This window comes from Salinicoccus sp. RF5, from assembly GCF_020786625.1.
Taxonomy (GTDB): Bacteria; Bacillota; Bacilli; order Staphylococcales; family Salinicoccaceae; genus Salinicoccus.
Genome location: NZ_JAJGRC010000001.1, coordinates 686,813 through 744,483 on the forward strand (window position 1 = coordinate 686,813; position 57,671 = coordinate 744,483).

Annotated in this window: 56 protein-coding genes (2 of these 56 running past the window's edge); 8 read left to right on the plus strand and 48 right to left on the minus strand. The window is 53.0% G+C overall.

The window, feature by feature from the left end:
* The 6 genes in view from rsmB to gmk are tightly spaced (at most 39 nt apart) and all read right to left on the minus strand, a layout consistent with a single transcriptional unit that may run on beyond the window.
* Nucleotides 1-1,133, minus strand: partial view of a 16S rRNA (cytosine(967)-C(5))-methyltransferase RsmB gene (gene rsmB / locus LLU09_RS03685; RefSeq protein ID WP_228310509.1) — the 5' portion only. Its footprint begins 169 nt before the window's first position; only the first 1,133 of its 1,302 coding nucleotides appear in the window; its start codon is at nucleotides 1,131-1,133; its stop codon lies beyond the left edge, outside the window.
* The gene (fmt, locus tag LLU09_RS03690; protein WP_228310510.1) at nucleotides 1,134-2,078 is read right to left on the minus strand and encodes a methionyl-tRNA formyltransferase; all 945 of its coding nucleotides are present in this window, start codon (nucleotides 2,076-2,078) and stop codon (nucleotides 1,134-1,136) included. It abuts the gene before it with no gap.
* Between the two features lie 12 nt (nucleotides 2,079-2,090).
* Nucleotides 2,091-4,472, minus strand: a complete 2,382-nt coding sequence (gene priA / locus LLU09_RS03695) for a primosomal protein N' (RefSeq protein WP_228310511.1) — start codon at nucleotides 4,470-4,472, stop codon at nucleotides 2,091-2,093.
* Nucleotides 4,472-5,662 carry a bifunctional phosphopantothenoylcysteine decarboxylase/phosphopantothenate--cysteine ligase CoaBC gene (gene coaBC, locus LLU09_RS03700; RefSeq protein WP_228310512.1) on the minus strand — a complete coding sequence of 397 codons (1,191 nt, stop codon included), beginning with the start codon at nucleotides 5,660-5,662 and terminating at the stop codon, nucleotides 4,472-4,474. The genes priA and coaBC overlap by 1 nt, the downstream gene beginning before the upstream one ends.
* 39 nt (nucleotides 5,663-5,701) lie before the next feature.
* The gene (rpoZ, locus tag LLU09_RS03705; protein ID WP_228310513.1) at nucleotides 5,702-5,896 is read right to left on the minus strand and encodes a DNA-directed RNA polymerase subunit omega; all 195 of its coding nucleotides are present in this window, start codon (nucleotides 5,894-5,896) and stop codon (nucleotides 5,702-5,704) included.
* Entirely contained in the window at nucleotides 5,896-6,519 is a 624-nt protein-coding gene (gene gmk, locus LLU09_RS03710; RefSeq protein ID WP_094905833.1) for a guanylate kinase, read from the minus strand. The genes rpoZ and gmk overlap by 1 nt, the downstream gene beginning before the upstream one ends.
* 110 nt (nucleotides 6,520-6,629) lie before the next feature.
* Here gmk and LLU09_RS03715 point away from each other — a divergent pair, with 110 nt between their 5' ends.
* Nucleotides 6,630-8,366 (plus strand): Rqc2 family fibronectin-binding protein, encoded by a 1,737-nt coding sequence (locus tag LLU09_RS03715; protein WP_228310514.1) that lies wholly within the window; start codon nucleotides 6,630-6,632, stop codon nucleotides 8,364-8,366.
* 59 nt (nucleotides 8,367-8,425) lie between these two features.
* Here LLU09_RS03715 and glgA read toward each other — a convergent pair whose 3' ends face one another.
* Genes glgA through glgB form a run of 4 tightly spaced genes read right to left on the minus strand, consistent with a single transcriptional unit; the run spans nucleotide 8,426 to nucleotide 14,035 of the window.
* Entirely contained in the window at nucleotides 8,426-9,832 is a 1,407-nt protein-coding gene (gene glgA, locus LLU09_RS03720) for a glycogen synthase GlgA (protein ID WP_228310515.1), read from the minus strand.
* A 25-nt stretch (nucleotides 9,833-9,857) separates the two neighbouring features.
* Nucleotides 9,858-10,958: a glucose-1-phosphate adenylyltransferase subunit GlgD gene (gene glgD / locus LLU09_RS03725; protein ID WP_228310516.1), complete on the minus strand. Its 1,101-nt coding sequence runs from the start codon at nucleotides 10,956-10,958 to the stop codon at nucleotides 9,858-9,860.
* On the minus strand, nucleotides 10,951-12,108 hold the full coding sequence (locus LLU09_RS03730; RefSeq protein ID WP_228310517.1) for a glucose-1-phosphate adenylyltransferase: 1,158 nt from the start codon (nucleotides 12,106-12,108) through the stop codon (nucleotides 10,951-10,953). The genes glgD and LLU09_RS03730 overlap by 8 nt, the downstream gene beginning before the upstream one ends.
* A 1-nt stretch (nucleotide 12,109) precedes the next feature.
* The gene (gene glgB / locus LLU09_RS03735; protein ID WP_228310518.1) at nucleotides 12,110-14,035 is read right to left on the minus strand and encodes a 1,4-alpha-glucan branching protein GlgB; all 1,926 of its coding nucleotides are present in this window, start codon (nucleotides 14,033-14,035) and stop codon (nucleotides 12,110-12,112) included.
* A 159-nt stretch (nucleotides 14,036-14,194) separates the two neighbouring features.
* Between glgB and pulA the strand changes: the two genes are divergently transcribed.
* Both pulA and LLU09_RS03745 read left to right on the plus strand, forming a co-directional pair.
* Entirely contained in the window at nucleotides 14,195-16,270 is a 2,076-nt protein-coding gene (gene pulA, locus LLU09_RS03740; RefSeq protein WP_228310519.1) for a type I pullulanase, read from the plus strand.
* A 24-nt stretch (nucleotides 16,271-16,294) separates the two neighbouring features.
* Nucleotides 16,295-17,938, plus strand: a complete 1,644-nt coding sequence (locus LLU09_RS03745) for a phospho-sugar mutase (protein ID WP_228310520.1) — start codon at nucleotides 16,295-16,297, stop codon at nucleotides 17,936-17,938.
* A gap of 40 nt (nucleotides 17,939-17,978) precedes the next feature.
* Here LLU09_RS03745 and pyrE read toward each other — a convergent pair whose 3' ends face one another.
* From pyrE to bshC, 29 genes are all read right to left on the minus strand, one after another.
* Nucleotides 17,979-18,596, minus strand: coding sequence for an orotate phosphoribosyltransferase (pyrE, locus tag LLU09_RS03750; RefSeq protein WP_228310521.1), 618 nt, complete (start codon nucleotides 18,594-18,596; stop codon nucleotides 17,979-17,981).
* Entirely contained in the window at nucleotides 18,597-19,295 is a 699-nt protein-coding gene (pyrF, locus tag LLU09_RS03755) for an orotidine-5'-phosphate decarboxylase (protein ID WP_228310522.1), read from the minus strand. It lies immediately after the preceding gene.
* Nucleotides 19,296-19,311: 16 nt separating this feature from the next.
* A complete protein-coding gene (locus LLU09_RS03760; protein WP_228310523.1) occupies nucleotides 19,312-20,226 on the minus strand; it encodes a dihydroorotate dehydrogenase in 915 nt (304 codons plus the stop codon).
* A complete protein-coding gene (locus tag LLU09_RS03765) occupies nucleotides 20,223-20,972 on the minus strand; it encodes a dihydroorotate dehydrogenase electron transfer subunit (RefSeq protein WP_228310524.1) in 750 nt (249 codons plus the stop codon). Before LLU09_RS03765 ends, LLU09_RS03760 begins: the two co-directional genes overlap by 4 nt.
* Nucleotides 20,973-20,980: 8 nt before the next feature.
* Nucleotides 20,981-24,157 carry a carbamoyl-phosphate synthase large subunit gene (carB, locus tag LLU09_RS03770; protein ID WP_228310525.1) on the minus strand — a complete coding sequence of 1,059 codons (3,177 nt, stop codon included), beginning with the start codon at nucleotides 24,155-24,157 and terminating at the stop codon, nucleotides 20,981-20,983.
* Nucleotides 24,150-25,235, minus strand: coding sequence for a glutamine-hydrolyzing carbamoyl-phosphate synthase small subunit (carA, locus tag LLU09_RS03775; RefSeq protein WP_175288618.1), 1,086 nt, complete (start codon nucleotides 25,233-25,235; stop codon nucleotides 24,150-24,152). Before carA ends, carB begins: the two co-directional genes overlap by 8 nt.
* Entirely contained in the window at nucleotides 25,235-26,509 is a 1,275-nt protein-coding gene (locus LLU09_RS03780) for a dihydroorotase (RefSeq protein ID WP_228310526.1), read from the minus strand. The genes carA and LLU09_RS03780 overlap by 1 nt, the downstream gene beginning before the upstream one ends.
* The gene (locus tag LLU09_RS03785) at nucleotides 26,509-27,390 is read right to left on the minus strand and encodes an aspartate carbamoyltransferase catalytic subunit (protein ID WP_228311118.1); all 882 of its coding nucleotides are present in this window, start codon (nucleotides 27,388-27,390) and stop codon (nucleotides 26,509-26,511) included. The genes LLU09_RS03780 and LLU09_RS03785 overlap by 1 nt, the downstream gene beginning before the upstream one ends.
* On the minus strand, nucleotides 27,383-28,705 hold the full coding sequence (locus tag LLU09_RS03790; RefSeq protein ID WP_228310527.1) for a uracil-xanthine permease family protein: 1,323 nt from the start codon (nucleotides 28,703-28,705) through the stop codon (nucleotides 27,383-27,385). Before LLU09_RS03790 ends, LLU09_RS03785 begins: the two co-directional genes overlap by 8 nt.
* A gap of 16 nt (nucleotides 28,706-28,721) precedes the next feature.
* Nucleotides 28,722-29,249 carry a bifunctional pyr operon transcriptional regulator/uracil phosphoribosyltransferase PyrR gene (gene pyrR / locus LLU09_RS03795; protein WP_228310528.1) on the minus strand — a complete coding sequence of 176 codons (528 nt, stop codon included), beginning with the start codon at nucleotides 29,247-29,249 and terminating at the stop codon, nucleotides 28,722-28,724.
* Nucleotides 29,250-29,455: 206 nt separating this feature from the next.
* Nucleotides 29,456-30,364, minus strand: coding sequence for an RluA family pseudouridine synthase (locus LLU09_RS03800; RefSeq protein ID WP_228310529.1), 909 nt, complete (start codon nucleotides 30,362-30,364; stop codon nucleotides 29,456-29,458).
* A complete protein-coding gene (gene lspA / locus LLU09_RS03805) occupies nucleotides 30,357-30,836 on the minus strand; it encodes a signal peptidase II (RefSeq protein WP_228310530.1) in 480 nt (159 codons plus the stop codon). The genes LLU09_RS03800 and lspA overlap by 8 nt, the downstream gene beginning before the upstream one ends.
* Before the next feature lie 9 nt (nucleotides 30,837-30,845).
* Nucleotides 30,846-33,584 (minus strand): isoleucine--tRNA ligase, encoded by a 2,739-nt coding sequence (gene ileS, locus LLU09_RS03810; protein ID WP_228310531.1) that lies wholly within the window; start codon nucleotides 33,582-33,584, stop codon nucleotides 30,846-30,848.
* Between the two features lie 267 nt (nucleotides 33,585-33,851).
* A complete protein-coding gene (locus LLU09_RS03815) occupies nucleotides 33,852-34,370 on the minus strand; it encodes a DivIVA domain-containing protein (RefSeq protein WP_094905856.1) in 519 nt (172 codons plus the stop codon).
* A 21-nt stretch (nucleotides 34,371-34,391) separates the two neighbouring features.
* Nucleotides 34,392-35,171, minus strand: a complete 780-nt coding sequence (locus LLU09_RS03820; protein WP_228310532.1) for a YlmH family RNA-binding protein — start codon at nucleotides 35,169-35,171, stop codon at nucleotides 34,392-34,394.
* Between the two features lie 77 nt (nucleotides 35,172-35,248).
* Nucleotides 35,249-35,554, minus strand: coding sequence for a YggT family protein (locus LLU09_RS03825; protein WP_084217710.1), 306 nt, complete (start codon nucleotides 35,552-35,554; stop codon nucleotides 35,249-35,251).
* A gap of 11 nt (nucleotides 35,555-35,565) precedes the next feature.
* Nucleotides 35,566-36,159: a cell division protein SepF gene (locus LLU09_RS03830; RefSeq protein WP_228310533.1), complete on the minus strand. Its 594-nt coding sequence runs from the start codon at nucleotides 36,157-36,159 to the stop codon at nucleotides 35,566-35,568.
* A 5-nt stretch (nucleotides 36,160-36,164) separates the two neighbouring features.
* Entirely contained in the window at nucleotides 36,165-36,806 is a 642-nt protein-coding gene (locus LLU09_RS03835; RefSeq protein WP_255620622.1) for a YggS family pyridoxal phosphate-dependent enzyme, read from the minus strand.
* A complete protein-coding gene (locus LLU09_RS03840; RefSeq protein ID WP_228310534.1) occupies nucleotides 36,793-37,581 on the minus strand; it encodes a purine nucleoside phosphorylase YfiH/LACC1 family protein in 789 nt (262 codons plus the stop codon). The genes LLU09_RS03835 and LLU09_RS03840 overlap by 14 nt, the downstream gene beginning before the upstream one ends.
* Before the next feature lie 58 nt (nucleotides 37,582-37,639).
* Complete coding sequence (ftsZ, locus tag LLU09_RS03845; RefSeq protein WP_228310535.1) at nucleotides 37,640-38,764, minus strand: cell division protein FtsZ; 1,125 nt, start codon at nucleotides 38,762-38,764, stop codon at nucleotides 37,640-37,642.
* Between the two features lie 26 nt (nucleotides 38,765-38,790).
* Complete coding sequence (gene ftsA, locus LLU09_RS03850) at nucleotides 38,791-40,248, minus strand: cell division protein FtsA (protein WP_228310536.1); 1,458 nt, start codon at nucleotides 40,246-40,248, stop codon at nucleotides 38,791-38,793.
* Between the two features lie 115 nt (nucleotides 40,249-40,363).
* The gene (locus LLU09_RS03855) at nucleotides 40,364-41,476 is read right to left on the minus strand and encodes a cell division protein FtsQ/DivIB (RefSeq protein ID WP_228310537.1); all 1,113 of its coding nucleotides are present in this window, start codon (nucleotides 41,474-41,476) and stop codon (nucleotides 40,364-40,366) included.
* A 17-nt stretch (nucleotides 41,477-41,493) separates the two neighbouring features.
* Complete coding sequence (gene murD, locus LLU09_RS03860) at nucleotides 41,494-42,828, minus strand: UDP-N-acetylmuramoyl-L-alanine--D-glutamate ligase (protein ID WP_228310538.1); 1,335 nt, start codon at nucleotides 42,826-42,828, stop codon at nucleotides 41,494-41,496.
* Nucleotide 42,829: 1 nt separating this feature from the next.
* Nucleotides 42,830-43,792, minus strand: a complete 963-nt coding sequence (gene mraY, locus LLU09_RS03865; RefSeq protein WP_228310539.1) for a phospho-N-acetylmuramoyl-pentapeptide-transferase — start codon at nucleotides 43,790-43,792, stop codon at nucleotides 42,830-42,832.
* 11 nt (nucleotides 43,793-43,803) lie between these two features.
* Nucleotides 43,804-45,954 carry a penicillin-binding transpeptidase domain-containing protein gene (locus LLU09_RS03870; RefSeq protein ID WP_228310540.1) on the minus strand — a complete coding sequence of 717 codons (2,151 nt, stop codon included), beginning with the start codon at nucleotides 45,952-45,954 and terminating at the stop codon, nucleotides 43,804-43,806.
* Entirely contained in the window at nucleotides 45,941-46,312 is a 372-nt protein-coding gene (gene ftsL / locus LLU09_RS03875) for a cell division protein FtsL (RefSeq protein WP_094905866.1), read from the minus strand. Before ftsL ends, LLU09_RS03870 begins: the two co-directional genes overlap by 14 nt.
* An 11-nt stretch (nucleotides 46,313-46,323) precedes the next feature.
* A complete protein-coding gene (gene rsmH / locus LLU09_RS03880; RefSeq protein WP_228310541.1) occupies nucleotides 46,324-47,253 on the minus strand; it encodes a 16S rRNA (cytosine(1402)-N(4))-methyltransferase RsmH in 930 nt (309 codons plus the stop codon).
* Nucleotides 47,254-47,264: 11 nt separating this feature from the next.
* The gene (mraZ, locus tag LLU09_RS03885; protein WP_040105712.1) at nucleotides 47,265-47,696 is read right to left on the minus strand and encodes a division/cell wall cluster transcriptional repressor MraZ; all 432 of its coding nucleotides are present in this window, start codon (nucleotides 47,694-47,696) and stop codon (nucleotides 47,265-47,267) included.
* Nucleotides 47,697-47,829: 133 nt separating this feature from the next.
* Entirely contained in the window at nucleotides 47,830-49,407 is a 1,578-nt protein-coding gene (gene bshC, locus LLU09_RS03890; RefSeq protein WP_228310542.1) for a bacillithiol biosynthesis cysteine-adding enzyme BshC, read from the minus strand.
* 113 nt (nucleotides 49,408-49,520) lie between these two features.
* Between bshC and LLU09_RS03895 the strand changes: the two genes are divergently transcribed.
* Nucleotides 49,521-49,985, plus strand: a complete 465-nt coding sequence (locus LLU09_RS03895) for an N-acetyltransferase (protein WP_228310543.1) — start codon at nucleotides 49,521-49,523, stop codon at nucleotides 49,983-49,985.
* 70 nt (nucleotides 49,986-50,055) lie between these two features.
* Here the strand turns inward: LLU09_RS03895 and rpmF are convergent, their stop codons facing one another.
* Together rpmF and LLU09_RS03905 are read right to left on the minus strand one after the other, a co-directional pair.
* Nucleotides 50,056-50,229 carry a 50S ribosomal protein L32 gene (gene rpmF, locus LLU09_RS03900; protein WP_031548420.1) on the minus strand — a complete coding sequence of 58 codons (174 nt, stop codon included), beginning with the start codon at nucleotides 50,227-50,229 and terminating at the stop codon, nucleotides 50,056-50,058.
* A gap of 2 nt (nucleotides 50,230-50,231) precedes the next feature.
* Complete coding sequence (locus LLU09_RS03905) at nucleotides 50,232-50,747, minus strand: YceD family protein (RefSeq protein ID WP_040105715.1); 516 nt, start codon at nucleotides 50,745-50,747, stop codon at nucleotides 50,232-50,234.
* 137 nt (nucleotides 50,748-50,884) lie between these two features.
* Between LLU09_RS03905 and LLU09_RS03910 the strand changes: the two genes are divergently transcribed.
* A complete protein-coding gene (locus tag LLU09_RS03910) occupies nucleotides 50,885-52,021 on the plus strand; it encodes a nucleotidyltransferase (RefSeq protein ID WP_228310544.1) in 1,137 nt (378 codons plus the stop codon).
* Here the strand turns inward: LLU09_RS03910 and coaD are convergent.
* Nucleotides 52,008-52,493, minus strand: coding sequence for a pantetheine-phosphate adenylyltransferase (gene coaD / locus LLU09_RS03915; protein WP_228310545.1), 486 nt, complete (start codon nucleotides 52,491-52,493; stop codon nucleotides 52,008-52,010). The two genes, LLU09_RS03910 and coaD, sit on opposite strands and share 14 nt — an antisense overlap.
* On the minus strand, nucleotides 52,486-53,037 hold the full coding sequence (rsmD, locus tag LLU09_RS03920) for a 16S rRNA (guanine(966)-N(2))-methyltransferase RsmD (RefSeq protein ID WP_228310546.1): 552 nt from the start codon (nucleotides 53,035-53,037) through the stop codon (nucleotides 52,486-52,488). The genes coaD and rsmD overlap by 8 nt, the downstream gene beginning before the upstream one ends.
* Nucleotides 53,038-53,098: 61 nt before the next feature.
* Between rsmD and LLU09_RS03925 the strand changes: the two genes are divergently transcribed.
* Nucleotides 53,099-53,470 carry a DUF7147 family protein gene (locus LLU09_RS03925; RefSeq protein WP_040105719.1) on the plus strand — a complete coding sequence of 124 codons (372 nt, stop codon included), beginning with the start codon at nucleotides 53,099-53,101 and terminating at the stop codon, nucleotides 53,468-53,470.
* Nucleotides 53,471-53,472: 2 nt separating this feature from the next.
* Here the strand turns inward: LLU09_RS03925 and LLU09_RS03930 are convergent, their stop codons facing one another.
* The gene (locus LLU09_RS03930; protein ID WP_228310547.1) at nucleotides 53,473-53,736 is read right to left on the minus strand and encodes a DUF2129 domain-containing protein; all 264 of its coding nucleotides are present in this window, start codon (nucleotides 53,734-53,736) and stop codon (nucleotides 53,473-53,475) included.
* An 88-nt stretch (nucleotides 53,737-53,824) separates the two neighbouring features.
* On the opposite strand from LLU09_RS03930, the gene LLU09_RS03935 reads away from it, so the two are divergent.
* The gene (locus LLU09_RS03935; protein WP_228310548.1) at nucleotides 53,825-54,745 is read left to right on the plus strand and encodes a glycerophosphodiester phosphodiesterase family protein; all 921 of its coding nucleotides are present in this window, start codon (nucleotides 53,825-53,827) and stop codon (nucleotides 54,743-54,745) included.
* Between the two features lie 53 nt (nucleotides 54,746-54,798).
* On the opposite strand, the gene LLU09_RS03940 is transcribed toward LLU09_RS03935, so the two are convergent.
* Nucleotides 54,799-55,245 carry a YlbF/YmcA family competence regulator gene (locus tag LLU09_RS03940; RefSeq protein WP_228310549.1) on the minus strand — a complete coding sequence of 149 codons (447 nt, stop codon included), beginning with the start codon at nucleotides 55,243-55,245 and terminating at the stop codon, nucleotides 54,799-54,801.
* A gap of 140 nt (nucleotides 55,246-55,385) precedes the next feature.
* Here LLU09_RS03940 and LLU09_RS03945 point away from each other — a divergent pair, with 140 nt between their 5' ends.
* Entirely contained in the window at nucleotides 55,386-55,745 is a 360-nt protein-coding gene (locus tag LLU09_RS03945) for a YugN family protein (protein ID WP_228310550.1), read from the plus strand.
* A 47-nt stretch (nucleotides 55,746-55,792) separates the two neighbouring features.
* On the opposite strand, the gene LLU09_RS03950 is transcribed toward LLU09_RS03945, so the two are convergent.
* The 3 genes from LLU09_RS03950 to LLU09_RS03960 all read right to left on the minus strand — a co-directional run.
* Nucleotides 55,793-56,248, minus strand: a complete 456-nt coding sequence (locus LLU09_RS03950; RefSeq protein WP_228310551.1) for a DUF420 domain-containing protein — start codon at nucleotides 56,246-56,248, stop codon at nucleotides 55,793-55,795.
* A 21-nt stretch (nucleotides 56,249-56,269) separates the two neighbouring features.
* Nucleotides 56,270-57,223, minus strand: coding sequence for a cytochrome c oxidase assembly factor CtaG (gene ctaG, locus LLU09_RS03955; protein WP_228310552.1), 954 nt, complete (start codon nucleotides 57,221-57,223; stop codon nucleotides 56,270-56,272).
* A gap of 131 nt (nucleotides 57,224-57,354) precedes the next feature.
* Nucleotides 57,355-57,671: the 3' portion of a cytochrome C oxidase subunit IV family protein gene (locus tag LLU09_RS03960; protein WP_040105726.1), read on the minus strand. The gene runs 25 nt beyond the window's last position; 317 of the gene's 342 nt are visible here — the last part of the coding sequence; the start codon falls outside the window, past its right edge — the gene reads right to left on this strand; it ends in the stop codon at nucleotides 57,355-57,357.

Genomic DNA, 57,671 nt, shown 5'->3' on the forward strand with positions numbered 1-57,671 from the left:
TCCATCTGATGGATGGTGCACGTCGAATACACGAGTATGCCGCCAGGCTTCAAATAATTTTTTATATTGGATAGGATGGCAAGCTGGAGGGCGACGAGGCTGTCTATATCCTCCGCTTTCCGCTCATATCTTATTTCCGGTTTCCTCCGGATGACACCAAGGCCGGAGCATGGTGCATCCACAATGATGCGGTCGTATTGCCTTGGATAGTCCTTCTGTGTAGCATCCCCCTGGAAAGCTTCATAGTTGGCAAGTCCAAGGCGTTCTGCCTGCGCTTCTATCAATGGAAGCTTATGGTCATGGATGTCAGAGAGGTCGACGTGCCCGTCACGCACCTTCTCCAGCGCATGCAGGCCTTTGCCGCCGGGTGCGCTGCATGCATCGAGGATGACGTCGCCGTCTTCAGGCGCAAGTGCATCATTGACGAGCATGGAGCTGACATCCTGGATGCTGAACAGCCCCTCCTTGTAGAACTTCGACTGGAGCACCTCACCGCCCACTTCGATGGCATCGGCCTGTATTTCGGAAGGCATCGCGCCAAGTCCTTCTTCATGAAGCTTTTCGACGAGCGCCGCACGGCTGATGCGCGCCGTGTTCGTACGGATGTACATCTTCGGACGGCTGCCGAGCGCCATGGCAATCTCCCGTGCCCCATCCATGCCGTGATGAGTCTTCCAGTGTGAGATGATCCACTCCGGTATGCTCGCTTCAATCGACAAGCGGGCAGTGCTGCTCCTGATGTCACCATAGCTCTGTAGCGGCTTGCGCTCAAAACTGCGGAGTATGGCATTGATGGCATTGGCGGCCTGCGGTCCGCCGCGTTTCTTCGCGATGTCCACCGCTTCGTTAATTGCCGCATAGTTCGGCACACGTTCAAGCCATATGATCTGGTAGACGGTGATGTCGAGCAGATTCCTCTGCCAGCGCTTCAGCTTTGTACGGATGAAGGGCCTGATGTGGAAATGTATGGTCAGACGCCTCGAAATTGTACCATAGACGATCTCGGTGAGCAGCCCCCTGTCATTCGCCGGAAGCCCTTCCCTGCCGATCATGTCATTCAGTATGATATTGCTGTAGCCACCTTCATCCATGACCCTCGTATAGGCATCCAGTGCGAGTTTACGTACCGTCATCTATTCCACCTGCCCAAGGACAGTGCCGGCGATATCCTGCCTGCCTGCTGCAAATTCTGATGCCCGTGTACGCTTTTTGCCGGCCAGCTGCACTTCCGTGACTTCCAACAGGCCGCCATCGCCGCAGGCGACCTTCATGCCTTCAGGCGACGTACCGACGATCGTGCCGGGTGCTTCCTTGGAGGTGCCTTCCGGCGGGTTCGCCCCATAGACTTTGAGACGCTTTCCGTCGATTTCCGTATAGGCACCGGGCCATGGCGACAGCCCCCGTATATGGTTGAATACACTGCGGACATCCTGTGACCAATCGAGCCGCTCATCCGACTTCGAGATGTTCGGGCTCACGGTAGCGGTGGATCCATCCTGTGGCACCCTTTCGTTTCTTCCTTCAAGTATGTCGGGGAGCGTCTCCATGAGGAGCCCGGCCCCCATCTGCGACAGCCTGTCGTGCAGCGATCCCGTATCATCCGTGTCCCGGATTTCTGTAGAAGTGCTGCTGATGACATCTCCGCTGTCCAGGCCTTCAGCCATGTACATGAGGGTCACACCCGTCTCACTGTCCCCCTCCATGATGGCACGGTGGATCGGTGCGCCGCCCCTGTGCCTGGGCAACAGGGAAGCATGGACATTGATGGCGCCGAGGCGCGGCACCTCGAGCAGCGCCTTCGGCAGTATCTGTCCATAGGCCGCCGTGATGATCAGGTCGGGTCCCACCTCTTCAATTTTTGCGATGGCCGCTTCGTCACGGACATGTTCCGGCTGGAAGAGCGGGATGCCGAGTGCTTTTGCCGCCTGCGCGACAGGCGGGGGTGTCATCACCCGTTTCCTGCCCACCGGCTTGTCCGGCTGGCTGACGACCATTGCGACATTGTACTCCTCATGGAGCTTCTCCAATATCGGCACTGAGAAATCCGGTGTCCCCATGAAAATGATTGTTTCTGTCATAAATTATTCCTCCTACATGATTACGAGTGGATCTACATCAATCCGAAGTGAGATGCCTTCGGTCCTGTATGCCTCGTGGTAGTGTTCATCCAGTGTATTGAGCATTTCAAGCAGTTCCGGTTCCCTCTTGTACTTGAGGAGTATCTGGAAGCGGTACTGCCGGTTGATCCGCTCAAGGGGACTGGGTGATGGACCGACGATGATCGACTGATCTGAAACTTTCTGGATCAGTGTGTCATGGATGTGGCTCGTCGCCTTCAGGCATTTTCTGATGTCCTCGCTTGAGACGGTGAAGAGCACATGGAAATAGTAAGGTGAATAACGTGCCAGCCGCCTGAATGCCATTTCCTTTTCATAGAAGCGCCGATAGTCGTTCTCCTTTGCCAGCTGTATTGCATAGTGTGTCGGGTTGTATGTCTGGAAAATGACCTCCCCCGTCAGCTCATGGCGGCCTGCCCGTCCTGAAACCTGGGTCAGCAGCTGGTATGTCTTTTCGTTCGCCCTGAAGTCGGGCAGATTGAGCATCGTATCGGCGTTCAGCACCCCTACGAGGGTCACTTTGGGATAGTCCAGCCCTTTGGCGATCATCTGTGTACCGAGCAGTATGGGTATCTCCTCCTGCTCAAAGTGATCCAGCAGCTTTTCGTGCATCCCTTTCCTTCGCGTCGTATCATTATCCATCCGGACGACATCCGCATCGAACATATCCCGGAGGATCTCCTCGACCTTCTCGGTGCCTGTGCCCCTGAAGGTCACATCCTCGCTCTGGCAGTTGTCGCATGTCCGGTGGACCGGACCTTCATAGCCGCAATAGTGGCAGAGCAGGCTACGGTTCGACTTGTGGTAGGTCAGGGAAATGTCACAGTTCGGGCACATCGGTACGTGGCCGCAGCTCTGGCAGATCTGGAAGTTCGAGTATCCTCGCCTGTTTAGCAGCAGCACCGTCTGCTCCCCCCGCTCGATCCGTGCTCGGATCGCCGCTTCGAGCGGCTTGGAGATGATCGATGTATTGCCGGTGCGGTGCTCCTCCGACATGTCGACGACGCTGATTTCCGGAAGCACTTTCGTGCCGGCCCGTTCCGTCAGCTCCAGACGTTCATAGACGCCCTTCTCGCTTCTTGCATATGTTTCAAGGCTCGGCGTCGCCGTACCCAGTATCAATGGACAATTGTGGTATCTGCTTCTGAACTTCGCCACTTCGATCGCATGATACATCGGGCGGTCCCCCTGCTTGTAGGTCGTCTCATGCTCCTCATCGACAATGATGGCACCGACATTTTCAAAAGGTGCGAAAATGCTGCTCCGTGCTCCGACGGAGACGCGCGCCCTGCCCTCTTTGATCTTGCGCCATTCATCATACTTTTCGCCATGGGAGAGACCCGAGTGCAGCACTGCGACATCATCACCGAAGCGCCGCTTGAAGCGGTTGACCATCTGAGGCGTAAGGGCGATCTCCGGCACCAGCATGATGGCCGTACGCCCTTCTTCGAGCACCTTCTGGATGACCTGCAGATACACTTCCGTCTTGCCGCTGCCTGTAATGCCGTGGAGCAGGAATGTCTTCGCCTGCTGTGCATCCAGCGCTTCCGTGATTCTGCCGTAGGCATGCTGCTGCTCCGCATTCAGCACTTTCGGCGGGTCGCTCGTGAATATGCGCCCGCTGTATGGATCACGCTCCACTTCCCGTTCCACTTTTCCGATATACCCTTTCTTGTGCAGCGCATTGATCAGATGGTTGGAGAAGCCTTCATTGACAAGATCCCTGACGAAGAGCGGTTCCGAACTCGCATCGATGACCGCAAGCAGCTCCTGCTGCTTCTTTGCACGCGACAGGTCCCCGCCCTGCTGCTTCAGCGAATAGACGGCGAGCGCCGTCTTCTTCTTTGTATGCTGCCTGATGACGGTCTCTTCGATGATATCACCGGACTTCAAGTGCGGCGCGAGCGCCTTCAGGGCCCCGGCTTCCAGCCGTTTCGGTTCTGCTTCTGCATCACCAGCAACCTCCTCAAGCGCTGCTGCAGCCTCCGCTGTATGGCCTTCCGCAAGCTTGAGCACCTTCCTGTAGTTCGCCTTCAGTGCAGCGGGCAGGATCGTTTCGATCACGCTGATGTACTGGTCGACATAATAGTCTGCCAAGTGTCTGGCGATGGTGATCATCTCTTCCGTCAGCACAGGTTCTATATCGAGCGTCCGGGCGATTTCCTTGATCCTTGCCGGATCGAAATCTGTGGTGTCCTGCAGTTTCATCACATATCCCTGGATCGTCCGCCGTCCGAACGGGACGAGCACCCGGTGGCCCACTCTGATGAGGCCTTCCATGCCGTCGGGGATGCGGTAGTCGAACACCTGGTTGACGCTTTTGCTGGGTATATCCACAATGACTGAAGCAAACATCATCCGAGCCACCTCTGGATGAGGGCATCGATGATCTGCTCGCCGAGTGCCCGCTTATCCATCTTTTCAAAAGGCACGGGCGCGCCTTCCCTGAACAGCATGACCACTTCATTGTCTGGGCTGTTCATGCCGATTGATGTATCCGATACATCGTTCATCACAATGCAGTCGGCATTTTTACGCTCAAGCTTATCTTTTGCATACTGCTCAACATTTTCGGTCTCCGCAGCAAACCCGACGACATACATGGCCGTGCTGTGCTCCCCGGCATATTGGAGGATGTCCGGCGTCTTCTTCAAGTCGATGGAGACGGTCTCCTGATCCTTCTGCTTTTTCATCTTGCCCTCCATCCGCGTGATGGGGGTGAAGTCGCTGACTGCAGCGGTGAATATGCCAAGGTCCGCATCCATATGTGATTTCACTGCCGTGAACATCTCTTCAGTGGAGACGGTGTCGATGACATGGACGCCCGCGGGCTGCGCCAGGTTGACGGGGCCGCTGACGAGCACGACTTCGGCGCCGCGCTTCTGTGCGGCTTCAGCGATTGCATAGCCCATCCTGCCGCTGGAATGGTTGGTGATGTAGCGGATCGGGTCGATCGACTCCTGTGTCGGTCCCGCCGTCACCAAAACCTTCTTCCCTTTCAGGCTGCCGCCCTTCATGAGGAGCTCTTCAATATACTGTCTGATTTCAGGCACGTTGGCCATGCGTCCTTTGGCATTGTAGCCGCAGGCAAGGAACCCGGATTCTGAATCTATGAAATGGTAGCCGTCATCCATCAGTGTCTGCATGTTGCGGCGGATGGCAGGCTGATTGTACATGTGCACATTCATTGCGGGGGCCAGTATGACCGGCTTCGTGTTTGCAGCAAGAACATTGAGGAGCATGTTGTCATAGATGCCGCAGGCCAGCTTGCTGATCGTATTCGCGGTTATGGGTGCAACAACAATGATATCCGCCCATTCGCCGATGTTGATATGGGAAATGACTGACGGATCCTCTTCCTTGAACGTATTCGTATAGACGTGGTTGCGGCTGATTGCCTGGAACGCAAGCGGTGTGATGAACTCGAGGGCGTTGTCCGTCAGTACGACACGGACCTCGTGCCCCGCCTGGATCAGCTTGCTCGTCAGGTCTACAGCTTTATATGCGGCAATGCCACCGGTGACTCCGATTACAATATTTGCCATGTCTTCACCTCTTAAAAAAAGCTGACAAAAATTTGTCAGCTAGTGTTTTTCTTTAACTTTGTTGTCGGCAATCTCTTCAAGCGCCCGGCTTACCGTCTTCAATGTCTTGTATTCATCGAGCGCAAGGTCATCCGGGTGGTCCTGCAGGTGGCGTGCACGTTTGGCAGCCATTGTGACGACAAGATATTTTGAATCTACATTCTTCTTCAGTTCATGTATAGGTGGGTATAGCATTATTGATTAACCTCCAGCAGCATTTTTCTTAGTTTGGATTCTACACGTGCCCGCCTCATATGAGACGCCTCGACGATGCACTGCACACGGCCACGCGCGAGATCCACATCATCATTGATTACAACAAAATCATACAGGTTCATCAGTTTCAGTTCGCGTTTCGCCTCATCGATGCGATGTCTGATGATCTCTGGTGAATCCGTACCACGATTGACGAGCCGCTCCTCCAGCTGCGTCAGGTTGGGCGGTGCAAGGAATATGAAAAGCGCCTCGGGAAACTTCTCCCTGACCTGCTTTGCGCCCTCCACTTCAATTTCCAGGAAGACATCATGGCCGTCGGCCATCGTCTGCTCCACATATTCCACTGGCGTACCGTAGTAGTTGCCGACGTATTGGGCATACTCGATGAACTTATCCTGCTCTATCAGCGACTCGAACTCCTCCTTCGTCTTGAAGAAATAGTCCACGCCGTCCACTTCACCTTCACGCTTTTCCCTCGTCGTCATTGAAATCGAGTATTTGAAATCCGTCTCCGGATGTTCAAAGATCGCCTTTCTGACCGTTCCCTTGCCTACACCGGAAGGGCCGGAGAGGACGATCAGCAGTCCCTTATCTGAAGTCATAACACGTTACCTTTCTATTTGTAATTATCTCCTAATGTACCATATCCAGCAGAAAAATTCATCATTAAATCGCTGGCCGTAAACAAACCGGCCGATTTCATGTTAAAATATTGGATAGTCTGAAACAGGAGGATGAAACCATGGCATTCGACGGCAACTTTGTCCACGCGCTTCTTGGGGAACTGGAAGTGCTCAAGCGGGGCAAGATCAATAGAATACAGCAGATAGATGAAACTTCGATGGTCTTCAAGGTGCGTTCCGCCGGCAGCAACCATAACCTGCTGATCAGCGCGCATCCCATGTATGCACGCTTCCACCTGACCACACATAAGTATGAATTTCCATTCGAGCCCCCGATGTTTCTGCGCGTGGCCAGAAAACACCTCGAAGGCGGCATCATACAGGAAATCAGGCAGCTCGGTAACGACCGCAGGGTCGAAATCCACATACAGTCGAGAAATGAAATCGGCGATGAGATCAGACGCATACTGATCCTCGAGATCATGGGCCGGCATTCGAACATCGTCATCACGGATGCGGACTACAGGATCCTTGACGGGGTCAAGCACCTGACACCGAACAACAACAGCCGGACGATCATGCCGGGCTTCGACTATACCGCACCGCCGACAGAGGACAAGCTGAACCCGCGGACGGATGCGATTGAAGAACTGCCTTCCAAAATCGACTTCAATGCCGGCAGGCTCAACAGGCAGATACTTTCCCATGTCGAAGGCTTCAGCCCCCTCTTCGTCAAGGAGGTCGAGCACAATGCCGGCTACTTCACCATACGGAACACCGTACCCGCAATCCGTGAGACGATGAAGAAGGCTGAAAATATAAAACCTGTAATGTACACGGACGGCGACCGTGACATCTTCTATTTCACTCCCCTTGCCCACCTTGGGGAAGATTACGAAACCTATGACTCATTATCCCAGCTTATGGACGACTACTACCATGACAGGTACAGGAAATCGCTCATCAAACAGAAGGCGCAGGACTACCTGCACCTGATCGAACGTGAATATGAAAAGACGGAGCGGAAGGTCGAAAAGCTCAAGGAAGACCTCGCGGAAGCAGCGGAGAAAGACAAGTACCAGAAGTATGGGGAGCTGCTCACTGCATTCATGCATCAGGTGAAGCCCTATGACGAATCAATCGAAGTCATCGACTACTATACGGACGAGCCGCTCGAGATCCCGCTCGACAAGAACCTGTCCGCCAGCGACAACGCCCAGAAGTTCTACAAGCGCTACAATAAGCTCAAGACCCGTGAGAACAGCGCCGCTGTGCAGCTGGACCGGGCACGGGAGGACCTCGAATACTTCGCGGGCCTGCTCCATCAGATGGACAGCATCACGACCGAGGAGGAAGTCGACGAAATACGCGAGGAACTGGCAGAACAGGGCATCATCAAGAACAACCGGAAGCAGTCCTCGAAGAAAAAGAAGAATAAGATCCAGCTCCACGCATACCGCACTACGGGCGGCCTCGATGTACTCGTCGGAAAGAACAACAAGCAGAATGACTACCTGACAAGCAGGAAGGCACAGAACAACCATCTGTGGTTCCACACGAAGGATATACCGGGATCCCACGTAGTCATCACCCACCCTGCATCCGAAATCGAAGATCAGGACATTCTGGAAGCGGCGATGCTCGCCGCCTACCATTCGAAGGCCCAGGAGTCGGAATCGGTCCCCGTCGACTATACGGAGATCAAGCATGTGCATAAGGTCAGCGGCGCGAAGCCGGGCTTCGTCACCTACACCGACCAGAAGACGGTTCATGTCACACCGATGAAATCCAAGGTGGAACAGATGGAAAGCGGTCGTACAAACTGAAGAAGGCACTGCCGAAACCGGTTCATCGGTTTCGGCAGTGCCTTTTCTTTCCTCTTCCATCAGTCTCCATACAGCGTCATATACTGGCGTGCTGAATTCGCCCAGCTGTAGTCGGACGCCGTCATATTTCTGCATAAAGCATCCATATGCTCCTTCTGGTGATAGATGTACAGACTGTACTTCATCGCATTGAGCAGTTCATGGGCATTGTAGTTCTCGAAGGAGAAGCCGTTGCCCGAATGTGTGAATTCATTATACGGTATGACCGTGTCCTTCAGGCCGCCGGTCTCCCTGACGATCGGTGCCGTCAGATAGCGTATGGCGATGAGCTGCCCGAGGCCGCACGGCTCGAACAGGCTCGGCATGATGAAGAAGTCGCTTGCGGCGTATATCTTCCTCGCATAGCTCTCGCTGAATCCGAGCGTCACATGCACTTTGTCCGGGAAGCTGTGGACGAGCGACTTGAAATAGTCCTCATACAGTGCCTCACCCGAACCGAGCACCACAAGCTGGACATCTTCCATCAGGAATTCATGCATGATGTGCTCGACGAGATCGATCCCCTTCTGATTGACGAGGCGGGTGACGATGCCATACATCGGGATGTTTACGTCCACCGTCAGTCCAAGATCCTGCTGCAGTGCCGTCTTGTTCTTCGCCTTCGTCTTACGTGATGAGCGGTAGCGATGGTACAGCGCCTCATCCCTGACCGGATTGTAGTCGTAGGTGTCGAGGCCGTTTATGACGCCGTGCAGGTCACCCCGCCTGTATTCCAGCACCTGTTCGAGACCTTCCCCGAAGAACGGGGTCATGATCTCTTCGGCATACGTTTCGGACACGGTCGTGATCACATCCGCATGATGGATGGCTGCCTTCATCATGTTGAGCATGCCCTGCCACTCGAAGCCTGCAAAGTGCTCCCGGCCAAGGTTGAACAGTTCGCCGAATGCCGACTGTCCGATCCACCCCTGATACTGTATGTTGTGGATCGTATAGATGATCTTCATGCCGGGATGCGGGCGCTTGATGCTGCCGATCGCGACAGCCGCCCCCGTCTGCCAGTCGTGGCAGTGCAGGATGTCATACGACTCCTCCACCCTGTACATGAATTCGATAATGGCGTTTGAGAAGTACACGAAGCGTTCGCCGTCATCGATATAGCCGTACAGTCCATCGCGGTTGAAGTAGTATTCGTTGTCGACGAAATAGTAGGTCACATCGCGCCCCTCATATTTCAGTATGCGCGTATACTGGTTGCGCCACCCGACCGGCGTATTGAAGATCATGACCTCCTCCATGTCCCCGCGGTATTCGGAGTTGATGATCTCCTTGTACAGCGGCAGGATGACGGAGACCCTGGCCCCCTCCTTGACGAGTGCCTGGGGGAGGCTTCCGATCACATCTGCAAGCCCGCCGGATTTGATGAACGGTGTACATTCACTTGCAGCAAAAAGAACATGTTTCATACTGTCACTTCTTTCCGGTTTCATATTATATCTTGGAACGTTTCGCCACTACATACGGCTTCTCTTCGGACCCCATCAGCTGGCGGCCCTCCGTGATGGTCACGTCCTTGTCCAGGATGACATTTTCAAGATGGGCATCGGGTTCGATGATGCAGTTTGCGAAAATGATGGAATTCTTGATGGTCGCACCCTTCCCAACCTTCACATTCCGCGAGATGACAGAGTTTTCCACCGACCCTTCCACGGTCGCCCCATTGGCCAGTATGGACCGTTTCGCACGGCTTTCCTTCTTGTAGAGCGTCGGCGGGTTCGTACTGACCTTCGTATTCACCTTCTTGGCACCATAGAAAAACTCACGGTAGCGGTCCTTGTCGAGCAGCGCCATGCTGTTGTTGAAATAGGACTGGACGGAATAGAAGTAGTGCGTCTTCGCCTTGATGTCATAGAATCCTGTGTCATATTCCTCAAGCTTCTCCCGGATCCCGTTGTGGAAGAGGCTCGGCTTATAGTTGTCGATGCAGAAGCGCACGATGTTCATCAGGACTTCCTTCTTGATGATATAGACGCCGGAATAGAGGTGCCCGTTATCCTGGTCATGTGTGAAGCCCGTTACCCTGCCGTCTTCTGTCGCCATCCTGAGCACAGGACTGTTCGGCGGGTTCTCCACCTCTTCGCCGATGAATGTAATATCCTTGTCGTTTTCCTTGTGGTATCTGACCGCTTCCGTATAGTCCATGTTCGAGATGAACTGCGTCCCGGAGACGATCACCTGGTCCCCCTTGAACCTCCTGAACAGATCGGAGTGGTTGTGGAAGTGCTTGAGGTCTCCCTGGGAGATGTCCGATGGGTCATTCCAGTCCGGAGGCAGGACGAATATCTTCGCCTGCCTGCCCTCCAGTCCGAAATCCTCCTTGCGGTTCAGGTGGTCGAGCAGGGATCTGAATTTGTGGCCTGCAAACACACCGATCACATTGGCACCGGAATTGGCCATGTTCGTGATGGCGAAGTCGATCAGCCGATAGCGTCCCATGAACGGTACCGACCCGCTGCTCCTGAAATAGGTCAGCTCGTCCAGGTAGTCCTGTTCCGGCTGCAGGTTGATGAGTCCAAGTAGTTCTTTATCCATTATGACTGCCTCCTTCTGCTATATAATCTTCCAGCGTATCAGGGCTGATGACGACCGGATCGCCGTTTGAAGCCACAATCTGTGTGCCATCCGGTATCTCCACTTCCGACATGACGATGACAGAGTCGAGTGTGACATCTTTGCCGATGACGGCATCAGGCAGTATGATGGAATCCGTCACACTTGCCCCTTCCATCGTCTCCACGCCGACGAAGAGGATCGAATTGTCGATTTCTCCTTCGATGAAGGACCCCGGGGAAATGAGTGAATTTGTAATTTCTGCAGTCTCGCCGATGTACTCTGGCGGGCGGTTTTCCTCGTTCGGATAGGTCGGCCACTCCTTCGACATCAGCAGTGTCTGGAAATCCTCCTTCAGCAGGTCCATATTCGCTTCCCAATAGCTCTTAATCGTTCCGACATCCTTCCAATAGCCGTCGAAGCGATAGGCGAACAGCTTCTTATCATCGGCCAGCATCTTCGGTATGATGTCCTTGCCGAAGTCGTGGTCGCTCTCCTCATCCTTTTCATCCGCCAAAAGGTATGGCCTGATGGTGTCCCAGTTGAAGATATAGACGCCCATGGATGCCAGATTATTTTTCGGATGTTCCGGCTTTTCATCGAATTCATAGATGCTGAAGTCATCATTCGTATTGAGGATGCCGAACCGGCTTGCCTCATCCATCGGCACTTCGATTGCTGAAATTGTTGCATCCGCTCCATTTCCCCGATGGAATTCGAGCATCTTGGTGTAGTCCATCTGGTATATATGGTCCCCGCTCAGTACAATCAGTTCATCCGGTTCATACTGTTCCACGAAGTGCATATTCTTGACGATGGCATCTGCCGTACCGCTGAACCAGGCACTGCCCTCACGGCTTGAATAGGGTGACAGTACGCTTACCCCGCCATACTGCCTGTCAAGCCCCCACGGCTTCCCGATGCCGATGTGCTTGTTGAGCATCAGCGGCGAGTACTGTACGAGGAGCCCTACAGTGGAGATCCCCGAATTTGCCAGATTGCTCATTGTGAAGTCGATGATGCGGTATTTGCCCCCGAAAGGCACTGCCGGCTTGGCAAGGTTCTTCGTCAATTCGCCAAGGCGCGTCCCCTGGCCCCCTGCCAATAGCATTGCTACTGTTTGTGATGTCATGCTACTTCCTCCCTTTTGTCTTATCTTCTAGTTCGAATACTTGGAATGCCAAAGGCGCCACTGTAATCTGGATCGATTGGTCCTCCCGGATATAATGGCCGTCCGAGCTGAAGTGGCGGCCATCATTCAGTACACCCGATCCCGAGTAGACGCTGCTGTCACTGTTGAAGATTTCCCGGTATACACCGGGTTCCGGCACCGGAATCCTGAAGTCATGATAGACTTCGGGGCGGTAGTTGAATACGCAGACCTTGAACGAGTCCCCGTATCTGCGCACATAGCTCAGTATGGAATGCGTGCTGTCGTCGACAAGCAGCCATCTGAAGCCTTCCGGCCGGTAGTCCCATCCATGGAATTCAGGGTGCTTCCGGTAGAAGCGGTTCAGATCGGATACATAGCGCTTCAGATCCGCATGGAGCGGATAGGCGAGCAGATGCCAATCCACCTGCTCCTTATCCTTCCACTCATGGTACATTCCGAACTCCTGCCCCATGAAGAGCAGCTGCTTGCCCGGTTCGGTGAACTGGTTGCCATACAGGAGCCGGGTTTGGGCAAACTGCTGCCACTGGTCTCCGGTCATCTTATCGACGATGGCCTTCTTGCCGTGCACGACTTCGTCATGGGAGAGCGGCAGCAGGTAGTTCTCATTGTACTTGTAGGCCATGGAGAAGGTGAGCTTGTTGTGGTTGTGTGCACGGTCGTGGAAATCCTGCTCCATGTAGTCCAGCCGGTCATGCATCCAGCCGAGATCCCACTTGAAATTGAAGCCGAGGCCGCCTTCGTGGATCGGATGGGTGATCATCGTCCGGTCGGAAGAATCCTCAGCCATCATGAGCAGCGTCTCATCATACTCGAAGGCGACGGCATTCAACTTCTTCAAAAGTTCAATACCCGCAATATTCTCGTCTGTACCATCTTCATTGTATATTTTGGAGTCCGGTTCGTGATTTTCAAAATTCAGGTCGATCATACTGTGTACAGCGTCGATCCGGAGACCGTCGATGTGGAACTTCCTGATCCAGTACATTGCGGAGGACACGAGGAAGGATTGGACTTCCGGTCGGCCATAGTCGAATGTCAGCGTCCCCCACTCCTTCTTCTCTGCAATCCTCTCGTCCGGATGCTCATAAGTCGGCGACCCGTCGAAGAGCCTCAGTCCGTGGGCATCCTTGCAGAAATGGGCAGGCACGAAGTCCATGATGACGCCGATGCCCGCCTCATGGAGCCGGTTGATCAGATATTTGAGGTCCTCCGGCCGGCCATATCGGCTTGTGGCTGCGAAATACCCGGTCACCTGATAGCCCCAGGAAAGATCGAAGGGATGCTCCATCAGCGGCAGGAACTCGACATGGGTATATCCCATTTCATCAAGGTAGGGGATCAGCTGATCCGCCACTTCCCTGTAGCTGTAGTAGGAGGCATCTGTAATTTCATCAATCGTCCTGCCTCCAGTATCCGCGACCGGATGCTTCATCCATGTACCGAGATGCATTTCATAGATGCTGATGGGGGATTCATAAACATTCGAACTGCGGCGCTTCGCCATCCATTCATCATCAGTGAAGTGGAAGCTGTCCGTATGGACGATGCTCGCAGTCGCCGGCCGCCGCTCATGGTGGAAGCCGAACGGATCGGACTTGAGGTGGCTCCCCTCCCCGAAATGGATCTTGTACTTGTAGGCGTCTCCGACGTCCACACGGGAAGTTTTCAGCATCCACAGCCCCTGGTCACTGAGCTTCTCGAAATCGAGCCCTTCCCCGGAGTAGTCATTATAGTCGCAGGCAAGCTGCACATGACTGGCATTCGGTGCCCATGTGATGAACCGCACCCCATCTTCTGTAGCATGCGCCCCCATGAAATCGTAGGCATTGTAATGGGTTCCCTGATGGAACAGATATTTATCCATTTCCAGGTTTTCTTCACTCAAAATATTTCCCCCTTTGCGTTATACTATAGACATACCCTCATCACTGATTATACAACTTAAAAAAGAAAATGTATAAAATTTTTATAATTGTCAGACTATATGAGACAGTATTCAATCCATATACCAACACTAACACATTCAACCGGACGGAGGCTTTTTATGATTGATGCATATCTCGATGCAGCAGACCAGATCACGATAGTCAGAAAAGGTGAACAGGCTGCAGACGTGAATGACCTTGCCGTCATCCAGGAAGATGCTTTCATCTCCATAACCAGGACGGAAGACAGGGGCACTTATATCACAGTATGGCTCAGCCAGCCCATCAGCCTCGACCATTTTACACACATCAGATTTGATGGCAGGCGCTTTCCGCTTCAGATGGGCAAATATATACTGTCGATAGAATTCGACCTGAAATATTCCACAGACAAACAGATGGGGGCCACCTACTCGAAGGATCATACCATCTTCAGGGTGTTCGCCCCGACCGTCGTCCAGTGCCGGCTCATCCTCGACGGCCAGGCCTACAATATGGACAAGATCGGCGGCTACTTCGAGAAGATCATCAAACAGGACTGTCATGGTAAGTACTACCACTATGAAGCCAGTCATAATCATGTGACGCATAATGTCATCGACCCCTATGTCAAAGCGGTATCGGCGAATGGGCAGGAGGCGATGATTGTGGACTTCGACCGCATCAATCCGGGCTTCACCGATCACGACGTGCCAGACATCCCGAATGATTCGGCAATAATATATGAAACGCACGTAAGGGACATCACCTCCCACCCCAACAGTGGGGTGAAGGAGGAATGGCGGGGCCGGTATCTCGGAATGACCGAGCCGACGACCACCAGGCACCGCCTCTCGAGCGGCCTCGACTATCTGAAGGAAATCGGTGTGACGCACATCCAGCTGATGCCGGTGAACGACTTCATCACCGTGGATGAACTCAACCGGGATAAAAGCTACAACTGGGGATACGACCCCCACTTCTTCATGGTCCCAGAAGGCAGCTACGCCACAGATCCGAACGACCCGGTAAACCGCATCATCGAACTTCAGACACTCATCCGGACACTGCATGAGAACGGCATGAAGATCATACTGGACGTCGTGCTCAACCATGTCTATCAAGTGGAGGATTCGAATTTCGAAAAGCTCGTCCCCGGCTACTATTTCAGGCACAACCAGGACCTGTCCCTATCCAATGGGACGGGTGTCGGCAACGATTTCGCCTCCGAAAAGATGATGGGCAGACGCTTCATTGCCGATACCATCCATTTCTGGCTTGAACAGTACAGGATTGACGGCTACCGTTTCGACCTGATGGGGGCATTGGATATAGAAACGATGCAGGGCATCGAATCGATCGTACAGAAACAGGACCGTGAAATCTTCCTCCTCGGGGAAGGCTGGGACCTCCCGACGGCACTCGACTACAGCAAAAAGACACTGCCTGAACACAGCTGCCGTGTACCATCGGTCCATTTCTTCAATGACCATTACCGGGATTCCATCAAAGGAAGTAATTTTGAACTCAGCGAAAAAGGGTATGTAAATGGTGATGGCCGCGGAATAGACGCCATCCGGGAGCTGTTCGCCGGCTTCCATAAACCCTTCACAGCCCAGATGAGCATCAATTATGTTGAAGTGCATGACAACCATACCCTCTATGACCGGCTGAGGTACTCCTCCGGAAAGCGGCAGTATATACTGGAGAGCCAGCACCAGATTGCGACAGCGCTGGTCCTCCTGTCCTTCGGGACCCCTTTCCTGCACGCCGGCCAGGAGTTCTTCAGGACCAAATACGGCCATGGGAACACCTACAACTTGAGTGACATGCTCAACCGCATGGACTGGAACAGGCGCGCAAAATACCAGGACAACATCGAGTTCTTCAAATCGCTGGTGCAGTTCAGGAAACGGGAGGAAGTCTTCAGGCTGAAAGATCAGGGAAGCATAGACAGCGCCCTTTCATTCATGAACTTCAGCAATCTCCCGAACGGATTCGGGGTGAAGGTCTCGTACCGGAACAGTGAATTCATGATCGTCATCAATCCGACGGAAAAATCGATGGAACTCGGATTTGATGCGCAGGATCCCTACAAGATAGAAATTTCCAACCAGCGCCATTATGATAAGGCGGTGTATAACCGGAGCTTCTACATCAAGGGCTACGAGGTGGCGGTCCTGAGAAAAGTGACGAATATGCATCAAAACCAATAACAGAGGAATAGGAGTGTGATCTTTGTGGACAGAGCACAATGGGAAGAACATATCGGCAACAGCTTCATTACAGAGGCATCGTATGAGGCACTTACGGAAGAGGAGAAGGCGGATGCCTTTTCCGATACACTTTCATTCGGAACTGCAGGCATCAGGGGCAAGATCGGTCTCGGACCCAACCGCCTGAACCGCTATACGGTTGAAAAGGTTGCTCTCGGCATCGCACACAATCTGGAAGGTGTGGAGGACCCGCTCGTCGTCATCGGCTACGACACAAGGCATTTCTCTACTGAATTTGCGGAGACGATGACAGGTGTCCTCGTACAGAATGATATATCCGTCCGCCTTTCGGAGAAATACATCTCGACTCCCGAACTCTCCTTCCATGTCAGGGAGCACGGGGCGGACCTCGGCATCATGATTACTGCAAGCCATAATCCACCGGAATACAACGGCATCAAGGTCTATGGTCCCGACGGTGCCCAGCTGATTGATGCGCCTGCCGCAGAACTGAGTGAAAAGATCAATGCGATAGAGGATATCTTCAATATCGGCACCGTGTCCTTTGAGGAGACGCTCGAATCCGGAAAGGCACAATATATCACCGAGGAGATGGAGGACCAGTACAGGGCAAGGATCACTTCATTTATCCCGGAAATTCCATCCTCCGACCTGAAGGTCATGTTCTCGAGTCTCCACGGCACTAGCGTGCCGATTGTCCCCGACATCCTCGACTCACTGGATTTTGAGAACTATCATCTCGTCAAGGACCAGTGCCGCCCTGACGGTGACTTCCCTACGGTCAAATCGCCGAACCCGGAGAGTGAGGAAGCATTCGAAGCGGCCCGCAAGCTCGGCGCCGATAAAGGGGCGGACCTGCTGATCGCTACAGACCCGGATGCGGACAGGATCGGTGTTGAAGTCCTTCATGATGGACGCTATGTACATCTGAACGGAAACCAGCTCGGCATCCTCCTCCTGAAGCATCGCCTGGAGCACCATGAGGGGTCCGTGCCTGTCATCATCAAGTCGATCGTGACAAGCGACCTTGGCCGCAAGATCGTGGAAGCCAACGGCGGAGAGATGATCGAGGTCCTGACAGGCTTCAAATATATCGGTGAACAGATTAAGGCAATGGAAGGTAATACGGACAGGACGTTCGTCCTCGGTTATGAGGAAAGCTACGGCTACCTCCTCGAACCCTTCGTCAGGGACAAGGATGCCATACAGATCGTCCCTTACATCATCGGGATGGCCAGCGCCCTGAGAAACAGCGGGCGCACACTCGTCGATGAACTCGAAGCCATCTATGAGGAATACGGCCGCCGGATGGAAGTCCTTTTCAGCCATACGTTCGAAGGAACGAGCGGCAAGGAGAAGATCAATGAGATCATGAGGCAGTTCCGCACCAACACTCCAACTGAACTCGACAGGCGGGAAGTCATTGTGACCGAAGATTTCAAGACGCAGAAGCGGACATACCGCAACGGCACTACAGAAGACATCGAATTGCCGGAGGCGGATGTCATCAAGATCCATTTCGACGATGGATGGATCGCCCTCAGGCCTTCCGGTACGGAACCGAAGATCAAGCTTTATGTTTCACTCGACAGCGATCATATCGAGCAGGAAGCCAAAATCATCAATGACATGATATTCGGTGTATAGACAGAAAAAAGATCAGGATGGGAGTTTCCCATCCTGATCTTTATTTTTCTGAAAGCGCCTGGCGGAACTGGAGGATCGTCTCCTTCTGCGCTTCATCGATTGCCCCGCGGTCCATGCTGACATCGATCAGGACATCGAGGGTGCTCAATGTATGATACGTAAGCCCCGCTTCCTTGAAGGCTTCATCGGCGCGGGGGATGCCGTATGTGAATATGGCAACCACAGCAAGCACTTCCGCTCCGTTTTCCTTCAGTGCTTCAGCAGCTTCAAGGCTCGATCCGCCGGTGGAGATGAGGTCCTCGATGAGGACGACCTTCTTCCCTTCCACTTCGGCACCTTCGATCTGATTGCCTTTGCCATGCTTCTTTTTGCTTCCCCGTACATAACACATGGGCAGCCCGAGCCGCTCGCTGATGAAGGCTGCATGTGGGATGCCTGCCGTCGAAGTCCCTGCGATCACTTCTGCATCAGGCGCTTCTGCCTTCACCACATCGACGAAAGCCTCCGCGATTTCCTGCCGTGCCGGCACATCGCCGATGATCTTCCTGTTGTCGCAGTATATCGGGGAGATGATGCCGCTCGACCAGGTGAAGGGCGCCTCCGGACTGAGTGCCACTGCGTTGATGTCCAATAGGATTTCTGCTGTTCGTGTTTCCAACTACTCTTCCCCACTTTCCCATTGTTCTTTTATTTGTGCATATCGGGCCACCGGGTCGGCCGCCTGTGTGACCGGCCGGCCCACGACGATGTAGTCGCTGCCGAGGTGATGGGCCTTCGACGGTGTGACGACGCGCGACTGGTCATCTGTAGAGTCCTCTGTGAGCCGGATGCCGGGTGTCACTGTGAGGAAGCCGGTGCCGCACGCTTCATGGATCAGTGCCGACTCGAGCGGAGAGGACACCACACCGTCAAGTCCGGCGTCTTTGGCCAGCTGTGCATAGTGGATGACGCTCTCATCCAAGGTCAGCGATGACTTCTGTTCGGACTGCATCATTTCCTCGCTGGTAGAGGTCAGCTGCGTCACCGCAATCAGTGTGCCATCCGGGTTATGGTCCTTGAACGATTCAGCCGCACGCTTCATCATGGGCGTGCCGCCCTGGGCATGGACATTGGTCATCTGCACATCAAGGCGCCCGAGCCCCTCCATCGCCCTGCCTACCGTATTCGGTATATCATGCAGCTTCAGGTCGAGGAATATGTCGTGTCCCATGGCACGGATTTCCCTGATGACATCAGGACCGTTCTGCAGGTAGAGCTCCATTCCAACCTTCACGAAAAGCGGCTCTTCAAATTTATCGAGAAACTGTTGTACTTCTGCCATCGTACCGAAGTCGAGGGCAATGATCGGTCTGTTCATAAGTTTCCTCCTCAGCTTATTTGTAGGCACGGCCTTTCAAGTCATGCAGATGTCCGACGCCCATTTCGTCGAGCCTTTCATCCATCGCTTCAATCAGTGTCGGGCAGATCATCGGGTCCGTGAAGTTCATGGTGCCGACGGCCACCGCATCCGCGCCGACCGAGATGTAGTCGAGAATATCATCGGTAGTCGCGATGCCGCCCATGCCGATGATTGGGATGTGGGGCAGATGCTGGCGGACCTGATAGATCATATTCAGGCTGACCGGCTTGATCGCCGGCCCGCTGAGCCCACCTGTGACATTGGAGAGGATCGGCTGGCCATTGCCATCAAGCCGCATTCCGACGAGCGTGTTGATCATCGTCAGGCCATCCGCGATGTCGCCGACACTTAAGGCCATGTCTACAATACTGGTCACATTAGGTGACAGTTTTACATACACCGGAACATCCGATACTTCCTTTACACGGGCGGTCAGGCGGCGTGCCGTCTCGGGGTCCGTCCCGAATTGGATGCCGCCCTCCTTCACATTTGGGCAGGAGATGTTGAGCTCTATGGCCTTTACATTCGGTGCCTTTGATATCTTGTCCGCAACGATTGCATAGTCGTCGATTTCGCTGCCTGCAACATTGGCGATGATCGGCACATCATACTGCTCGAGGAATTTCAGTTCATGCTCGAGGATGTGATCCACACCCGGGTTCTGAAGCCCGATGGCATTCAGCATGCCGCTCGAAGTTTCAGCGACACGCGGTGTCCTGTTGCCGATCCTGGGCTCGTGTGTCGCTGCCTTGACCATGATGGCCCCAAGTTCCGACAGATCATACAACTTCGAGAATTCCTCGCCGAAACTGAAGCATCCTGATGCGGGCATCACCGGGTTCTTCAGTTCAAGGCCGGGGAGGCTGATCTTCAGCGCTTCACTGTTCATAGCACGATCTCCCCCTTCCTGAAGACGGGACCCTCGGTGCAGAGCTTGATCCAGTCCCCTTCTGCCGTCTCACAGACGCATGCATAGCATACACCGAAGCCGCAGCCCATCCGCTCCTCAAGGGAGATGTAGCCATCAAGGTCCATCGTCTCACTCAGCACCTTCAGCATCACCTTGGGTCCGCAGGCATAGAAGCAGTCGAAATCGGCATCGAGTTTCCGGATCACATCCGTGACGTAGCCCTCCGTCCCGTATGAGCCGTCTGCAGTGGCGATATGCGTGTCACCGAGGGCGCCGAACTTCTCTTCATAGAATACATCCTTCTTTGAATTGAATCCGAGGACGTGGGTGGTCCTGACACCTTCCCTGTTCAGCTGCTTGGACAGTTCGTACAATGGCGGTACACCGATGCCGCCGCCGACGATCAATACGTGCGAGTTGTGTTCCACCGGATATCCCCTGCCAAGGGGGGAGAGGATATCAAGTGAATCCCCGGGACCGAGCTTCGACAGCTTTCTGGTGCCCTCCCCTTCAGCACGGTAGACGATGGTGAACCGCGAATTTTCCTGGTCGATATCCGCAATGGATATCGGGCGTCTCAGTACATGTTCCGTCGTATCATTGATTCGTACGTGGACGAACTGGCCCGGGGTCTTCATGTTTTTTGTGATGTCCCCCTCAAGGACCATTTCGTGGATCTTATCGGCAATGCGGCTCTGGGCGACGACTGTCATGATATTCTTCATATTCTCACCTACATCTTTTCCATATTGAACGTCATGCTTTCTATCACTTCGACAAGCGTGCGTGCAGTGTCGAGCGAAGTCAGGCACGGGATGCCGTTCTCGACCGATTCCCTTCTGATCCTGAATCCGTCCCTTTCAACCTGCTTTCCTTTCGTCATCGTGTTGATCACAATCTGCACGCTGCCGTTCTGAATCCATTTGAGGAGGCTTTCCTGCCCTTCTCTGACCTTGTTTACGGTGATATAGGGAATCTGGCGTTCTTCCAGCACTTTCCCCGTACCTTCCGTCGCCATGATGCGGTAGCCGCACTGGGACAGGCGATTGGCAAGCTCGACCGCTTCCTCCTTATCCTTGTCCGCAACGGTCATGAGCACCGTTCCATGGTCCTTGACTTCGAGGCCGCTGGCCACAAGCCCCTTATAGAGAGCCTTGTTGAGGCTCAGGTCCTTGCCCATGACCTCACCTGTGGATTTCATTTCAGGTCCGAGCGTGATGTCCACGTTCTTGAGCTTGCTGAAGCTGAATACCGGCGCCTTCACATGATAGCCCTGCTTGAATGGGGCAAGACCGAGCGGATAACCGGTCTCTTTGAGGTCTGTACCGAGGATCGCCTTCATCGCTAGGTTCGCCATCGGGATTTCAGTGATCTTGCTCATGAACGGCACGGTGCGGCTCGCACGCGGATTCACTTCGAGGACATATACCTCCCCATCCGACAGTACGAACTGGATGTTGATCAGACCCACCGTCTTCAGACCAAGCGCAAGTTTCTCTGTGTATTCCTTGAGCGTGTTGATTTCATTGTTGGTCAATGTCACCGGCGGGTACACGGCGATGGAGTCGCCGGAGTGCACGCCCGCACGTTCGATATGCTCCATGATGCCCGGGATGATGACATTTTCCCCGTCGCTGATGGCGTCGACCTCTATCTCTTTACCGGTCAGATAGCGGTCGATCAGCACCGGATGTTCCGGTGATGCCTTGACCGCATCCCTCATGTAGTTCTTGAGTTCGTCTTCGTTGTAGACGATTTCCATCGCACGGCCGCCGAGCACGTAGCTTGGACGGACGAGGACCGGATAGCCGATATGCTGGGCATTGTCCAGCGCCTCCTGTTCATTCGTCGCCGTCTTACCGAGCGGTTGTGGGACATCGATTTTGCGCAGCAGCGCTTCAAAGCGCTTCCTGTCCTCTGCACGGTCCAGGTCATCAAGCGATGTACCGAGTATCTTCACACCGTCACGCTCCAGCCTATCCGCCAGGTTGATTGCCGTCTGTCCGCCGAACTGGACGACGACGCCTTTCGGCTGCTCCAGGTCGATGATGTTCATGACATCTTCATGCGTCAGCGGTTCAAAATAGAGCTTGTCGGAAATCGAGAAGTCGGTGGAGACGGTTTCCGGATTGTTGTTGATGATGATCGCTTCATATCCGGCTTCCTGTATGGCCCATACGGCATGGACGGTGGCATAGTCGAACTCGACGCCCTGGCCGATACGGATCGGGCCGCTGCCGAGGACGATGATCTTCTCCCTGTCGCTGACGATCGATTCATTCTCCAATTCGTACGTCCCATAGAAGTATGGGGTCTCAGATTCGAATTCCGCCGCGCACGTGTCCACCATCTTATACACCGGCATGAGGCCGTTGGATTTACGGAGCTGGAACACTTCCTCCTCCTCCATGCCCCAGCGGTGGCCGATGACCCTGTCGCTGAAGCCGTAGGTCTTCGCCCACTTCAGGTGGTCCATGGAGCCCTGGTTCTCCTTCAGTTCATGTTCGATTTCGATGATATGCTCGAACTTCCTCAGGAAGAACATGTCGATCTTCGTCCATTCATGGATGGTCTCCTTGGAGACGCCGCGCCTCAGCGCCTCACCGATGTAGAAGAGCCTTTCATCACTCTGCTTCTGGATCATCTCATTGATGTAGTCGAGCTCGAAGTCGTCCCCGTTCGGCAAACCGAGGTGATGGACGCCGTACTCGAGCGAACGGATCGCCTTCAGAAGGGACTCTTCATACGTACGGCCGATCGCCATGACTTCGCCTGTAGCCTTCATCTGTGTCCCGAGCTTGCGTTCCCCCTTTTCGAACTTGTCGAATGGGAAGCGTGGAATCTTGGAGACGACATAGTCGAGCGCCGGTTCGAATGCCGCATAGCTCGTGCCGGTGATCGGATTGATCATTTCATCGAGCGTCATGCCGATGGCGATTTTGGCTGCAAGCTTTGCGATCGGATAGCCCGTCGCCTTCGAAGCGAGCGCTGAAGAGCGGGAGACCCTTGGATTGACTTCGATGATGTAGTAGTCGAAGGAATCCGGGTCGAGCGCAAGCTGTACGTTGCATCCGCCTTCGATGCCGAGCTCGCGGATGACGCCGAGGGAAACATCACGGAGCATCTGGTGTTCCTTGTCGGCCAGCGTCTGTGTCGGCGCGACGACGATGGAGTCCCCTGTATGGATGCCTACGGGATCGATGTTCTCCATGTTGCAGACGACGATCGCATTGTCGTTGGAATCGCGCATCACTTCGTATTCGATCTCCTTGAATCCGGCGATCGACTTTTCGACGAGGCACTGGCTTACAGGAGAATATTTGAGGCCATTCGCCACGATTTCCGCGAGATCCGCGTCATTGTAGCAGATGCCCCCGCCTGTACCGCCCATAGTGAAGGCGGGTCGCACGATGAATGGGTAGCCGACACGGTCCTTGAATGTCTGTGCCTCCTCCATCGTCGTGATGATGTCGGAGTCCGGGACCGGCACATCCATCTGGTTCATCAGCTGCCTGAAGAGGTCGCGGTCTTCAGCCTGCTTGATGGAGTCGAGCTTCGTACCGAGCAGTTCCACACCGTTCTCTTCCAGGATGCCGAGACGGTCGAGCTCCACTGCCATGTTGAGGCCGACCTGGCCGCCGAGTGTCGGCAGCAGTGCATCCGGATGTTCCTTGCGGATGATCCTTGCGATGAAGTCCGGCGTCAATGGTTCGATGTAGACGACATCCGCAATCTCCTTATCCGTCATGATCGTCGCCGGGTTTGAGTTTACAAGGATGACGCGGTAGCCTTCCTCCTTCAATGCAAGGCAGGCCTGCGTGCCTGCATAGTCGAATTCTGCCGCCTGTCCGATGATGATCGGTCCGCTTCCTATGACCAGTATGGTTTTGATGTCTTCACGTTTAGGCATGGTTGGCCTCCTTTATGTTCATCAGTTCTATGAATTCATTGAAAAGGTATCCGGGATCGTGGGGGCCTGCCCCCGCTTCCGGGTGGTACTGCACTGAAAATGCCGGATATTCTGTATGGCGCATCCCTTCCACAGTATCATCGTTCAACGCGCGGTGTGTGACTTCAAGGCCGGTGCCCAAAAGCGTATCCGGGTCGATCGAGAAACCGTGGTTCTGTGAGGTGATCTCTATCTTTCCAGTAGAAAGGTTCTTTACGGGATGGTTGCTGCCGCGGTGGCCGAATTTCATCTTGTATGTCTTTGCACCGCATGCGAGGCCAAGCAGCTGATGGCCCATGCAGATGCCGAACAATGGGATGCCGAGCAGCGCCTTCACCGTTTTGATCTGGTCTGGGATGTTCGCCGGGTCTCCCGGGCCGTTCGACAGCATCACACCATCCGGGCGCATCTGTCTGATTTCGTCTGCCGTCGTATCATGGGGCACCACCGTCACATCACATCCGTATGAATTCAGCTGGCGGACGATGTTCTCCTTCTTGCCGTAGTCGATCAGGACGACACGTGGTCCCGGACCGGTTGAAATGTATGGTGTCTTCGTGGAGGCACGCTTTACCTGATCCGTGCGGAACGTCGAGTTCTGCAGCAGTTCGATGAGGTCCTCGTGGTATGTTTCATCGGTGATCACCGCCTTCATCACCCCGCCGCTCCTCAGCTTTCTCGTGATGCTGCGGGTATCGATGCCGCTGATTCCCGGTATGTCATGGCGTTTCAGGAATGCATCAAGCGTTTCCGTCGTACGGAAGTTCGAAGGATCTGTACATGCTTCCCTGACGACGACCCCGCGGGCCTGTGGATTGAATGATTCGCTGTCCTCTATGTTCATGCCCGTATTACCTGTAAGCGGATAGGTGAACGTGATGATCTGATCCGTATAGGACAGGTCTGTGATGACTTCCTGGACCCCCGTCATCGAAGTGTTGAAGACGAGTTCCCCTTCCGATGCCCTGTTCGCTCCAAATGGATAGCCCTCATACACGGTGCCATCCTCCAGTACCAGATACCTTTTTTCCTTCAGCATTATGCTTCCTCCTTATAGGCGATTTTCCCGTCCACGATCGTCATGTGGATATCGGATTCCAGTGCGGTTCCATGGAATGGCGTATTGCGCGCCTTCGAATGGAACTTTTCCTTGTCGAGTACATAATTCCTGTCCAGATTGATGATGGTGATGTCAGCCGGCCGGCCTTCGGCCAGCACACCCATGTCCAGACCAAATGTTTCGGACGGTCTGACGGTCAGCCAGTCGACGAGCTGCTGCAGTGTGAATGTGCCTGTTCTGACGAGTTTCGTGTAAAGCAGCTGGAAGGCATTTTCGCTGCCGGTGATGCCGAATGGTGCCGTCTCGATGCCGACCGCCTTATCCGCTTCTGCGTGCGGGGCGTGGTCCGTCGCAATCATGTCAATCGTCCCGTCAAGCAGCCCCTCGATCAGTGCTTCGCGGTCCTCCGTGCTCCTGAGCGGCGGATTCATCTTGAAATTCGGGTCCTTCTCCACGATATCATTTTCATCCAGTACAAGGTGGTGCGGCGTCACTTCCGCAGTGACCCGGATGCCTGCACGCTTTGCATCCCGGATGACCCGGACGCTCTCTTTTGTACTTACATGGCACACATGATAGTGGCAGCCTGCCGCTTCCGCGAGCAGCACATCCCGTGCGATATGTACCGATTCCGTCACCGAAGGGATGCCCGGGATGCCGAGCTTTTCACTCGTCTTCCCTTCGTGGATCGCACCCCCGTGGATAAGCGTGTTCTCCTCGGTGTGGGCGACGATCGGCATGCCCACTCGGGCACCTTCCTTCATCGCCTGGAGCATCATGTCGGCACTCTGTACCCCGACGCCGTCATCGGTGAATGCGAATGCACCAGCTGACTTGAGTGCTTCGAAATCGACCAGTTCACGCCCCAGCTGGCGCGTAGTGATGGCCGCATATGGAATCACTTTGACATGGGCCGTCTCCCGGATCCTTCTTTGGATATCCGCCATCGTTTCAGCATCATCCGGCACCGGCCGTGTGTTCGGCATCGGGCAGATGGCCGTGAAGCCGCCGCGTGCTGCTGCGCGCGTGCCCGTTTCGATCGTCTCCTTGTGCTCGCCCCCCGGCTCCCTCAGGTGGACATGCACGTCCACAAATCCCGGAGTGATGAGCATGCCGGTACAGTCCACCGTTTCATCGGCTTCCGTGGTAATGTTGTCTGCCATCTCTTCAATCCTGCCGCCATCGACAAGGATGTCCTTCCTGACCTGCCTGTTGTCTTCAAGTACCGTTCCATTTTTCAAAAGCATCTTCATTATTGTTCACTCCCAAGGATTTCTTGTAGTACACTCATGCGCATGAATACGCCGTTGTTCATCTGTTCGAAGATGACCGAGCGCGGTGCTTCGATCAACCGGCCGTCTATCTCGACATCACGGTTGACCGGGGCCGGGTGCATGATGATGGCTGTGTCCTTCATGCGCTGATACCGTTTCAATGTCATGCCGTATCCGTTGTGGTACGCCGTCTTCGTAAAGTCCTTCTCGTCCCCATGCCGTTCGTGCTGCACCCGGAGGAGCATGATGACGTCGGCATCGCCGACTACATCGTCAAGAGCGACGTATGGGACTTCGATGCTCTCATCCTGCCAGGCCTCCGGTGCACTGAACCGGACTTCGGCACCAAGCTTCGCCAGTGCCTGCTGGTTGCTCCTCGCCACCCGGCTATGGGAGATGTCCCCGGCGATTACCACCTTCAGTCCTTCGAACCGGCCGAAGCGGTCATAGATGGTCATCAGGTCGAGCAGGGACTGCGTAGGATGCGAACCGCTCCCGTCGCCGCCGTTGATGATCGGGATGCCGAGCCCCTCCATCTCATCATAGTAGGCGGTTACGCCATGGCGGATGATGAGTGCATCGCAGCCGATGGCCTCCATGGTGCGGCACGTATCATAGAGCGACTCGCCCTTTGTCACGGAACTGTGGTCGACATCGAACGGCAGCGAGGTGATGCCGAGGTGCTTCTCGGCCATTTCGAAGCTCGCCTTCGTCCGTGTCGATGGTTCAAAGAAGAGGTTGGCCACATACTTCCTTTCGGGAAGCGGTCCGTAGTTTCCCGCCTTCATCTCGAGTGCACGGCGTATGAGCCGCATGATATCGTCCTTGGACAGGTCATTCATTGACAGCAGACTATTCATCACGGACAGGAGCCTCCTTCGGTAGAATTGCATTCAAGAGAATACCGGCGACTGCAGCAAGTGCCATCCCTTCGAGGTTGAATGGGATGTCGCCGATGGTGAAGTCGAGATGTGCCTTGCCGATGCCGATGACCAGTATTACGGAAGCGATGACCAGGTTCCTCTTAGAATCCAGATTCACCTGCTCATCGATGAGCATCCGGAGCCCGCTTGCAGCGATGATCCCGAAAAGGAGGATCGATACGCCGCCCATGACGGGTGTTGGAATGCTCTGCACGACGGCAGTGAACTTGCCGATGAAGCCGAGGATGATTGCGAGTACCCCGGCGCCGCCGATGACCCACACGCTGAAGATGCGGGTAATGGCCAGCACACCGATGTTTTCACCATATGTCGTTGTCGGCGGCCCGCCGATGATGCTTGAGAACATCGTGGATACACCGTCGCCGATCAGCGAGCGGTGGAGTCCGGGCTTCCTGAAGAAGTTCCGTCCGACGATCTTGTTGATGGCCATCTGATGGCCGATGTGCTCACTTACCGTGACGAATACGATCGGCAGCATGACGATCATCAGCCCGAAATTCCATGTCGGGTCATAGGAGACAAAGGGCAGATGGACGTCCGGTGTGACGAACCACCCGGTCTCGATGATGCCCGTGAAGTCTACGATGCCGACAAGTATGGCGGTGATGTAGCCGCCGACGATGCCGATCAGGACCGGTATGAGCGACAGGACGCCCCGGAGGAAGATGGACGCACAGATGGTAATCGTGAGCGTCATTGCAGCGACGAATATGTAAAGCATGCTGTAGCCTTCCTGGTTGCCGGAGTCCGTATACATCGCCATATCCACTGCGACCGGCGCAAGTCCGAGTCCGATGACCATGATGACCGGTCCGACGACCACCGGCGGCAGCAGATTCATCAGCCAGTCGGTACCGAACAGCCGGATGATGAACCCGATGATGACATAGAGTACACCGCTGAAGAACAGCGCGGTGAGCACTTCACCAAGGCTGTTCGCCCCAAGGGCGATGGTGATGGGAAGGATGAATGCAAAGCTCGAACCGAGGTATGCAGGAATCTGCCCCTTGGTGATGAGTATATAGAGCAGCGTCCCAACCCCGCTTGCGATGAGGGCGGCTGATATCGGCAGCCCCGTCAGGAACGGAACGAGCACCGTTGCACCGAACATTGCGAACAGGTGCTGCGAACTGAGCAGCAGCCATTGGGCCGGCTTCGGCTTCTCATGGACATCCAGTACCGGCGCCACATTTTTTGTGAAAATCTCTTCTGTCGATTCTTTATCCTGCATGTTCGAATTCCCCCTGCTATTTGGTTAGTGTCACTTCGTTCCTGTCATCGTGCTCTTCGAGATGGACATTGATCTTTTCATTCCGTGCTGTGGGGATGTTCTTGCCGACGAAATCCGCCCGTATCGGCAGTTCCCGATGTCCCCTGTCGACCAGTACAGCGAGCGTGATCTTCGACGGACGGACCTGGTTCAGTATCGCATCCATCGCCGCCCGGACCGTCCGGCCCGTATACAGTACATCGTCCACGACGATGACATGGCGGTCATCGAGCGGCACATCGACCGCGATGGCCTCCTCCGCCTCCCTGCTGTCCATCGGGCGGTCATCCCTGAAGGCGGTGATGTCGATGGTGCCGGTGGGGACCTTCACCCCGTCGATCTCCTCCATCTTCTTTTGCAGCCTGCGTGCGAGATATTCCCCCCGCGTCCTGACACCAAGGAATACGATGCCCTCAGCACCTTTGTTGCGTTCAAGAATTTCATGTGACATCCGCGTCAATGAGCGGCTGATCTGCGCTTCATCAAGAATGACTCTTGGTTCCATTTAATCGGCTCCTCTTTAAAATAGTATAAAAAAATACTCATGTCCTTAGACATGAGTATACACGTATCCTAATAATTATGCATCCCGCCCACTACGGGTGCACTCGTTTATACCATGTCTTTGAAGCCTCACGGGACTTCCCTTAAAGACATTTCATATTCACTTTTCCTTAATATCTTAGACTTAAAGATTTCTAAAGTCAAGTATTATTCTGAAAGCGGCGTCAATGTTTCCAGTACATCCTCGAACTGATCCGGCAGCGGCGCAGTAAATTCCAGATATTCTCCGGTCTTCGGATGAATGAATCCGAGCGCGCCTGCATGGAGCATCTGCCCCTCTGTCTCAAGCGTCTTCCTCGGTCCGTATTTCGGATCGCCGGCAAGCGGATAACCGATATATTTCATATGCACACGGATCTGGTGGGTGCGTCCTGTATCCAGTATGCACTCCACCAGTGTGAAATCCTTGTACCTCTCCAGCACATTGAAGTGTGTGACGGCTTCCTTGCCGTCATCGACGACGGCCATCTCCTGACGCTCTTTCGGATTTCTGCCGATCGGTGCCTCGATCGTCCCCTTATCATGCGGGATCGTGCCGTGCACCAGTGCTGTATATTTCCGTGTCACGCTCTTTTCCACCAGCTGCTCCACGAGATGCCGGTGCGTCACATCATCCTTCGCCACCATCAGGAGGCCGCTCGTATCCTTGTCGATACGATGGACGATGCCCGGGCGGAGTTCCCCGTTTATGCCGGAAAGGTTGTCCAGCTGATGCATCAGTCCATTCACCAGGGTGCCTGACGGATGACCCGCAGCCGGGTGGACCACCATGCCCTTCGGCTTGTTGACCACCGCCACTTCATCATCCTCATGGACGATATCAAGATTGAGATCCTCGGGCACAATGTCCGCCTCGACAAGCTCCCGCACTTCAACAGTCACCACATCATCCTTCTTGACCTTGTAGTTGGGCTTGACCGTTCCACCGTTCACTTTCACCAGTCCATCCCTGATGCGTCCCTGCATATCGCTGCGGGATGTGTCTTCGAGCTGTTCTGCAAGCAACCTGTCGATCCTCTGGCCACTGTCCATATCACTTACTGTAATTTCATGCATCCTTGTCACCTTTTCCTGTAAAGAAGAATTCCAAAAGCATTAGTATGACACCAATCGTCAAGGCGCTGTCCGCGACATTAAAAATCGGAAAATCATAAAATACGATCAGTACATCGATGAAATCGACGACTTCCTGAAATAAAATACGATCTATAAAATTGCCGAGCGAGCCCGCCATCAGCATGACGATTGCCAGCTGAAGGAGGAAATTGCCCTTCGCTTCCTTGATATACACATAGACCAGTATGGCCAGCACGACCACCGTCACCACATAGAAGAAGATCATCTGTCCCTGGAACATCCCCCAGGCAGCGCCGCTGTTGCGGTGGGAAGTCAGTTCCAGATACTTGCCGAGTACTGGAATCGACTCCCCCTCCTCCATGAAGCGGACGACCAGATATTTGGTGAACTGGTCGAGACCCAATATGAACAGCCCAATAAGCGTCATCGGGATGAGTCTGTATGATTTCATGGGAGCCCCCTACATCTGGTCGACAACTTCACGACATCTTGGACAGATGTCATCATCGCCGCCGTGGATGGATTCGGCTGTGGAATAGTTCCAGCAGCGCTCGCAGCGTGTGCCTTCGGCATGTTCGACCTTCACGCTGATGTGATCATACCGCTTTCCGTCCGGCAGTGAATCGACGACTTCCACCTGGGAGACGATGAAGAGCTGCGTCAGTGCACCATTGATCTCGTCATAGCTCATGCCTTCGGGTTCGGTCACATGGACTTTGGCTTCGAGCGACTTCCCGATAACCTTCTCATTCCGTGCTTCCTCAAGTGCCTTCAGCACATCATCCCTGACATCCATGAAGTGCTTCCATTTTTCGACGAGTGCCGTATCCACTTCCGCTTCTTCCGGAAGGTATTCCAGATGGACGCTCTCCTTCTCCACATATGGCGTATGCTGATGAATCTCTTCTGCCGTATGCACGAGTACAGGTGCCAGCAGACGGTTCAATTCGGTAAGGATCCTGTAGAGCACAGTCTGCATGCTGCGTCTGATGTGTGCATCTTCATTCTCGATGTAGAGGATGTCCTTGCCGTAGTCCAGATAGAAGTTCGAAAGATCCACATTGATGAAGTTCTGGAGCGACTGGTACATGGACACATAGTCGTAGCGGTCATAGCAGTCGCGCATCAGGTTGACCATCTCGTTGAAGCGCTGCATCATGAACTGGTCGACTTCCTTCATGTCCTCATATGCCACAGCATCTTCATTCGGATTGAAATCCGCAACGTTGCCGAGCAGGAACCGGAATGTGTTCCGGACCTTGCGGTAGACTTCGGAGACCTGCTTCAGTATATCGTCAGAAATCCTGACATCCTCTTCAAAGTCGGAGGACATGACCCACAGGCGGATGATGTCGGCACCCATCTGCTTCATCACCTTCTCAGGCAGGATGACGTTGCCGAGGGATTTCGACATCTTCTTCCCTTCCCCATCCATGACGAAGCCATGGCTGAGCAGTTCCTTGTATGGCGCAATGCCTTTGGTCGCCACGCTTGTGATGATGGAGGAGTTGAACCATCCGCGGTACTGGTCGGAACCTTCGAAATAGAGGTCCGCCGGGTATGTCAGGTAGTCGCGCGTCGCCAGCACACCGCGGTGTGTGGAGCCGGAGTCGAACCAGACGTCCATGATGTCCATCTCTTTCGTGAACTCACCGTTCGGGGAGCCTTCGTGCGTATAGCCTTCAGGCAGAAGGTCTTTGGCATCCCATTCGAACCAGATGTTCGAGCCGTGCGTTTCGAAAAGCTGCGCCACGTGTTCGATGACATCCGTATTGACGATCTCCTGGCCGTTTTCTGCATAGAAGAATGGCAGCGGCACCCCCCATACACGCTGGCGGGAGATGACCCAGTCGCCGCGGTTCTTGATCATGTTGTACATCCGCTTCTGGTTCCATGGCACCTGGAACTTCGTATCCATGACCGCCTGCAGGATATCTTCCCTGACATTTTTGATCGATGCGAACCACTGTGGTGTCGCACGGAAGATGACCGGTGTCTTTGAACGCCAGTCGTGCGGGTAGGAGTGCGTATAGAAGTTCAGCTTCAGCAGCGTGCCGCTCGCTTCGAGATCTTCCGTGATGACCTTGTTCGCCTCATCATAGAAGAGTCCGGAGTATTTGCCCGCTTCATCGGTGAAGACACCTTTGTCATCCACGGGGCTCAGTACCTCGAGGTCGTACTTCTGGCCGAGGACGAAGTCATCGTCCCCGTGTCCCGGCGCCGTGTGGACACAGCCTGTACCGGCATCCGTCGTTACGTGGTCACCGAGGACGACGAGGCTTGTGCGGTCGAACAGCGGGTGGCTTGTAGTGACATACTCGAGTGACTCTCCCTTGAATTCCTTCGTCCGGGTCACTTTGTCCTTGTCGAAATCCACTTCTTCAAGGAAATGGTCGAGCAGATCTTCCGCCACGATGTATTCCTTCCCTTCGTAGCCGAACTGCACATAGTTCAGTTCAGGATGGACCGCAACCGCCTGGTTGGCCGGAATCGTCCACGGGGTCGTCGTCCAGATGACGAGTTGGACACCTTTGTCCACTGCACCTTTACCATCTTCGACTTCGAAGCCGACATAGATGGACGGGGAACGCTTATCCTTGTATTCAAGTTCCGCCTCCGCCAGTGAGGATTCATTAACCGGAGACCAGTAGATCGGTTTCTTGCCCTTGTAGATCAGGCCCTTTTCGACCATGTCCTTCAGCACACGCACCTGCGCCGCTTCGAACTCGGGCTTGTATGTGAGGTATGGATTGTCCCATTCCCCATCAATGCCCATGCGCTTGAACCCTTCACGCTGCTGGTCGATCTGGGTGTTGGCGAACTCGATGCATTTGTTCCTGAACTCTTCGGTCGTCATGCTCTTGCGGTCGACACCCTTGTTCGTCAGTGCCTGTTCGATCGGCAGTCCATGCGTATCCCAGCCCGGGACATATGGCGCATAGTATCCACGCATCTGCTTGTTGCGGATGATGATGTCCTTGATGATCTTGTTGAGCGCATGCCCCATGTGGAGCGAACCATTGGCATATGGCGGGCCATCGTGCAGTACATATGGTGTATTGCCTTCATTCAGTTTCAATTTCTTTTCGTAAAGCTTGTCTTCCTGCCACTTCTTCTGCATTTCAGGCTCTTTGTTGATGAGCCCTCCACGCATTTTGAATTTTGTCTTCGGCATGAGCAGTGTATCTTTATAATCCATTTTTCCTAGCTCCTTCTCCTATTTTTGGTTGTTGGAATAAAAAACTCCGGAGCGTCGTCAACAGGGGCGAAAAAATCCGCGGTACCACCCTAATTGACTCCGGTCCAGAGTCCACTCGATTCAGATATGAAGATAAATCATTAGTGATATCAAGACCGCCACTGTGTGCCGGAGCTTCCACCCTCCTCCGGTCGCTTGATCTATAATGACGTCTGCATGTCTAACAATACTATTATTATGCTAAATATCCGCTGATCCGTCAACATCTCATTCGTCCTGTTTCTTCTCCACCGCTTCCAGATCATCCACGCGATGCTCGAGATTCTTATCGAAGTCGAGCAGATAGTCCCAGTCATCCGACTTCAGCAGATCCAGCTGCGCTTCGACAAGCATCTTGAAGCGTGCACGGAATATTTTCGACTGGCGTTTCATATCTTCCGTCTGATTGGCGATATGACGGGCACGCGCGAGACCTTCATCCACAACGCGTTCACGCTCCGCTTCAGCCGCACGGATGATCTCCTCGGCCCGTGCCTGGGCGGTGCGTTTCGCTTCGTCCCCTGCACGCTGGGCGGTCAGGATCGCCTCGTTGATGCTCGTTTCGACGTTTCTGAAGCTGTTCAGATTTTCTTCCTTCTCATCAAGCATGCCTTCAAGCTGTCTGATCTTCTCGTCCCGCCTGTCGATTTCTTCCTGCATGTTCCTGAGATGCGCGCGGACTTCCTGTTCATCGAGACCCCGGTATACTGTCGGAAACTTGCGGTTCACCGCTTCTTCTCTATCCATAATTTTCACCTCAGTTGTGTATTACCCATCCCTGTAGACTCTAACCTCAAGCCGGTACTTGCCCTTCTTCGTCTCCGCAATCAGCTGCGTGACTTTGAAGCGTCCGAAATGACGGATGGATACCGTATCACCAGTTTCCATTATAAATGAAGGATTCTCAACAATCGAATGATTGACTTTGACCTTGCCCTTCTCGACACGCGCCTTCGACTTGGCACGCCCTTCTTTGATGACCTCGGAGATGATGGCATCCAGTCTGAAGGAGGCGACGAGTATGGACATCGGCTTCCCGTCATCCACTGGTTCGATGAATGATTCGTGCGGCACCTCCGTCAGTACGACAGGCGCATTCCGTATCCGGGTCAAGGTCTGATGGAACAACGGAGCATACGGGGCAGCGACGGCAAACTGGATCTTTCCGCCTACTACAATGTCGCCGATCAGGGAGCGGTCCACACCGACATTCATCACGGCACCCAATATGTTGCGGTGGGTCAGTTTGACGAATTTTTCCGGATACTCCAGTTCGAAGACGATAATTTCAAAATCCGCCTCGGACACCTCCAGCAGATCCGGAACGATCATCGCCCGCTGCCGCTCCCGTCTCCCCGGTCCACCGTAGAATTCAACCCTGAGACCGGAGTGGAGTCCTGCGAGGCTTGTGACGATCATCTGCTCCCTTGGATCGAGGAAGTCGAGCAGGATGGGGTAATAGTCGCGTGCTGCAATTTCAAATTTTCCATTGAGCATGGTTATCTTTTCATGCTCCTCTTTTCTGAAGTGCTGATAGATCTCTTTCACAGCGAGGCCTCCTGTAGATTGCAATCAGGGCGCCCATCCGGACAATAGTCCACATGAGCGCCCCTTTTCGTGAATATTTAATACAATGAAGTGATGATGGTGTTGAAGATTGCATTCAGTCCGCTCAGGAACAGCTGCATGACGATGATCGCAATGATCGGGGAGAGGTCTAGCACGCCGCCGAGCGGAGGTATGATCTTCCTGAAAGGTTCGAGTATCGGTTCATAGATCTTCCCGAGTATCTGTCCGAAGGCCGACTCCCTGAGCCCCGGCAGCCAGGAGCTCAGGATGTAGATGATGAGCCCCCAGAAGAAGATGGGAAATATGGTATTGATGAAGCTTTGGATGAAACTTAGTACTTCTATAATTAATTGATTGTCCAAAATCATTCTCCTTACGTTTCTTCAGTTTGATTTTTATCTTCGCTGATTTCTCCTTCTACACCTACGCTGTTCGGTGTACACAGGAAGATATCGGCACCCACCTTCTGGATGTCTCCATCCAGTGCATAGACCGTACCACTCAGAAAGTCGACGATGCGCTTTTTCGGTCCGTGGTCCACCTTCGACAGATTGACAAGTGCCGCGCGTTCATTCTTAAGTTCATCAGCAATATCCTGGGTTTCGGAAAAGACCCTCGGTTCAAACAGACATACTTTCGTATTGCTTGCTTCAGCACTCATCAACGTCGTCTCCTTTTCCTTCTGAATGGCTTTTTTGTCCTTCTCCTGCCGCTGGCTGCTGGACTGCCTGCGCTCCGTCTTACGGAAGGATGGGGAAATGGATTCCTTTTTCTGCGGTTTGGACTGCGGTTTGGACTGAGCTGACCCAACAGACTGTCCCATGCTTTCCGGACGCCCTTTTTTGGACTGCTCGAGCCGCGTCACCTTGGCATTGCCGCCTGCCTTAGACTCCTTCTGTTCCTTAGGGGGCGCATCCTCTTCATACTCCACGATGAAGATATCCTTGAAAAACTTTTTGATGGCCATGGTCTTCACCTGCTTCCCATTAATTTGCTGCCAATACGGACATATGAAGCACCGTGCCGGATCGCAATGCCATAATCATTGCTCATCCCCATGCTCAGCTCCTCCACCTGGATATTCCCGTGGTTGCCTGTCCTGAGAGAATCCCGCAGTGCTGCGAGACGTTCGAATACCGCACTGATTTCGGATTCGTCCTCTGTATGCGGCGCCATGGTCATCAGACCGATGACCGTTACATTACTGTAGGATTCCATCGCCTCCAGAAAGCCGGGGACTTCCTCCGGTGACAGCCCATGCTTGGACGCTTCTCCTGATACGTTGACCTGTACAAAGCATTTTACAGCATTTTCACTGTATTGTTCAATTTTTTTGGCGACACTTTCCCGGTCCAGGGAATGCAGATAGTTCAGATGGCCTGCGATATCCTTCACCTTGCGCGACTGCAGCGTACCGATGAAATGGACTTCCGCATCTTCTGGAAGGGCCTCCCGCTTTTCAAGGAACCCCTCCACACGGTTCTCGCCAAAATGCCTGACTCCTGCATCATAGGCTTCGAGTGTCTCGTCTATGGAGTGGTATTTCGTCACCGCAATCAATGTCACGGCATCACCGATCTCCTTTTTCAGCTGTTCATAGTTATCCTTTATCATTATCTTTCTTCCTCCCGATAAATGCAAGTGCACGACCGGTCTTCCCCTTCTCCAGCCGATAGGAGAAGAAACGGTCCAGATCCTCTGTACCAAGCGCTGATACATGGATATGGCGCGCGTCCACGCCCGCATTCAATGCCTGATGCCGGTTTACGGCCTTCAGATCAAGGTCGAATCCTTCATCATGTGCATCGACTGCCCCTTCCGGCAGCCCTGCGTCTTCAAGTGCCCGGATGATGCGCGCGTCCACTGTATAGCATGGGCCGTTTATCGCGACCCCGATGACCACTGTGAGATCTTTCGGGTCCCCTTCATAGCGCTCGATCATCCTTTTGATGATTCCGTGTGATGTGCCGCGCCAACCCGCATGGACAAGTGCGGTGAAGCCATTGCTCCTGCTCCATATATAGATGGGGACGCAGTCTGCGTAATTCATGGCAAGCATGATTCCCGGGTCGTATGTATACAGGCCGTCCACATCATAAAGCTGATCGGACAACTCTCTGACATTCGTACCTGCATCCGCCAGGGTTACTTCCTCTATATTGCCGCCATGCTTCTGGATCGGCATCACCCAGCGTTCCGGCGGAAAGCCGGCTGCCGCACCGAGACGGTCCTGATGATGATGTACATTTGCTGCATCATCACCGATGTAGAGGGCCATATTGAAGCTCCCGGATGGATAGCTGCTCCTTCCGCCGGTCCTCTTTGTATAGCCGAACAGGACATCTCCATCCCGGTTTCCTACATGATGCGTATGGTCTAAGAATTTCATCCGTTACACCTCAAAAAATAAGTCAGAAAGGCGTGCCTTTCTGACTTATACCTTATTTCTATCGTCTGCGTCTTGAGCGGTTCCTCAAGAACGTAGGCACTTCGTAATCGTCATCCTGTGCACTGCTTTCCCTCGGTTCCGGTTCACGTTCAGGCGCGCTTTCCCTTGGGGAAGTCGGATAGGTGAATGATTCCTTCTTCTCTTCACGTTCGGGCGTGCGGTTCACCGATTTCTCATTGAAGCCGGTCGCGATGACCGTAACGACGATTTCATCTTCCAGTTCCGGATTGATGACCGTACCGAAGATCATGTTGACGTCTTCATCTGCCGCATCCTGTACTACGTCCGCAGCCTCCTGTGCTTCGAACAGTGACAGTGACTCGCTGCCTGTAATGTTCATCAGGACACCTTGCGCACCCACGATGGAAGTTTCAAGGAGCGGGCTCGAAATTGCCTTCTTGGCCGCTTCAATGGCACGGTTCTCACCACTGGAGACCCCGATGCCCATGAGTGCGGATCCCTGGTTGGTCATGATCGTCTTGACGTCTGCGAAGTCGAGGTTCACTTCACCGCTGACGGCGATGAGGTCGGATATGCCTTGGACACCCTGTCTCAGTACGTTATCCGCTTCCTTGAACGCTTCCATCATCGGTGTGGATTTGTCCACGATATCCAGAAGACGGTCGTTCGGGATGACGATGAGTGTGTCGACCGCAGCCTTCATTGCATCGACGCCTGCAGAAGCCTGCGTCTGGCGCTTTCTGCCTTCGAAGGAGAATGGACGTGTAACGACGCCGACCGTCAGTGCACCCATCTCTTTAGCGATCTTGGCTACAACCGGTGCTGCGCCGGTGCCTGTTCCGCCGCCCATTCCTGCAGTGACGAAGACCATGTCTGCGCCTTGGATCGCATCTTCAATCTGTTCCCTGGATTCTTCAGCAGCCTTTTTCCCGATATCCGGGTTGGCACCTGCGCCGAGACCGCGTGTCAGTTTTTCACCGACCTGGATCTTGGATTCTGCCTTCGACAGGTTCAAAGCCTGTCCATCTGTATTGATTGCGATGAACTCGACATTCTGCATGCCGTCATCAATCATCCGGTTGACTGCGTTGTTGCCGCCGCCACCGACGCCGACAACTTTTAATGTTGCCATATGGTTAAACCCTTGCTCGAATTCTAACATTTTTCATTTCCTCCCAGTCATTCATCTTACTCAAACAAATTTTTAAAGAGCTTCTTCATATATCCACGGTAGTCTTTCTGTTCGCCTTGGCCTGTCTCTTCGGAGCGTCGGGTGACCTTTTCATCCGAGCGTTCCTCATCATATGCGTAGTCGGAATACTCCTCTTCAGCCGGCTGCCCCCCGCGGGATGCTTCAGACGGGAACTTGTAAGTCTCGCCCTGTTCCAGCTGATGGGTATTCTGCTCTTTGCGTTTATTGAAAAGACCTGTGAAGAAGCTTCCTGAAGCCTCTCCATCACTTGAATCTACAGTATTTTTCGACTCCGTACCATAATTATCAATTGTAACATACTCAAGGAGTTCATCAAACATTATTCCACTGGATACTGTGGAAATGACGCTTGAGAATTCCGGCTTGCGTGCACCCATCTGCTTTGGAATATGGACTCTGATCTTCTCGGATACGAGATCCTGGAGGAGCTCCTTGACACCGAGCAGGTTTGCGGTGCCGCCCGTTACGACAAAGCCGCCATTCACCTTTGTGATGCGCTGCTCCTGAAGTGCTTCGAACACGGTCATTAACATTTCTTCCAGTCTCATCTCGATGATGTCCGCAAGATCTTTTGGAGTCACTTCGATGTCCGGTTCACCGTCCCGCTGTGGAAGCCTGACGATATCCTCTGAGGATGCGAGGTCGTAGAAGGCGTGGCCATACTGCTGCTTCGCCTTTTCGGCTGCTTCGAAAGTCGTGTTGAATGCTTCGGAGAGGTCATTCGTAATATGGTTGCCTCCGACGGGGATGCTGTCTGCATACTTTACTGTGCCGCGCTCATAATAGCCGAACTGGGTCAGGTCTGCACCGATGTCGATGACCACACCGCCGAGTTCGACTTCAGATTCGCTCAGCACATGCTGATAGTTGACTGCGTCGGAATAGACGTCAAGGACTGTCAGTCCTGCATCTTCGACACATTTGACCGCGTTCATCAGGAGTGTCCTGTTCATCAGTATGATGCCTGCCCGGACGAACAGCGACTGCGTCGCCATCATTTCCTTCGGATCCATCACTTCATGCAGGTCATCGACCTTGAAATGGATGGGATAGACCGTGATGACTTCCCTGTCACTGTGGACTTCGCGCTCACGGAGGGTCTCGAGGAGGTCTTCGATGTGCGTACCATTGATTTCTGTGGAGTTGCCGCCAAAACGCAGTTCCTCTTCTCCGATCTTGAATTCAGTTTCAGTAATGGGCATTTTTAAAAAGATTTCATCGATGTCCACACCGGATGAGATCTTTGCTTTTTTGACCGTATCTATAATTGCATTTCTCGCCAGATCAAAATCTTTTATTTTCCCTTTGGATATTGCATCCGTGAAGGTCTGGCCAGTGCCTATGATGTTGACGCCATCATGGAATTTCTCACCAACGACCGCCTTCACACTCGCGGAACCGATATCCAGGGCAACATAATAATGTTCCTTCAACTCATTTGCCTCCTAGCAAGCCTGTTTCAGCTGTATCTATCATATAGTTTACATTATACTTTTTATATTGTGAACTATTTGCACTGAATAGTCCAGTATAAAAACAGACGAGGAATCATTCTTCCCCGTCTTCTGCTTCCCCGATATTTGAAAGGCTCTCCTTCACATCTCCGAGGGCCTGATTCACCTCTTCGATGTATGGTGCCTGGACAGGCGCCTCGTAGATGCCCGCCTTCACTTCCATAGCTTCGTCGCTGCCATATGGCAGGAAGCTGCTGCCGATCTCCAGATCGATGAGGCCGGATTGCGGATCGCCGATCTCCTCACGCATGCTCAGATAATAATTCATCTTCTCGTTTATCGTACGGTAATCGGCGACGATCTCCTGACCGTCGTTCATGAACATGTGGATGCGTGTCGAGGAATTTTCCGATGGACGGTAGTAGATTTCCGAGATGCCTTCCCGGATGTCCGGCTCTATATCATTCAGGCTCTCCACCATCCGGTCGAATTCACGGCCTTCAAAATAGTGCAGGATTGGCGCCGAACCCGGAGTAGAGGGATAGCCGCGCAGCACCTGGGCATTTTCAAGGACCGGATAGTAGTCGCTGTTGTTGGCGACATATCCGACGGCCTGGTATTCCGTCACGGAAACATTGATGGTGTTCCACCACTCCCGCTCTATCTCCACTTCTTCGACAGCGGGCAGCATCGCGATGTTTTCGGTCGCCCGGGACAGGTTCGCGCTGAACATCCTGTCACCTGTGCCGAACTGCAGGCGCTCCTCCACTTCCTCATCACTGATGAGCTGGTTGCCGCTGATTTCTATATTCTTCACTTCACTGGCACTGCTCGCCACGTACCAGATGAGCAGTCCGACCAGGAATATAAGGAGCATCAGCAGCATGAGGTAGAAGTGCGTCCGGGTAAACTTCGGACGGGGGCGCTTCCGCTTCTGTTTTTTTGGTGCATCCCTCTGCTTCTCCTTCGGCGCATAGGTCTCTATCTCTTCTTCATCCACATCATGATGAGGGCCCGGGGGGCGGGTGCCTTCATTCTTCTCCTGATGGAATGTGGCACTGTGCGCTGTCGTGTCTTCTCCTGGATCCATTTCGGCGTCTCCCGAAGAGGAGCCGGCAGCCAGCCGCTCATCCAACCGTCCACGGGATGGTTCCGTCGAACGCTTCAGTTTCTGCTTCATTTCTTCTAAATCGGATTTTCCATTCATCGGCCCACCCCCTTCCTTCATTTACCGAGCGTGCTGAATCCTTCTTTGAAGTGGTCTCCCCGTGCTTCATAGTCCTTGTACTGGTCCCAGCTTGCACAGGCAGGCGAGAACAGTACCACATCCCCCGCCTCTGCATGCTGTGCTGCCTTGATGACTGCATCATGGGGGTGCTCGGCCAGTTCGACCGCCTTCCCGGTCCGCTCGGCGAGCTCCTGGAACTTCTCCTTCATCTCACCAAAAGTGATGATCATGGCCACGCTGTCCATCGAAGGGATGAGCCCGTCGAGGGACTGGCCGCGGTCGAGCCCCCCTGCAATCCAGATGACCGGCGCCTGGAAGCTCTCCAGCGCAAACGTCGTGGCCAGGTTGTTCGTCGCCTTGGAGTCGTTGTAATAGGTGGCACCTCTGTGCTCCCCAAGATATTCCATGCGGTGGGGGATGCTGCCGAAGTGCAACAGCGTCTCGCGGATACCGGCGTCGCTGGCCCCGTGGTTCTTCGCCGCAAGGATGGCCGCCAGAATATTTTCATGGTTGTGGGCCCCCTGCAGCTTCACCTGATCGAGGGGGATCAGCGGTGTGCCCTTATGGACGATGACACCGTCCTTGATGCACGCTTCATGGTCGCCTTCAGCTGCAAAGTATTCCACATGCAGGCCAGGATGCCCCCCGAGCATTTCCTTCTGCCTGCCATTGAAGATGACGGTCTGAGATGCATCCATATTGGAGACGAGGTTCATCTTCGCCTGGACATAGGCTTCCTTCGATCCATGATAGTCGATATGCGCTTCATAGATGTTCGTGAACACTGCGGTATCCGGGCAAAAACCCCTGATGCCCATCAATTGGAATGAGGAAAGCTCCATGACAAGGATATCCTCCGCCGTCGCCTCCCGCACTGCTTCCGAAGCAGGATAGCCGATATTGCCGCAGAGTATCGGCGACAGACCTGAGCGTTCGAGCATCTCGCCGATCAGGTGCGTCACCGTGGTCTTCCCGTTCGTCCCTGTGATGCCGATGATCGGAGCGGGCGACATATGATAGGCGAGCTCGACATCTGTGATGACCGGTATCCCCCGTGCCGCCGCATCTTCAAGGAAAGGGATCGTGTATGGGATGCCCGGATTCTTTACGATCAGTTCCGCATCATTAAGCAGGCTGGCCGGGTGGTGGCCATCCACTATCTCGACGCCCCAGCCCTTGAGCGTCTGTCTGATCTTTTCGTCCGCGATGACTTCATTTGTCGTCAGTGTGATGTTTGCACCGAGTGATGCCAGGGCCGATACTGCGCTCCGTCCGCTCCTGCCGTAGCCGAGGACGATCACATTCTTATTTTCAAAACCGCCTGTATCCATTCTATAACGCCCCCAATAGCACACCGATTGCGCCTGCCACTATGCCCACCGTCCAGAATACGAGGACGATCTTCCATTCGTTCCAGCCACTGAGCTCGAAATGGTGGTGTATCGGTGTCATCTTGAATATCCTTCTGCCCGTCATCTTGTATGAAGCAACCTGCAGCATCACGGAAGCCGTCTCTATGACGAAGACGATTCCGATGAGCAGCAGCAAAAGACTTTCATTCAGCATGATCGAGACGGTGGCGATGATGCCGCCCAGCGCAAGCGACCCCGTGTCTCCCATGAAGAGCTTCGCCGGATATTTGTTGTATATCAGAAATCCTGCCAGCGCACCGATCAGGATCATCAGGAAAAGGACGATCTCCATTTCCCCGCGTGTCCAAGCGATGACGAGAAAACTTGAAAATGCAATGATCGAAAGTCCTGTTGCCAGGCCGTCGAGGCCGTCCGTCAGATTCACCGCATTCGAGAAGCCGACCTGCCAGAAGACGATCCACAGGACAAACAGTACACCGAGCGGAATGTCGAAATCCGTGCCCGGGATATGGATGCCTGCTGCAATATCCGGAATCGCCCGGGTCATGATGAAGTAGACGATTACGGAAACCACGATCTGGGCCAGGAACTTCTGCTTGGAAGAGAGTCCCTTGTTGTCCTTCTTGACGACGATGATGTAGTCGTCTATGAAGCCGATCAGCCCGAAGCCTACGGTGACGATCACCATGACCAGCATCTTGTAGGCATCATCGACCAGCGGCAGGGCGATGACCGACAGCACGATTGCAGGAATGAGGTACGTCAGCCCCCCCATCGTCGGCGTACCGGTCTTCACCTGGTGGCTCTGCGGCCCTTCCACCCTGATGGATTGGCCGAACTTCATCCGCTTCAGCAGCGGAATTGTCAACGGCACCAGAATGGCCGTCAAGATAAATGCGATGAATAGAAATAAGTAGCTCATTGTGTCCTCCTCTAGTCTGCTGGATCATTGGATGACAGGGTGAATTCGACTGCTGCTTCATCACCCAGTACAGTACCCGGTGCAATGGACTGTGATTTCACATATCCTTCGCCCTCTGTGGATACATCCATATCCATGAATGTTCCAAACATGATTGCCTCCCGTTTGGATAATCCTGTAAGGTCAGGCATCTTTGCTTCCCCTTCGGTTTTCACGAAGAAGGTTTCATATGGTAATAGTCTATCATTTTTTGGATGATGGTCGATAATCTCTTCCCCATCACCGACGACGATGGTCTGTATCGTGTCGGCGGATGCCGGGGCAGCTTCTGAAAGCTTTTTGCCGCTGTAGTCCCCGACTTCGGTGACCTCAGCCGACTGTTCTCCCTCGGCCCCTCCGACGTTCAGGTATTTCAGCGTCCGCTCCATCAATGGGTTGAACCCCGGCATGACACCGATGTCCCAAGTATCCTGCTTGTTCTTCGAAGCGAGCTTCACACCATAATAGACGATGACTTCAGGGTCATCTTCCGGTGCATAGCCGATGAAGGATGTCAGGAATTCATATGGCCCATCCATGTAGCCGCCGCCTTCAGGATCGATCACCTGGGCAGTACCCGATTTTCCTGCAACTTCGTAGTCATCAAGCTGATACTGCGGATTCCTCTCCATCGAGCCGCCGACGAATGTATTGATCTCTTCCTGGGTCTTTTGGGCCGCCTCTTCGGATATCACCTGGCGCACCACCGACTCTTCACCCTTATGGAGCACTTCGCCGGTGGCGCTGTCAGTAATCGATTCGACCACGTATGGCTTCTTCATCTTGCCATCATTCAATATCGCAGTCATCCCCTGGATCATCTGGATCGGGGTGACGGTCGATGTCTGTCCGAAGGAAGTCGTCTTCCGTTGCAGTGGATCGTCCCATGCGAGGGTGCCGGACTGTTCATTCGGGAATTCGGAACCGGTCGGTTCGCCGAACCCGAATTTGCGGTAGTAGTCGAGCATCGCATCCTCACCGACTTTATCCTGCAGTATCATCATCAGGGCATTGGAGGAATATTGCATCCCTTCGTTGTAGGTGATGTTTCCCCAACCTTCCTCTTCCCAGTCATAGATGGTATGGCCATTGACATCGAACGAACCCGATTCGAATGTTGCGTCGGGATCATAGACGCCTGCATCTATGGCTGCAGCCAGACCGAACACCTTGAAGGTCGACCCCGGTTCGAATGAGTGCTGATACAGCATGTTGAGCCAGCTGTTGCCGAACCCTTCCCGGGTCCTCGGGTTGAATGAAGGACGCTGGCCGCTCGCCAGTATCTCGCCGCTTTCTGCATCCGCAACGACGGCGAACAGCTCCTCCGGCTCAAAATGCTCCTCCATGGTATCCAGGGACTCTTCAAGGTAGAGCTGGATATTGGAGTCGATGGTCAGCTTCATATCTGCTCCATCCTTCGGCGGTTCGACTGTATCGGTGCCTGGCACGATGTACCCCCACAGGTCTTGCGTGTAGTCCGTCGTGCCGTCCTCCCCCTGCAGAAGGTCGTCATAGGCCCGCTCCAGTCCAAGCTGGCCATCCAGTCCATCCGACTCCTCGCCCTTCTCTGCATAGCCGATGAGGTGGGAGGCGAAGTCCCCGTTCGGATAGAAGCGTTTGGTCTCCGCCTCGAAGACGAGGCCTGGAATTTTTGCATCCTCGAGCGCATTCTTCTGGTTGTAGGAGATATCCCGTCCCTTCTTGCCGAGCTCGACCTGGAACCGTTCCTCCTCTATGCCTTCTTCAATCCGCTCCTGTATTTCGGATGCTTCCATATCGATGATCGCCGCCAGTGCCTCGGCGGTCTCCTTTGAATCGGTCACATGGTTCGGATAGTCTGAATCCGTAATCAGCGCAAGCCGATATGCTTCCATATCGCTCGCCAGAACGTTGCCTTCCCTGTCGAGTATCTCACCACGTTGACCTTCGTTCACTGCGGTGCGGCTGAACTTGTCATGGCCATGGGCAACGAGGTCCTCATCATCCAGCGTCTTGTTTATCATGAGATAGCTGAACTGCCAAAATATGCATAGAAAAAGCACTCCTATACCAAGGTAGATTAGGAGCGCACCAACTGATAGCGTTTTAGTTTTCTCACCAAGCCTGATTCTAATCCTTGCCATACTTCTCAGCAACCTTTACATTTCCATTGTCCAGATCCAGCCCGAGTTCATTTGCTTTTTCATAGATCCTGTCATAGGAGGCAAGGTCGGTCACTTCGGTCTTGAGCTCGCCGATTTCACCCTCCATGACTGCTATTTCACTTTCCACCTGGGTCTTCTCCGTCTGCAGGGAATAGGCTTCCATCTTCAATGACAGTACATAGACCGCCACTGCTGCAATCAGGGCAAACAGCATCAAATATACGAGCGTCTCGAATTTCTTGAGTCCAACAACGCGGCTGGCTTTTCTGGTCCCCTGGGCCGGATCCTGTTCTGTATGCGGACGCGGCAGGGTCTGATGATAGCGTTCTACTGCCATAATAACACTCCCTATTTTTGCTTCTCAGCAATTCTCAACTTTGCACTGCGCGCACGTGGATTGCCTTCTATTGCCGTATCGTCTGCAACAATCGGCTTCTTGTTGACCCGCTTCAGGATGGGCTCGTAGGCTTCGGGAATGATCGGCATGTTACGCGGGAGCTCGGGCCCGGATTCATATTCCACAAACATCTGCTTGCATATCCGGTCTTCCAGGGAATGGAAAGTTATTACGGATACCCTCCCCTTCCTGTTCAGCAGATCGATCGCCTGTTCGAGCGACCGCTCGAATACTCCCAGCTCATCGTTCACTGCAATTCTCAGTGCCTGGAACACGCGCTTGGCAGGATGCCCGCCCGTCCTTCTGAATTTATGCGGAATCTGCGACTTTATGATTTCCGTAAGCTCAGTGGTCGTTTCTATCGGTTTCTCCTTGCGGACACGCTCGATTTCCCTTGCAATCTTTTTCGAGAACTTCTCTTCGCCGTATCTGAAGAAGATGCCCACCAGCTGCTCGTAAGTGTATGTATTCACGATTTCATGGGCATCGAGGGACTGGCTCTGGTCCATCCTCATGTCGAGTCTGGCTTCCTTCGAATGGCTGAAGCCCCTTTCCGTCATATCCAGCTGTGGACTGGATACGCCCAAATCGTATAGTATGCCATCCACTCCCGTGATCCCCCGGCTGGACAGTTCTTCCTTTAGGTGTTCAAAGTTGGAATGTATAAGCGTGAGGTTCCCGATGCCTTCAAATCTCTCCTGCGCGTTCTGTATCGCCCAACTATCCTGATCAAATGCGTACAGGTGTCCTGTTGTCAATTGTTCAAGGATATAGGCACTATGCCCTCCGCCACCGAGAGTGGCATCGACATAGATGCCGTCCGGACGGATATTAAGACCGTCCACTGTTTCTTCCAATAGAACGGTATCGTGCCTGAACATATCCTCACATCCTATAAGTCAAAGTCAATTAGTTCTTCTGCTATGTCTTCATAATGGGATTCCGATTCCTCGTAGAAGGAGTCCCATTTCTCTGTGCTCCATATTTCAATCCTGTGGGAGACCCCGATGACCGTACATTCCTTGGTCAGATCGGCGTACTCTCTTAAGTTCGTTGGAATATTGATTCTGCCCTGCTTGTCCACTTCGACTTCGGTTGCCCCGGAAAAGAACATCCTCATGAACTTTCTGGCGTCCTTTTTCGTCAGTGGCAGAGCACTCATCCGCTTTTCTATCTGCGCCCATTCCTCCAATGTGTATCCGAATAGGCACTGATCAAGGCCCCGGGTGATGATGAACTGGCCATTCAGGTCATCCCTGAACTTGCTCGGGACGATCAGGCGCCCCTTTGCATCAAGCTGATGCTTGAATTCTCCCATGAACATCAAATCACCTCGCCTATACAAATAATTTACCACATCTCCCCACTCTGTACCACAAATTATATGCTATCCAGTGAATTTAATTACCAGAACAGAAAAAAGACAGCTTTCATATCCAATGAAAGCTGTCTTTCGGCTAGACGCCCTTGATGATGGTGAGCTGTGTTGTATAGGACAGGGTGGAAGGGTCGATTCCAGGGAACATCCATGGGTGGTAGATGCGCTCCTGCAGGCTGCCGCCCGGCAGGATCCTTTCAGCCACCTCTTCCAGGTCATTCAGCTGGTGGCGGAGCGTCCGTCTGACTTCCAGCTGATACCTCCGTTTCAGGTAGTCGAACTGTTTCCGGTGGGCTTTCAGGTTGGCTTCGATCAGGTGGCGGTGGGTGCGTTCGGATGCCGCCCCCACTGCATCATAGTCGCTTTCAAGCCTTGCCTGCATATCATCCACTTCCTTCAGGAAGGAGGCGTCGGTCGCATCATCGAGCAGTTCTTTCTTTTTCCGTTCCACATCCTCATGAAGACGATGGGAGACTTCAAGTTCGTATTTGTCCATGAGTTTGCGCAGACGCATGTCTTCATGGATGATCTCCATACGCTTCACCACAATCGGCATCGGCACCTCCATCTTCCTGAAGGCTTCATGGAGCTCGCCCCAATACTTCACCTCAGCCCCGCCACCGGCAAAGATGAGTGTATTGAAGACCATCTCCTGCATGAGCGGGCGTGTAACGACATTGTTGCTGAATGTCTCCGGTGACTCCTCAAGCCTTGCAAGCAGTTCGTCCTTGGAAACCACTCCCTTGTCGGTGGCGTATCCGTCCGCGTCGTACACCAGCAGCGTCCTGTTCTCCTCGGAACCTGTAAATAGGTGAACATTCGTATCCGTCTCGATCATCGGAGCCAGGCTGCATGCGGCACCGAAAGCCGCCTGGCCGCTCCTGAACGCCTGGTCGATCTCATCATGACGCTCCAGCATCTCCTTGAACATCGGGACTTCAAGTCTGCGGACTGCACTGCTGTGGGCATTAAAGATGATCAGCCCCTCTTCGCTGAATACATCGTGGACAAGAGCATGGAAAAGTTCAGTCCAATATTCATGGGTCTCGATCATCTCCATGATGGCCGCTTTCCTGCTCCTCAAAAATCCAGAATCCCCACATTCCTCGACGACTGCATCGAGGGTGGCCTTCATATCCCCACGGTCATACTTATAGAATCCTAGGCTCATCGGCACTGTCAGGTTCGGCTTGTAGGCAATCTTCCTGCGCCTCCTGTGTGCCTGGTCGTAGACATGGGTGTGGTTCACTTCGTCAAAATCATGGTCCTCCCCCGCTATCCAGAATACGGGCACTGCTTCATAGCCGTGGCCCTCCCTGACTTCTTCCGCCATTACGAGGAGCGTGATGATCTTGTGCACGATGTAGCTCGGACTCATGAACAGGCCGGCCTGCTGGCCGCCGATGACGACACGGTTGCCCTGCCTGAGCCTCTCCAGGTTCTCGCGTTGCGCCCCACTCAGTCCGTAGCCCGCCATTTCCTCCTCGATGATATCGGCAAGTGCCTCAGTATGGGGGTGGGCGGGCCTTTCCCATACCTTTTTCAGACTCTCCGCGTCATAGGAGAGGTCTTCATAGAATGAGTGCACGTCCTGTTCCCTGCCATTAAATCGTTGTGTAAATTCATCCTGTGCGAAATCCAAACATTCAATTTCCATAATTCGTCTCCTTCTTCGGGGGTATTAAGTTAAATTATAAATATTATAGGCATATAAAACAATTGAACGGTTTTGAAGATGTATACTATAATGAAATCAAAGGAGAGAGGAAAATGTCAGAAGTTAAGCATCTAGCAATCAATTACAAGACAGCAGAAGATTTCAAGAAGTTCCGTGAGTATGGCGCCCAGGAGCTCCAGATGGTCAAGGAACTCGAAGGCAACATGATCGACGCCAATATGGATTCCCCATTCTACGGCATCTATGTCGGCGATACGCTGGCCGCACGCATGTGCCTCTACCGCAGGGAGGATGAACATGCACCGATCTTCGATCCTCCGCATGACTATATGGTCATCTGGAAGCTTGAAGTCCTTGAAAAATACAGGGGACGCGGCTTCGGCAGCAAGCTGATCGACTATGCCAAAAGCTACGGCATCCCGATCAAGGCGATCAGCCGGCAGAACTCCCGCGGATTCTTCGAGAGCCATGGCTTTGAGCCGCTGAAATACGACATCGAACGCGATATGTCCGAAGATCCGCTTATCTGGTATCCGGAAGGCTATGTACTCAACTAGACCAATCATCCATAAAATAAAAAAGTCGCTGGTGGACTCGTTCCACCAGCGACTTTTATGATCGCATCAATTAGTTTGCTGCGACATCTTCACCTTTATAGCTGCCGCATTCTTTACATACACGGTGGGAAAGTTTCATTTCTCCACAGTTTGGGCATTCCACCATACCAGGCACTGAAAGTTTCAGGTGCGTACGGCGTTTTCTTTTGCGTGTAATTGAGGTTCTTCTTTTTGGTACTGCCATGTCTATTCCTCCTTATTCTCACTGTCGTCTAGCAGCGATTTCAACTTTGCCAGTCTCGGATCCACGTCCTCTTCCTCCTGCGTCAACTCTTCTTCCGTCATGACGGACCATTCCTTGCCGCCGGTCAGCGCCTCATCACTCTTCGTGATGACGAATGGGATATTGACCACAATCAGTTCACGGACAACGGGCTCCAGATCCAAAGTGTGGGTCACTGGATGAACATTTTCAGCCAGTTCGTCGTCTTCGCCCGCCTCTTCATCGAATATTTCTTTCGATTCGATGTGAAGGGGTACTTCTATATCTTCAGAAGTACGGCTATCGAGCATATTAACCACTGTATCTATCGTAAGATCGACCGAAATCTGTCGATTCCGGACATGGATTTCTCCCTCTACAGAAGTTTCCTCGATGGAGGTTACATCCTTGCGGTCTGTGATCTCTCCGAACTGGACCTTTTCATTTACAGCGATTGATTCCTGATTAAACTTTTTAAGCTGTGTTAATGACCATCTCATATAGTTTCACCTCTTATGAGCACAAAAAACATTGTACCTTCAACAAGGTTTTCTGTCAAGTTTTTTTCTTAACACCATGCATTATTCTGCAGGAGATTTCTGTTACAATATCATTGAATAGAAAGGAGCCGTTAATGATGATTATCACATCTTTGATTACCGAATACAATCCCTTCCACAACGGGCATATCCATCATATAGAAGCGTCACGGCGGCTGACGGGCGCCGATGTCGTCATCGCCATCATGTCCGGCAGTTTCACCCAACGCGGCGAGATCGCCGTCACCGACAAGTTCACGCGTGCCGAAGCCGCAATCCGCCATGTGGACCTTGTGGTGGAACTCCCTCTCCTGAACGCCATCAGCTTCGCCGATGATTTCGCCATGGGCGGCGTGCACATCGCCGAACTGCTCGGCAGCGACCACATCGTCTTCGGCAGCGAATCCGGTGACATCAACGCCCTCAAGGAAGTCCATTCCAAACTGAAGGACAGCGACATCAAATCCCGCATGGAAACCTATATGAAGAAGGGGTACAGCTACCCCCGCGCCATCAACGCCTCCATATGTTCGGACCTTTTCAGCGGAGCGAACAATACACTCGGCCTGGCATACATCCGGGCGATTGAGGAGATCGGATCGGACATCGTACCCCTGACCATCCCACGTCTCGGCAACAGGTACAGTGAAACGACGCTGTCACAGTCCCGCTTCTCCAGTGCCACCAGTCTGAGGGAGGCCATCAGGGAAGGCCGGGTGGAAGAAGCGGCGCAGTACATGCCCCGTGAGCTTGCCGGAATCATAAATGCAGCAGGTCCACTTTCCAATGAAGACCTCTTCGCCACGCTGAAGCTCCTGATCCAGCGCAGTTCAGCCGAAGACCTCCGCCGTATATACATGATGACCGAAGGCATCGAACACAGGCTGCTCGCCAAGATCAGGGAGCACCATTCCTACAGTGCATTCATCGGGAGCGTCAAGACGAAGCGCTATACATGGACGCGCCTGAACCGCCTCATGCTCTATATACTACTCGGCATCACCCAATCGCGCATGGACGGCCATGTCATGAAGGATGCCGTCAGGGTGCTGGCGATGAACCGCACAGGACAGTCTTTCCTGAAGACACTCCCGGATGAGCTCTCAGTCATCACCAATGTCAACAGTACCAACCGGCATCATGTCGAGGATGAGATCATGGCTACAGATATACACAACATCTTCAGCCGTTCACAGCGTAATGACTATAATACGCCTGTCATCATAGCAGATTGAATTTCCGCTTCAGCGCCTCTTCAACAAGCGGCGGCACAACATCCTCTATTTTGCCGCCGTACTTTGCAACCTCTTTTACGATCGAGGAAGAGATGAATGAATAGTTGTTGTTCGTCATCATGTATATCGTCTCTATCGAACTGTTCAGCTTGCGGTTCATGGATGTGAGCTGCATTTCATATTCAAAGTCGCTGACCGCACGCAGACCCCTGACGATGGCTTCCGCCCCGACTTCTTCGCAGAAGTCGATCAGAAGACCGTTGAAGCTCCTCACCTCCACATTCGGATAGCGTTCTGTAACCTGTCTGATGAGTTCCACCCGCTCTTCCGGGGTGAACAGCCCTTTCTTTGAAGAATTTTTCAGCACCGATACATAGACTGTATCGAAGATTTTACTCGTGCGCTCTATGATATCGAGGTGTCCATATGTAATCGGGTCGAAACTTCCCGGACATACTGCAATTCTACCCATTATATTCCTCTCCTCCTTTCGTTAATATATTTACACGGATGGTCCCATATGCCACATCCCTGATGCTCACGTGACTATGTATCGGATACTTCTCATCCTTGTGGGTCTCCACGACAATCCGGCCGCCGTCCTCAAGTATATCCAGTTCCTCTATCATCTTCAGGGCTTCTCCGGCCATGCCTTTATGGTAGGGGGGATCCAGGAAGATCAGGCTGAACCTTTTTCCGCGTTTTGCCATGGCCTTCAGTGCCCGCCGGTAGTCATTGCGAAAGATCTCCACGGGCTCATCGAGACCCTCGGTGTTCTCCCGTATGATGGCTATGGCGTCTTTTGCACCATCTATAAACATAGCATGAGTCGCCCCCCGACTCAATGCTTCGATGCCAAGTCCCCCGCTTCCTGCAAAAAGGTCGAGGACGCCGCCCTCCACATCGCCCAGAATATTGAATATGTTCTCCCTGACCTTGTCGGTAGTCGGGCGGGTGTCGTTGGACTTCAGTGCTGCAAGTTTCTTCGATTTGTATTTTCCACTGATTATTCTCATGGCGAACCCACTTTCTTTCCTTTCACGGTTGGTTTAAAATGATGGATGGGAGTTGATAAGCATGCAAAAATTCATCACGCTCGGAGAAGGGCACGGCGACCTGTTCGAACTGGAGGCGCTGATCGGACACAACGCTTCAAGGATAGACAGGGGCATATTCCTGCATACAAAGGACGGGCCATCCACCTTTATACTGATCATGTCACCGGTACGCGGCAATTTTCAAGCCATATACACTATTTACCAGGGCGTCCTCTACAAAGAAGGCACGGGACGGAAATACACCCTGATCCAGGAATGGTGCAAAGCCGCGGACATACCTGTAGTCGAATTCTCTACACGCGACCCGGAGGATTTCTACGAAAGAGAGCAGTTCTACCAGTACATAACGGGCGTGCTGCGCCTGAACCATCTCATACCGCCGATGACCTGAGGTCAGATGACGCGGTAGTCCTTCGGCTCGAAATTCTCGGTGCCGTACTCCCTCTTGATATTCGGATATTCCGAAACGAGCACATCATTGACATACTTCAGCCCATTCAGCGCTTCGATGGTTTGAGGGAGGTCCGATTCGTATATATATAGTAATAAGTACTTCTTTTCCTTATTGACGTATATGAGGTGGCCGTAGCGTTTCAATTGTCGTATGAATTTATTTTGTTTAAAATAAATGTATATGCCAATGCGTTTCTCAAGCATATTACCCCACCTTATATAATTTTATAGAGTTATGATACCATGGAAATGGGAAGTTTTAAATGAAACTATAATTGGAGGCAGACTAACTATGAAAAAGTGTACTAAAACCCTTTTGACCGCAATCGGCGTCACAGGCGGACTGATCGGCGGACTGTGGGTCGGCACGAAGGTCACATCAGAGCCTGCGATCAGGGACATCAAACCCTACTTCAGGCACCGCTCTCCGTATATCTTCGCCCACCGCGGCGGTATGGGGCTCGCCCCGGAGCATACGGCAGCGGCATTCGACAAGGCAGGCAGGTTCGATGTGGACGGATTCGAAATCGACATCCGCATGACGAAGGACGAGGAAATCGTCGTATTCCATGATGCCTATGTCGACCGTACATCCAACGGTGCCGGCCGCGTCAGTGACATGACCCTTGCTGAACTCAGGGAACTCGACTTCGGCTACCACTTCCGGGACGCGGAAGGCAGCCATCCCTACAGGGGATCGGAAGATGCGAAGATCATGACGCTTCGGGAACTTCTCGAGAAGTACCCGGACAAGCTCATCAACATCGACATAAAGGATGATCCCAATTCATATGAGGGCAGCCTCATTCCAAGCCTCCTCTATCGTCTGATTGATGAACTCGGTGTGGAGGACCGTGTCCTCGTCACAAGCTTCTATGATTCACAGATCGACCGCTTCCACCTCTACTCCGGAGAGGATATCGCACTTGGGGCGGGAGAGGATCAGGTCAGGAATGCCTACATCGCATACGCATCCGGGTTCAAGCATATGTTCAGCCCGAAAGCAGACACTTTCCAGATTCCGCCAAGATATAATAATATCCCTCTCGACAAGGAAGGCTTCATCGATTACCTGCAGAGTCTGAACGTGGCAGTCGGATATTGGGTGATCAACGAAATGGATGAGATGGATGAACTGATCCAGAAAGGTGCACATACGATCGTCACCGATTATCCTGACATCAGCCATCACCTGATGAAGGAACGCTATTAGAAATAAAGAAAAGGTTCCCGCTCCATTATATAATGGAGCGGGAACCTTTTTCTTCAGCCTGCGGACTGACAGCCGCAGCTGCCACCGGTAGCACAGCCGCCGGAATCCGAGGATACCGAGAAGAACGGATTGCTGCTGACGACGTTGACATGGCTGCTGACGCTGATGCTGACATGGTAGAGCACCTCATCCAGCATTTCCTGCAGCTGGTATTCGGCCCTTCTGTATTCCATGATGACAGGATGCATGTCGAGCTTCTTCTTGAACTGATTGATCTCCCGCCGCTTGGTGCTGAAATCGGGGTGATATTTCCCGAAACGCTGCACCTCTTCAAAATCCATCTTCAGCCGTGTGAATTGATCTATGAGTCCAGCCACTTCCTCATCCTGTTCAAGGAGTGTCCGGTATTTGCAATAATGCCTGTAGACTTCAGTCTGCCTTATCTTTTCATTTAGGGCATCGATCTGATCTAGAATTTCCAATTCTGTTTCTGTCACCATATGCAACACCTCTCGTTTCATAGTATCACATGGATGCACATTTCATCCACCGGCATTTCCCGTTCTCAAATACTATTTGCAACTGTGGAAGGAATAGATTAAAATTAAAGTAATGGAAAAATGCTTAGGGAGGAAATTTCATGGTTTTCGAAAACTCTACTCTTGAGACGATGCTCGTGTCTCAGGATATACTGCAAGATGTAATGAACAAGAACGGATTGGTCCTCGGTGGCTCATGGGACTATGAGAGGATGACCTTCGACTTTAAATATGAAATACCTGAAGGCGTCTACTACCTGCGTGTGCCTGGCTACGCTGTCGAAGGTGATGTGGGTGCAAAAAATGCCATCATTCAGCTGATGGATCCCTACATGGGCAAACACTACTATCCGACAGGCATCGAGTATGGAAGCGATGAACACTTCCCTGAACGTATTGTCGATCATGCTGTAAAGAAGATCAGAGCAGTTGCCCAGGATCTGAAGGCGCTGACCAGCTAGATGACCAAAAAAAGAGCGGCTCAATTGAGCCGCTCTTTTTTTGGTTCCTATCCCTGCAGGATCGCTTTGATCAATGATGTGGTTTCTCCGCCCGGGTACAGGACATAGAGCAGGACGTAGACCATCACGCCTGTAATCGCCGTAGCAAACCATATCGTCGATGCCCAGGGCGCTATTTTCCTATGCCTGGCAAGCTTCTCCTTCAGCCCTAGGTAGACCTGGACGCCACCGAGGACGCCGCCGGTCGTAGCCAATATGATGTGGAAGATCAGAAATACCGTATAATATGGCACCAGTGCATCCGGCCCACCGAAGGCCGTGTTGCCTATGAACACTGTCCTCGAAGAATAGATGATGAAGAATATCAGGGCACTGAGTGCCGCAAGCATCATCATCTTCCGATGGACTTCAACCTGGCCATTCTTCACTTTGGCGATTCCGATTGCCATGAATATTGCACTGATCACGATGAACAATGTACTGAGGGTCGGTAAAATATGCACAGTGGGATTCTCCTAACTACATTATCTGTATTGATTGAAAAGTTCTTTCTGCAGACGCGCTTCCTCTACTGAACGGCGTGTCACTTCCTCTTCATCCCTGCGTTCATTGCGGTACCAGTTGAAGAAGATATGGGCGAGCATGAAGCCGAAGAAGACTTCCTGGAGCACTTTCATGATGATGCCGCCCGTCTGCTGGTCCATGATCGGCGTCGTATTCGTGAAGTACTCGGGGCCAGAGATGAGCCCCTGCCCTTTCAGTCCATCGAGGACACCGGAAGGGACACAGAGTTCCATGGCTGCAAGCCATGCATCACCATCCGTATATGTCCGGTACAATGGATCTCCTGCAAAGATGATCAGCCCGCATGCCGGTGTCAGCAGAGCGCCAATACCAAAGATGTATAGGAGCTTGAACAGACCACCCATATGACGCTCCTGAGGTTCCACCTTATTGAAGATCGGATAGAACATCAGCAGTGCCAGCGCAAACAGCAGGACATTGAATGCTGAGTGCAGCATACCGCTCTGCTTCAGGAAGTCCAGCACCACAGGCAGATGGTAGATTGAGAATACACCATTGAATAGGATCAGCGGAATGAGCGGTTTTTTAGCAATCGCAAAGAACTGCTTGACCACCGGCAGGCCCACGAAATGCTTCCACAGATATTCCGGAATGGCGAAATACATGAGCGGCGCAATCAGCAGGAAGACGACTGCCATCTGCAGCATATGGAAGCTGAAGAGTATATGGCTCAGAATATCCACTGGAGAGCCGTACATTGCATAAAGCAGTATCATGCTGGTCAGGAAGATCATGGCTTCCTTGTTCCTCAGCGGCCGGCCGCCCTCGAAATTGTCATACCATTTCTTGGTGATGAGGAAATAAACGACCGTCAGGAAGACGGTGAAGGCCAGAAAGTATGGACTCCAGTTTGCGATGAATCCGAATATTGATATAGATGACAAGTTTTCCATTTAGAATCATCCCTTTATAAAATCACTTAGTTCAAGTATAGAATCCACGGGGGTATCAGGCAAGGGCTGACCTTGACAATATGATGACAAAACAAAGGCCGGCACAGAAATGTGCCGGCCTTTATGAGGACCTAGATCGGTGAACCAATCCAGACGATATACATGAACGTGACAACGAATGCCAGTGCGAAGAACATTCCCGTCATCATGAACAGCTTCGCGAACTCATGCCCCTTATCCTTCATGTGCATGAAGTAGAAGAACTGCAGGACGACCTGGATGAATGCCAGACCGATGACTACCGGAATGACAAAGCTTGCGTCGAGGTCCATCGCCACCATCCCAAATGCGATGAAGGTGAAGAAGATCATGAGTCCGAAGGAAATGACCTGTTGGCGCATCTCCTTCGTGCGCTCACGGCGTACATACTCAAGTTTCTTTTTTGACA

Bases quoted from the DNA above. Each gene is read 5' to 3' on its own strand.
- LLU09_RS03910 (WP_228310544.1), top strand. From the start codon at position 50,885: ATGATTATCACATCTTTGATTACCGAATACAATCCCTTCCACAACGGG.
- LLU09_RS03895 (WP_228310543.1), top strand. From the start codon at position 49,521: ATGTCAGAAGTTAAGCATCTAGCAATCAATTACAAGACAGCAGAAGAT.
- glgA (WP_228310515.1), bottom strand. From the start codon at position 9,832: ATGAAACATGTTCTTTTTGCTGCAAGTGAATGTACACCGTTCATCAAA.
- pyrR (WP_228310528.1), bottom strand. From the start codon at position 29,249: ATGGAACCAAGAGTCATTCTTGATGAAGCGCAGATCAGCCGCTCATTG.
- mraY (WP_228310539.1), bottom strand. From the start codon at position 43,792: ATGAGCTACTTATTTCTATTCATCGCATTTATCTTGACGGCCATTCTG.
- LLU09_RS03855 (WP_228310537.1), bottom strand. From the start codon at position 41,476: ATGAATGGAAAATCCGATTTAGAAGAAATGAAGCAGAAACTGAAGCGT.
- coaBC (WP_228310512.1), bottom strand. From the start codon at position 5,662: ATGGCAAATATTGTAATCGGAGTCACCGGTGGCATTGCCGCATATAAA.
- LLU09_RS03785 (WP_228311118.1), bottom strand. From the start codon at position 27,390: ATGAATAGTCTGCTGTCAATGAATGACCTGTCCAAGGACGATATCATG.
- pyrF (WP_228310522.1), bottom strand. From the start codon at position 19,295: ATGAACAGACCGATCATTGCCCTCGACTTCGGTACGATGGCAGAAGTA.
- carA (WP_175288618.1), bottom strand. From the start codon at position 25,235: ATGCTGAAGGAAAAAAGGTATCTGGTACTGGAGGATGGCACCGTGTAT.
- LLU09_RS03930 (WP_228310547.1), bottom strand. From the start codon at position 53,736: ATGCTTGAGAAACGCATTGGCATATACATTTATTTTAAACAAAATAAA.
- lspA (WP_228310530.1), bottom strand. From the start codon at position 30,836: ATGAAATCATACAGACTCATCCCGATGACGCTTATTGGGCTGTTCATA.
- rsmD (WP_228310546.1), bottom strand. From the start codon at position 53,037: ATGAGAATAATCAGTGGAAAATACAAATCGAAGAAACTTGCAGCACTG.
- LLU09_RS03780 (WP_228310526.1), bottom strand. From the start codon at position 26,509: ATGAAGATGCTTTTGAAAAATGGAACGGTACTTGAAGACAACAGGCAG.
- priA (WP_228310511.1), bottom strand. From the start codon at position 4,472: ATGTTTGCTTCAGTCATTGTGGATATACCCAGCAAAAGCGTCAACCAG.
- glgD (WP_228310516.1), bottom strand. From the start codon at position 10,958: ATGGATAAAGAACTACTTGGACTCATCAACCTGCAGCCGGAACAGGAC.
- LLU09_RS03830 (WP_228310533.1), bottom strand. From the start codon at position 36,159: ATGGCCATCAAAAAGTTTTTCAAGGATATCTTCATCGTGGAGTATGAA.
- rpmF (WP_031548420.1), bottom strand. From the start codon at position 50,229: ATGGCAGTACCAAAAAGAAGAACCTCAATTACACGCAAAAGAAAACGC.
- ftsZ (WP_228310535.1), bottom strand. From the start codon at position 38,764: ATGTTAGAATTCGAGCAAGGGTTTAACCATATGGCAACATTAAAAGTT.
- LLU09_RS03925 (WP_040105719.1), top strand. From the start codon at position 53,099: ATGCAAAAATTCATCACGCTCGGAGAAGGGCACGGCGACCTGTTCGAA.
- LLU09_RS03905 (WP_040105715.1), bottom strand. From the start codon at position 50,747: ATGAGATGGTCATTAACACAGCTTAAAAAGTTTAATCAGGAATCAATC.
- mraZ (WP_040105712.1), bottom strand. From the start codon at position 47,696: ATGTTCATGGGAGAATTCAAGCATCAGCTTGATGCAAAGGGGCGCCTG.
- LLU09_RS03760 (WP_228310523.1), bottom strand. From the start codon at position 20,226: ATGAACAGTGAAGCGCTGAAGATCAGCCTCCCCGGCCTTGAACTGAAG.
- LLU09_RS03940 (WP_228310549.1), bottom strand. From the start codon at position 55,245: ATGGTGACAGAAACAGAATTGGAAATTCTAGATCAGATCGATGCCCTA.
- coaD (WP_228310545.1), bottom strand. From the start codon at position 52,493: ATGGGTAGAATTGCAGTATGTCCGGGAAGTTTCGACCCGATTACATAT.
- gmk (WP_094905833.1), bottom strand. From the start codon at position 6,519: ATGACTTCAGATAAGGGACTGCTGATCGTCCTCTCCGGCCCTTCCGGT.
- LLU09_RS03790 (WP_228310527.1), bottom strand. From the start codon at position 28,705: ATGCAGGATAAAGAATCGACAGAAGAGATTTTCACAAAAAATGTGGCG.
- LLU09_RS03870 (WP_228310540.1), bottom strand. From the start codon at position 45,954: ATGGCAAGGATTAGAATCAGGCTTGGTGAGAAAACTAAAACGCTATCA.
- LLU09_RS03835 (WP_255620622.1), bottom strand. From the start codon at position 36,806: ATGATAAAGGATAACTATGAACAGCTGAAAAAGGAGATCGGTGATGCC.
- ftsL (WP_094905866.1), bottom strand. From the start codon at position 46,312: ATGGCAGTAGAACGCTATCATCAGACCCTGCCGCGTCCGCATACAGAA.
- LLU09_RS03815 (WP_094905856.1), bottom strand. From the start codon at position 34,370: ATGGATAGAGAAGAAGCGGTGAACCGCAAGTTTCCGACAGTATACCGG.
- pulA (WP_228310519.1), top strand. From the start codon at position 14,195: ATGATTGATGCATATCTCGATGCAGCAGACCAGATCACGATAGTCAGA.
- rpoZ (WP_228310513.1), bottom strand. From the start codon at position 5,896: ATGCTATACCCACCTATACATGAACTGAAGAAGAATGTAGATTCAAAA.
- LLU09_RS03945 (WP_228310550.1), top strand. From the start codon at position 55,386: ATGGTTTTCGAAAACTCTACTCTTGAGACGATGCTCGTGTCTCAGGAT.
- ctaG (WP_228310552.1), bottom strand. From the start codon at position 57,223: ATGGAAAACTTGTCATCTATATCAATATTCGGATTCATCGCAAACTGG.
- LLU09_RS03730 (WP_228310517.1), bottom strand. From the start codon at position 12,108: ATGACATCACAAACAGTAGCAATGCTATTGGCAGGGGGCCAGGGGACG.
- bshC (WP_228310542.1), bottom strand. From the start codon at position 49,407: ATGGAAATTGAATGTTTGGATTTCGCACAGGATGAATTTACACAACGA.
- murD (WP_228310538.1), bottom strand. From the start codon at position 42,828: ATGGATACAGGCGGTTTTGAAAATAAGAATGTGATCGTCCTCGGCTAC.
- LLU09_RS03800 (WP_228310529.1), bottom strand. From the start codon at position 30,364: ATGCATGAAATTACAGTAAGTGATATGGACAGTGGCCAGAGGATCGAC.
- rsmH (WP_228310541.1), bottom strand. From the start codon at position 47,253: ATGTTCAGGCACGATACCGTTCTATTGGAAGAAACAGTGGACGGTCTT.
- carB (WP_228310525.1), bottom strand. From the start codon at position 24,157: ATGCCTAAACGTGAAGACATCAAAACCATACTGGTCATAGGAAGCGGA.
- ileS (WP_228310531.1), bottom strand. From the start codon at position 33,584: ATGGATTATAAAGATACACTGCTCATGCCGAAGACAAAATTCAAAATG.
- fmt (WP_228310510.1), bottom strand. From the start codon at position 2,078: ATGACAGAAACAATCATTTTCATGGGGACACCGGATTTCTCAGTGCCG.
- LLU09_RS03765 (WP_228310524.1), bottom strand. From the start codon at position 20,972: ATGAAGAATATCATGACAGTCGTCGCCCAGAGCCGCATTGCCGATAAG.
- LLU09_RS03935 (WP_228310548.1), top strand. From the start codon at position 53,825: ATGAAAAAGTGTACTAAAACCCTTTTGACCGCAATCGGCGTCACAGGC.
- LLU09_RS03840 (WP_228310534.1), bottom strand. From the start codon at position 37,581: ATGAAATTCTTAGACCATACGCATCATGTAGGAAACCGGGATGGAGAT.